This is a genomic window from Cellulosimicrobium funkei (assembly GCF_001019615.1).
Taxonomy (GTDB): domain Bacteria; phylum Actinomycetota; class Actinomycetes; order Actinomycetales; family Cellulomonadaceae; genus Cellulosimicrobium; species Cellulosimicrobium cellulans_E.
The window spans coordinates 57,672-115,342 of record NZ_JNBQ01000006.1 but is presented as its reverse complement, the minus strand read 5'-3'; the positions used below and the strand labels follow the sequence as shown (position 1 = coordinate 115,342).

Here is a 57,671-nt window from a genome sequence, read left to right as displayed (position 1 = left end):
CCCGCGCGGCGCCAGACGTGCGCCTCGCGGGCGACGCGGCGACGGAAGCCGTCCCAGTCCTTGCGGTCCGGGGCGGTCCAGCCGACCTCCGCGACGGCGCTCAGGCGCGGCAGGAGCATCGTGAACAGCGCGTCGAGCGTCGGGATGCGCTCGGTCCACACCGCCGCCTCGACACCCTCGATCGTCTCGACCGGCAGGCCGGGCACGACCTCCTCGGGCTCCCAGTCGTAGGAGTCGCGCACCTCGACGAGACCCGCCCAGTCCTGCCCCAGGGTGGGGTCGAACTCGGCCGTGTAGCGCATGTCGAGGTAGACGCGGTTCGCCGGCGACAGGATGATGCGCGCCCCGGCCTTCGCGGCGTCGACCAGGTACGTGAGGTCCATGGGGTGCGTGTCCCAGTACTGCACGATCGTGCCCGGGCGCAGCGGCGCCTTCGCGGCCTCCTGCCACGCGACCGGCTTCTTGCCGGCCTCGAGCACCAGGCGCTCGCACAGCTCGACGAACCGCGCGTACTCCGCGGGCTCCATCTTCAGCACCTCGTCGCCACCGAGGTGCACGTGCTCGCCGTCCGTGGCGTGGGCGAGGTCCGTGAAGACGTCGCGCAGGAACGGCTCGGTCGCGGGCAGGTCGAACGTGAGGCGCGAGAAGCCGACCTCGATGCCCGAGTAGGCGTCGGTCGCGACGCCGTCGGGCATGAGGTCGCCGTAGACGTGCGTCGCCGCGTTGATGTGGCCGGGGACGTCGATCTCCGGCACGACCCGCACGAAGCGCTCCGCGGCGTAGTCCTGCAACGCGCGGAAGTCCGCGAGCGACAGGTGCCCGCCCGTGCCGCCGGACGTGTCGCTCCCCGAGGAGAGCTTGGCGAGCTCGGGCCGGGACGGCGACTCGATGCGCCAGCCCTGGTCGTCCGTGAGGTGCAGGTGGAGCACGTTGAGCTTGTACGCCGCCGCGACGTCGATCACGGCGCGCAGCGCGTCGGGACCGAAGAACGTCCGCGCGACGTCCACGGACAGGCCGCGCCAGGGGTAGCGGGGCGCGTCGTGCACGACGACGTGGGGCACCCGCGCGGGCTCGTCGCCCGGGCCGGGCGCCTCGACGAGCTGCCGCAGCGTCTGCACCGCGTAGAGCAGCCCGGCGGGCTCGGCCGCCGTCGCGGTGATCCCTGCGTCGTCCGCGACGAGGCTGTACCGCTCCGGGCTCGTGGAACCCTCCGGACCGGCCAGCTCGTCGATCCGGAGCACGAGCGCGGTGCGGGTCGCAGAGCCCGACGAGGCAGCGACCGAGGCTCCGGACGCCGGGTCGTCGCGCGTCGCGGCGACGCCGTCGAGGCCGCTCAGGAGCGAGGCGGCCAGGTCCCCGAGCCACGGGGCGGTCCGCTCGAGACCGAGCGCGTGGACCTCCAGCGTGGCGACGGGGACGTGGTGCGTCCCGGGCTCGACGTGCAGGGGCTGGGGGATGACCGAGACCATCGGGTACCTCGTCGTCTGGCTGGGATCGAATCGATTCGGCTTTTGCGAGCGACACACCCTAACCCGCCGCTCCCGGCGCGGCCAAGCGCCTCCGGGCTAGCGCGACGGCGCGACGTACCGCGGGCTCGGGTCGAGCGAGAGCACGCCCTCGACGTCACGGGCAGGGTCCGACGAACCGGTCGTCCAGCCGCCGACCACACCCTGCGGCAGCCCGTCCAGGAGCAGCCCCCAGTCCCGCACCCGGGCGCCGTAGCTGTCGCCCGAGGTGGGCTGGAGGACCACGGCCGCCTCTCCCGACCCCAGGTCCAGGTCAGACGCCCCCCGGATCGCGTCCTTGTCCGAGCGCTGGAGCACGACCAGCTTCTGCGGGAGCCCCTGCGTCCGCACGACCTCCCCGACCGCGTCGATCGCCGCGCCCAGCTCGGCCGCGTCCACGGTGCCGGTCGGCGACCCGTCGCCGACCCGACGCGCGTCGACGTCGAGGGCCACGCCCACGGTCGGGCGGGCGAGCACGTCCGCGTACTCGGTCACCTGCTCGTCGAACGACGCGCGGCCCGGTTCGAGGCGCAGCACGACCATGACTCCCGCCTCGGCCGCCGCGTCCACGAGCGGCAGCAGCTCCTCGGCCGGGATCTCGGTCGAGTAGTCCCGGTCCTCGCCGGGGTTCGACGACGCTCGGGTCGCCGGGACCTCGAGCACCGGGACCACGGTCTCCTCCGGCACGGCCTCCGCGTACGACGCCGCCGCGTCCTGCGCGCGCGTGACGGCGTCGGTCACCGCCCACTCCCCCACCGCCTCGAGCCCGGGGGTCACCGCGTCCGCCTCGACCGCCACGTACCGCACGCCGTCGGCGAGCACGAGCTGCGACCCGCTCGGGAGCAGGTCGCCGGCCTCGGCCGTGCGCAGCCGCCACGCCAGGTCCTCCGCGGACCCGAAGCTCTCCCCGATGCCCACGACCGCGAGCGCCTTCGCGGCCGCGATCGCGTCGACGACCTCCGCCGAGGAGCGCGGGTCGCCCCGCGGCACCTCGAGGGGCACCGCCCCGGCCGCGCGGGCGGTCGCGATCGCCGCGGCCTGCGGGCCCCCGGGCGCGTCGAGGCCCCCCGGCTCGGTGAGGGCGAGCACCTCGGTCAGCGTCTCCGGCTCGCCGCGCTCGGGCAGCGCGCCACGGACGTCGTCGAGGTCGTGCGGGTCGAGTGCCCCGTCGTCGCCGAGCGCCCCCACGTCGAGCAGGACCCGCTCGACGCCCTCGACGTCGCCCAGCGTCGCGCGCTCCGGGGTCTCTCCCGTGTCCTCCTGCCCCGGGGGCGCGTCCGCCTCGCCCACCTCGACGACCGCGACCGTGCCGAGCCGGGCGAGCTCCGTGCGCAGCCCCCCGTCGGAGATGGCCCCGCCGACGAGGAGGACGGGCGCGGCGAGCTCGACCGCCGCGGCAGCCGCCGTGGCCCGCGCCGACTCGTCGTCGGCGACGGCGAGGACGACGACGGGCGCGGACGTGAAGAACGCCTGGCTGCTCGTCAGGGCGAGCTCCGCCGGGTCGGTCGAGTCGAGCACGAGGACCCCGTCGCTCGGCTCCGCCGCACGCGCGACGAGCCCGGTCTCTCCCGAGGACGGCCCGTCGGCCTTCGCGGTCTCCGCGGCACACCCACCGAGCGCCGCAGCGGCACCGAGGCTGAGGACGACGGGGAGGGCGAGAGGGACGAATCGGACCTTCCGAGAGTTCACGCCCCCATCATCGCGCATGCCCCACGCCCCGCAGACCGAGGGATGTGTGGGACTCGTGACGGTCGGCCCGTCGGGTGGACGGGGAGCGAGCCCGCGACCCGTGTTCGGGACGCGCCGCGGGCGCTCGGGGCGCCGGGCGGCATCGACCGGCATACTGACCGGGCCCGAACCCATCGCCGAGGAGATCGCATGTCGACCCCCGACCAGCCCGACCAGAACCCGCAGCCCGGCGGGACGCCGTCCGGACCGCCCTCGTACGGCGCTCCGCAGCCGGGCCAGCCCCAGCAGCCGCCGCAGGCCCCGCAGTACGGCGCCCCGCAGGCGCCCCAGTACGGCGCTCCGCAGTCCCCGCAGTACGGCGCCCCCCAGGGCGGCACCCCCGGGTACTCCGCCCCGGCCCAGGACCCCGGCAAGACGATGGGCATCGTCGGCCTCGTGCTGTCGTTCCTCGGCTGCCTGTCGATCGGTGGACTGATCGTCAGCATCATCGCTTACAACAAGTCGAAGAAGGCCGGCTACAAGAACGGCATCGCCCTCGCGGGCATCATCGTCGGCGCCATCATGCTCGTGATCTCGATCGTCGTCGCCATCATCATCGGCGTCACCACCTCCGCGGTCCTCGAGAAGTGCGCCGAGCTCGGTCCGGGCACGCACTTCGAGGACGGTGTCACGTACACCTGCGGCTGACGCGCTCGCCGCACGGAGCGCTCCATCCGCTCCCTGCACAGGAGGAAGGCCCCCGCCGACGGCGGGGGCCTTCGTCGTCCGTCAGCCGGCGTTGACGTCCGCGGCGCAGCGGAACCCGAGGTGGGTCGTCGCGCTGTCGTCCGACTGCGGGGACCGGGCCGCGGGCCGGTACCGGCGGCAGTACTCCGGCGCGCACAGGTGCGAGCCGCCCTTGGTGACGCGCAGGACCTGCGGCGACGTCGTCGGGGCGAGGAGGTTCGGCCGCGCACCGGCGTCGGGCCCGCGCGTCCCCGGGACGACGTGACGGGGGCCGAACGTGTCGGCCGTCCACTCCCACGTGTTCCCGACGAGGTCCACCAGCCCGTACGCGTTCGGCTCGTAGGAACCGACGGGCGACGTGCCGCCCCACCCCTCGTTGAGGTACGGGAACCGGCCCCGCCACGTGTTCGCCATCGGGCGACCGCCCGGCGCGAGCTCGTCGCCCCACGCGAACTCGGCGTCGTCCAGCCCGCCCCGCGCCGCGCGCTCCCACTCGGCCTCCGTGGGCAGGCGCCGGCCCGCCCACGCCGCGTAGGCCGACGCGTCCTCGAACGCGACGAGCACCACGGGGTGGTCCAGACGGTCGTCGACGTCGGACCCCGGCCCCTGCGGCGCACGCCACGACGCCCCCGGCTGCCACCGCCACCACTGCCGCCAGTCGCGCAGGTCGACCGGACCCGGCGTCGGGGTGAACACGAGACCCCCGGGCACCAGGTCCGCCGGGTCGGCCCCCGGGAAGTCGGCCGGGTCGGGCGCGCGCTCCGCGACGGTCACGTAGCCGGTGTCCGCGACGAACGCCGCGAACTGCGCGTTCGTCACCGCGTGCCGCTCCAGCAGGAACGGCCCGACCTCCCGGTCGTGCGCCGGCCCTTCCTCCGGATAGTGGCGGTCGGAACCCATGCGGAACGTCCCGCCGGGGACGGTGACGAGCTCGGTGAGGGCCACACGGTCAGGATAGGTGCGCGCGCACCCGCCTGCCCGACCGCCACCGACGAGCGTCACCGACGTGACGAGGAGGCCCTGACGGGATCGGCCCACAGACCTCCGACCCCGCCAGGACCTCCCGCCGTCCGTGACGACGGCTCAGGTCAGCTCGATCCGGCTCGACGGAGCACACCACCCGGTCAGGCGGTCGAGCACCCCGCGCAGCCGTTCGGCCCCGTCGTCGTTCCCGGCTGCCTCGGCACGAGCGACCTCGGACTCGATCCCGGCGATCAGCTCGTCGCGGCCGGTGCCCGCCCGGTTGGCCTCGACGATCGCGTCGACGAGCTCGGCAGGGTGGTCGCCGTCGGCCACGCCGCCGGCGAGCCGGACGAGATGCGGTTCCACCGCTGCTCCTTCGAAGACTGCCGCCACGCACACGGGATCCGGGTCGGGCGCGAACGTCCAGTCTCCCATCGTGCCCGCGACGTAGCCCTGGTACTGCGCGAGCGACATCGCCTCTCCGGGCGCGACGACGTAGTGGTGCGGCTGGCCCGGGATCGGCGCCGCGACCGCAGCGAGCTGGGCCGGCGTGAGCGTGGCGGAGTCGAGCTGCCACACACGCAGCCCGGCCGCGCCCGTCCCGTTCCAGGGTGCACCCTTGGGCCGCCGGTGGTTCGGCAGGTTGCAGCCCGAGCCGACGGCCACCGAGATGCCCTGAGGCTCCCCGAGGTGCTCCGGCGCGACCCACGCCTGGGTGTTCTGCTGGTAGGTCACGACGTCCGGGCTCGCCCCGGTCGACCGCACGCCCAGCGCGTTCCCGTTGCCGTCCTCGACCAGCGGCTGGTCGTCGTGGGCCGGGTCCACCTTCATGCCCCGGTAGATGATGACCATGACCGGTCACCCGTTGTAGGCGACGAAGCAGTAGCTCGCGACGCCCGCCAGGTTGTCGTCCTCATCGTGGGCGGAGGCCGTGACCATGAAGGTGTCGACGATGAGCTTGTCCGGGAAGTTGTACCGCTTGGAGAAGGGCGTCCAGTCGAGGGACTCCTCCTTGAAGCGGTCCATGAAGAGAGTCCCCAGGTTCTGGGAGATCTCGATCGAGTCGGAGGCCCCGATCGAGTCCCTGAACACCGTCTGCAGGTACGCCTGGACGTCGGAGACGTTGTTCTTCTGCTCCCACACGATGATGTCCTCGGCGGCGGCGATGGGCAGCGCACCGTTGACGGGCTTCGAACCCAGGCCCTGGTAGTAGTAGTCGTACTGCGTGGCGAACTTCGACTCGCAGAACTGCCAGGTGTCCGTCGTGATGATGGCGCCCCAGTCGTCGTCCGCCGGAGCGGCCTTCTTCTCGGGCAGACGCTCGACGGCGGCCGCGGTCGCCTCGTCGGCGAGCAGTGCCTGGGCGGCGGTGGCGAGCGCCTGGAGGGCGATCGGTGCGATGACCTTGACGACTTCCACGATTGACTGTGCCATGACAAGTGCCCCTTCACTAGGTCAGACGGGCCGGTGCGACCCGCTCTCAGCGTCGGCGACGTGCGGCCGGCGGCACATCGCCACAATTGGTGAACTGCGCCCTGGCCCGGTGCAGCGGCCGCGGCACGCCGCACCGTTCCGCGAGAGCGGTCGCCGCGGTCTGCGACGTCACGCCGAGCTTGGTGAGCACCGCCTTGATGTGGCTCCGCACGGTGTGCAGGGAGCGGAAGGTGCGCGCAGCGATGTCCGCTGCCGTCAGGCCCTCCATGAGGTCGACGAGGGTCTCGGTCTCGCGGGGGCTGAGGGTCCGGAGTGCACGGGTCTCGTCGATGCGGGCGCGAAGGCTCTCTGCGCGACCCTCCGCCCGGGCGCCGCGCAACGCGTCCTCGATGAGCAGGACGAGCAGCGCGAACGGCGCGTCCCGGTGCAGGACGACGGCGCCGCGCTCCGCATAGCCGAGAAGCCCCGGCAGCACGTCGGCCGAGGCGATGCACACCGCCGGCACCGACGCGAGCGCACCGACGTCCTTCAAGGGACGCCCGGCGTCGTCCTCCGGGACGAGCACGACGGGCGACGCCGACGAGGTGCCCGCGACGACCTCGCGCCGCACCGGCCACCAGCCCCGCGCGCTCAGCGCGGCCGACAGGCCCGCCCCCAGCGAGGCCTCTCGTGGCGCGACGACCTGGACCGCCGCGGCGAAGGGCTCATCCGACGACACCACGTCGCAGCAGCGCTGCACCCACGCGGGCCCCCTCGTCTCGGCAACGGTGCGGTGGCCACACAGAAGCATGGGGAGACCGGTCGAGCGAGGCGAGGCTGGTCAGCGAGCCGAGAATCACCCGTGACCCCGAGGTGCCTTGGTCGCGGTGCCCTGGGGCGAGACGTGGCCAGGTACGAGGGCGGAGCCGGGCGGTGGGCGCAGCCGCTCGGCGCGCCGACTCGGCGCGCCGACAGGAACGAAAAGGGCCGCTGATATGTGTCAGCGGCCCTTTCGAGGGTGGAGCTAGGGGGATTCGAACCCCCGACCTTCTCATTGCGAACGAGACGCGCTACCAACTGCGCCATAGCCCCTCGAGCGAGGAACAGACTAGCACCCCGGGGGCGGGGTCTACCAAACCGGCCGCCCCCGGGGGGAGCTACTGCCCCGCGGCCCGACGCCGGGCGAGGATCTCGTTGAGGTCGAGACCCAGCGTCTCGGTCGACGGCTTGCGCTCGTCGCCCACGGCGGGCTCGGGCGCGCCGGACGGCACGTCCACGACGACCTCGACCCCGGTGGCCGGAGCGGGTGCGGCGCCCGCCCGCGCGGGCGAGACGACGTCGTCGTCCGTGAGCGGGGCGGGCTCGCGGCGCGGTGCCGTCGGCTTCATCGTGTACGTCGGAGGCGGCACGGGCACTGGGTCCCAGGCGCGGCCCGAGGGCACGTGGTCCTCGTCGACGATCTCGACCTCGACGACCTCCGTCGCCTCGACCGACGTCTCCGTGACGACCACCGACGTCGCGCCCGAGCCCCCGCGGGCAGTGGCGGGCTCCTCGGAGCCGGAGTCCTCGGCCGCCGTCGTGCTCGACGCGGTCACGCGCTCGCGCGGCGACGAGGCGGACGCCGCGGACGTCCCGGAGAGCGCCTCCGCGGTGGCGTTCGCCCGCGCGAGGTCCTGGGGCGTGACGCGCGGGATCATCTGCGTGCTCACCTGCGACCCGTGCACGGCGCGGCCGGTGACGCGCGGACGGGCGCCCCGGGGCGCGGGCGGCGCCCCCAGGACGGTCCCGCGCGCGGCGCGGGCGGCGGCACGACGCTCGGCCAGCCACGCGGCGTCGGACCGCTGCGCGGCGAGCACCGCACGACGGCCCAGCACGAGCATGAGCCCGAGGAACGCCGTCGGGACCACGCCGGCCCACCACGGGAGGTACCCGAGCGCGACGACGACCCACACCGCGACGCTGGCGAGCAGCAGCACGACCGTCAGCGTGAGACGACGGCGCGCCGCGGCGGCGCGCCGCTCGAGGAGGGCGAGGCGGGACTGCTCGGACACCGGCTGACGGCGCGGCGGTGCCCCGCGCGAGGGTGACGCGCTCTCGGTGCTCCCCATGGCGTGCGTTCCCTCCTCCTCGTGCGTCCGGTCCTCGGACCGGGCCTGCGGCCCCGCTCCCCCGAGCAGGGGGCGACCACCGCCGGCGGGACCGGAGGCGATCGCAGCGACGGTCGTGACGCCGTCGAGCCGCGCGTCCCAGCGGTCGATCCCTCCGCCGCCCGGGCCGGCGACGGCCAGGACGCGCAGGGAGCCGGAGAAGCGGTCGCCCGTGCGCGCCTCCAGCAGCTGCTGCCGGTGGCGCACCCGGTGCGGGACGTAGAACCCGACCCACAGCAGGAACACCGCGAGCGCGACGATCCCCGAGGCCGATTCCACATCACGACCGTAGGCGAGGCGCGCGGCCACGCTCCGCACGCGCTCCGGCGTGTCGGTCGGCTCAGATGGTCTCGCGGCGGGTCGCCTGCCAGCGCGCGAGGAGACCGTCGGGGACCTCCTCGCTCGTGATCGCGAACGTCCGGTGGTCGCGCCACGCCCCCTGGATGTGCAGGAACCGCTCGCGCACGCCCTCGTCGCGCAGGCCCAGCTTCTCCACGACGCGCAGGCTCGGGCCGTTCTCCGGGCGGATGTTGATCTCGATGCGGTGCAGGCCGAGGACCGCGAAGCAGTAGTCCGTCGCCATGGCGACCGACGTCGGGATGACGCCGCGGCCCGCGACGTGCTCGCTCACCCAGTAGCCGATGCTCGCGCCGCACAGCGACCCGTACGTGATCGACGAGACCGTGAGCTGGCCGACGAGCTCGCCGTCCAGCTCGACGGCGAAGGGCAGCGACGACCCGGCCCGCGCCTGCGCGGACAGCACGCGGACGTACTCGGCGAACGTCGGCGGTCCTCCCCCGCTGCCGGGCCGCGGCGACGTGCCCTCCCAGCGCTCGAGCCAGTCCGCGTTGTGCGCGCGCAGGCGCATCCAGGCGTTCGCGTCCCGACGGCGCAGCGGGCGCAGCACGATAGACCCGCCCAGCGTGTCGTCCCGCAGGGTCACGGGCCACGGCTTGGTGACGGTCCAGCCGCGCGTGATCTTGTGCGTCATCCGGCGGTGACCGTCCTCGGGGAGCTGTCGGCGGGCACGGGCGGGCGCCCGGTCCTCGGTGCACAGGGTGACACCACCGACGGCCCGCGCGCCACCGCGTGGTGGCGCACGGACCGTCGGGTCGTGCCGTGGTCGACGCGGTCGTCAGCCCAGCGTGACGACGACCTTCGCCTCGGTGCCCTCCGGCAGCGCGGGGATCGGGGCGCCCGGGTCGTGCTCGACGCCGTCGACGGTCACGGAGCGCACGCCCTTCGACACGTGGTCGGGGTTGCGGACCTCGATGTCGTAGACGGCGCCGCGCCACTCGCGGCGCACCTCGAACCCGTCCCAGTCCTTCGGGATCGACGGGTCGACGACGAGGCCGTCGAGCGCGAGGCGCACGCCGAGCACGTACTTGGTCACGGCGGTGTACATCCAGCCGGCCGTCCCGGTGAGCCACGGGTTCTGCGCCTTGCCGAACCACTCGTGGTCGCGGCCGTAGAGGAACTGGACGTACGCGTACGGCTCCGCGCCCCGCACCTCGATGTTGTCGTTCTGGTGGTACGGCAGGATCGCGTCGTAGAACTGCACGGCCTCGTCGCCGCGCCCGAGCATCGCCTCGGCGATGATCGGCCACGCGTTGGGGTGCGAGAAGATCGCGGCGTTCTCCTTGATGCCCGGGTAGACGCGGGTGACGAACCCGACCGTGTCGTCGACCTTCGTGAACGCCGGCCAGTTGAGGTGGTTGCCGTACTCGGAGCCGAGCAGCTCGCGCACCGCGTCCATCGACGCCTCGCCGCGCTCCTGGCTCGTGATGCCCGCGATGACGGGCCAGGCCTGGTGCTCGAGGAAGATCTTGCCCTCCTCGTTCTCTGCCGAGCCGATCTTCACTCCGTCGCGCGTGTAGCCGCGGATCCACCAGCGGCCGTCCCAGAGCTGGGCGTCCGCGACCTTGGCGATGCGCTCGCGCTCGGCCGTGAACCGCGCGACGTCCGCCTCGGCCCGCTCGTCGCCCGCCGCGGCGAGCGGCTCGGCGATCTCGAGGAACGCGCCGATCGCCCATGCGTGCAGGAAGGTCACGAGCGACGTCTCGCCGCCGCCGAGGTTGAGGCAGTCGTTCCAGTCGGCGCGCAGGCCGAGCGCGACGCCGTTCTGGCCCACCTGTTCCGCGGAGAACTCGAGCGCCCTGACCAGGTGGTCGTAGACCGTGCCGGGCGTGCCCTCGGCGAACGGGATCTCCAGGTCGAGGAACGAGCGGTCGCCCGTCTCCTTGACGTACTCGACGACCGACGGCACGAGCCACAGGTGGTCGTCCGAGCACGTGTCCTCGAGCCCGTGGATGAGGTCCTTCGGGTCGACCGTGGGCACGATGGTCGGTGACGGGACGTCGGGCAGCTTCTCGGCGTCGGGGTCGAACGCCTTCGGGTCGAAGAGGTGCAGGCCGTACCCGGCCTCCGTCTGGGCGCGCAGGAGCTCGACGATGCGCTGGCGCGTCTTCGTCGGGTTCGAGTGGATGACGCTCATGACGTCCTGCGCGGTGTCGCGGTACCCGAGGCCCGCGCGGCCGCCCACCTCGACGAACGACGCGAAGCGCGACCACTGCACGCACGTCTCCGCCTGGAGGAGGGTCCACGAGTTGATCATCGTGTTCATGCCCTCGTGGGGCGTGCGGATCCGCAGCTTGTCCTGCTTGGCACGCCAGAACGCGCGGAGCCGTGCGCGCTCGGCGTCGACCGTCGCGACGTCCGAGTACTTCGCCTGGATCGCCCGACCGGCCGCGTCGCGCGAGCCGTAGCCGAGCATGTAGACGAGGCGCTTGGTCTCGCCCGGCGCGAGCGTGATCGTGTGCTGGAGCGAGCCGCAGTGGTTCTGCGTCGTCGCGGACTCGTTCGAACCGTGCCCGCGCTCGATCGCGATCGGGTTCGCCTCGGAGCGGTACGGGCCGATGAAGTTGTCGCGCAGCGAGTCGTACGACGACGGCGTCTCGCTCGAGGCGAAGAAGTGGTACGTCCACGGCTCGTAGTAGAAGTCGTACTCGATGATGCCGTCCTCGTAGGAGGAGCCGGACGCGTAGAGCGACATCTGGAGGTTCTGGTTGTCGATCGTGATCGTGTGGAAGCTGAACTCCACGTACGACCCGACGGTGAGCTCACGCACCTCGTCCGTCGTGTTCGTCAGCCGGACGTCCCAGACCTCGACGTCGTCGTCCACGGGGATGAAGACCGTCTGCTCGGCGTCGACACCCTTGTACTCGGCACGGAACGTCGAGTAGCCGAGCCCGTGCCGGGTCGTCCAGCGGCCCGCGCCGCCCGCGGGGTCGAGCTCCTCGCCGGGGCCGACGAACGGCTTGCCGACCGGCTGCCACGACACCGACCAGAAGTCGCCGTCCGCGTCGTCGCGCAGGTACACGTAGTGGCCCGGCCGGTCGACCGGGACACCGTTCTGCCGGAAGCGCGTGATCCGGCCGTACTGCGAGCTCTTGTAGTACGAGTAGCCCCCGCCGGTGTGCGACAGCACGGTGCACAGGTTCTTGCTGCCGAGATAGTTCGTCCACGAGACGGGGACGTCGGGGCGCTCGACGACGTACTCGTCGTGCGCGGTGTCGAAGTGGCCGTAGCGCATCGTTGCTCTGGTTCCTGTCGTGGGGGTGGGGGCTGGGGCGGGGCGGGGTGGAGCGGGGGAAAGATGCCGGTGCCGTCAGACGCCGGCGGTGACGAACCCTTGGAGCCACTCGAGGAGCTCGGCGGCCTTCTCGGGAGAGTCCGCCTCGACGAACATGCGCAGGACGGGCTCGGTGCCGGAGAACCGCAGGAGCGCCCAGTTGTCGTTCTCGAGGAGGATCTTGGTGCCGTCGAGGTGGGACACCGAGACGACGGGGTACGGGCCGACGTGCGTGAGCGGCTCCGCCTCGAGGCGCCGAGGCACCTCGACGCGCATCTCCGGCGTCGCCGGCACGCCCGCCTCGAGCGTGTAGAGGCGACCCGTGATCTCGTAGATCATCGCGCGCAGCTCGGAGATCCGCTTGCCCGTGCGGGCCAGCATCTCGGCCACCAGGGCGCACGCGAAGATGCCGTCCTTGCCGAGGATCCAGCCGCGGATCGTCAGGCCGCCGGACGACTCGCCACCGAGCACGGCGCCGATGTCCTCCATGCCCGCGGTGACGTGCTTGAAGCCGACCTTGACCTCGCGGGACTCCTCGCCGAAGTGGGCTGCGAGGCGGTCGAGCAGGTGCGTCGTCGCGAGGTTGCGCACGACGCCGCCCTTCTCGCCGCGGACCTCGTGCAGGTACCAGTACAGGAGGAGGAGCAGGTCGTTCGTGGAGATGTACTCGCCGGTCTCGTCGACGATCCCGATGCGGTCGGAGTCGCCGTCCGTGGCCATGCCGAGGTCGTAGCGGCCTCCGCCCTGCTGGATCATCGTCACGAGCGTGCTCAGGCGCTGGAGGTCCGGCGCGGGCGCGACCCCGCCGAACAGGGGGTTGTGGGTCGCGTGGATGAACTCCGAGCGCACGCGCATGTCGGACAGGATCGTGCCGAGCGTGAGCTGGCTCGTCCCGTACATCGGGTCGACGATCACCTGGAGGTCCGAGCCACGCACGGCGTCCACGTCGATGATCTTCTCGATCGCGTCGACGTACGGGTCGGTGAGCGACCGGTCCACCACGACGCCGGCGCGGCGCGCCACGTCGATGTCGAGCGTGATGACGTCGTCGACCGACAGCGCGTTGGCCTCGTCCTGGTAGCGGTCGGTCTCGTCGTCGAGCGGGAGCGAGCCGTCCTGGCGGAACACCTTCATGCCGTTCCACTCGGGCGGGTTGTGGCTCGAGGTGACGATGATGCCGTACGCCGCGCCGAGGTAGGGGGCGGCGAACGTCACGAGCGGGGTCGGGACGTCGTCGGGCAGGAGCGTGACCGCGATGTTGTTGCCCGCGAAGACCTCGGCCGCCGCGATGGCCGACTCGCGCGAGAGGAAGCGGCGGTCGCCGCCGATCACGACGCCCTTCGCGTCCAGTCCCCGGCGGATCGTCTCGTTCGCGATCGCCTGGCACAGCCGGCGCACGTTCGCGAGCGTGTACCCCTCGCCGATGACCGCGCGCCAGCCGCCCGTCCCGAAGACGATCTTGGTGTCCGTGTTCTTCTTCGGGACGAACAGGCGCTTGAGGACGATGTCCGCCGCCTGCGCGAGCTCGTCCGGCGTGTTGATGCCGCGCACCTCGTCGACGTCGACGATCCGGTACGACGAGATGCGCTTCCCCGCCCCGATGACGCGGCGCGCCAGCTCCGTGAGGCGGTGCTCGCCGTCGGACGCCATGCGCTCGAGCTCGCCGAACAGCAGCCCGGGCGCCGCGACGTAGGCACCGACGTTGATCTCCGTGCGCGGCTCGGCGACACCGCCCGCCTCCGACGACTCGAGGATCGCCGTGATCTCGCCCTCGGCACGCACCACGCGGCCGTAGCCGTCCGGGTCGTCCACGACGGCGGAGAGGAGCGACAGGTCCGCGCCCGTGAGCGTGTGGCGCGTCAGCAGGCCCAGGAGCGACTCCGAGCGCAGCAGGGGCGTGTCCGCGTACGCGACCAGCACCGGCTCGTCGACCCCGAGCCCCAGCACGGAGGCGACGGCCCCGCGTGCCGCGAGGACCGCGTCGCCCGTGCCGAGCGGCGCCTCCTGCTCCACGTAGACGACGTCCTCGCCGAGCAGCTCGCGCACCGTCGGGTCGTCCGGCGCCACCACGACGACGATGCGGCTCGCGTCGACCACGCGGCGCACGTTCGCCACGGCCAGCTCGACGACCGTCGCGCTGCCCAGCGGCCGGGACAGGAGCTCGCGCGACGCGGCGTCGTGCCCCGCGGCGAGCACGACGGCGGCCCTCGCGGTCCGGACGTGGGCGCTCCCCCGCGGTCGCTGGGTGGTCGCGCTGGGCTTCGCGGGCGTCGTCGCGGTCATGGCGTCCTCACTGGTCGACCTCTGCCGGACAACGACTCATTTGTCAGGAGTCCGAACTACTGGCTCTCCCCGATCATAGGCACCCGATACCCGTCGAAGGAACCCGATCCGGCCCACCAGGGCCGAAGGTCACCCGCGCGGCGTCCGCACGGAACCGCGAGCCGGGTGACAATAGGGACATGAGTGGCCCGGTCCAGCCGTACCCCCTGCACGGAAGCATCGAAGCCGAGGACGCGAAGGAGATCCTCCGCAAGGCCATCCGCACCAACCGCCAGGCGCGGTCCGAGCGGCTCCGCAAGGAAGCGGCCGCCGCGATCGCCGACGTCGTCGAGACCATCCCCGAGGTCGCCGCCGCCACGTGCGTCGCGACCTACGCGGCCCGCCCTGCCGAGCCCGGCACGACGGAGATGCTCGAACGTCTCTCCGCACGCGGCGTGCGCGTCCTGCTCCCCGTGCTCGGCGCCGGCCTCCAGCGCGACTGGGCCGTGTACGACGGCCCGGCCGACCTCCAGGTCCGCGCCCCCGGCCGACCCCCCGAACCCGGCACCCCGCCGCTCGGCGCCGAGGCCATCGCGCAGGCCGACGTCGTCGTCGCCCCCGCGCTCGCCGTCGACTCGCGCGGCGTCCGGCTCGGCCAGGGCGGCGGCTGGTACGACCGCGCCCTCGAGCACCTGCGCCCCGGGACCAAGGTCGTCGCCGTCGTCTTCCCCGAGGAGGTGTACGACGCGTCCGACCGCCCGCTCCCGGTCGAGTCCCACGACAAGACCGTCGACGCCGTCGCGACCCCCCTCGGCTGGCGCTGGCTCCCGTAGCCGGCTGCGCACGTCTGCACGCCGAGGTCATCTCGCCGGCGGGAGACCAGACCCCCCACGGGCCTGTGCCTGCGCCGCGACCCGTCCCGCTAGCCGGCTCTTGCGCGCCTGGTGTCGTACGCCCACATCGCGATCTCGACACGGTTGCGGGCCCCGAGCTTGGTCATCAACGAGGCCACGTGGGACTTGACCGTGCTCAGGCCGACGAAGAGCTCGCCGGCGATCTCGGCGTTCGTCCGACCCTGCGCCACCAGCGCGAGCACCTCCTCCTCGCGCTCGGTGAGCGGGCTGACGGGCTGGGCCGGTACCGGTGGCGTCTGGTCGGCGAAGGTCGCCAGCAGCCGGCGCGTGACGTTGGGGGCGATCAGCGCGTCCCCGTCGGCCGCCGCGTGGACGGCCTGAACGAGGAGCTCCGGCCCGGCGTCCTTGAGCAGGAAGCCGCGGGCGCCGGCGCGGAGGGCGCCGAGGACGTACTCGTCGAGGTCGAAGGTGGTGATCACGACCACCGCTGTCGGGCTCGTGACGTCCGGCCCTGCGAGGCGCCGCGTCACCTCGATGCCGTCGAGCCCGGGCATCCTGATGTCGACGAGGAGGACGTCGGGACGCAGCCGGGTCGCCAGGTCGAGCGCTGCGCGACCGTCCGCCGCCTCCCCCACGACCTCGAGGTCGGGTTGCGCGCCGAGGATCATCACCAGGCCGGCCCGGACCAGCTCCTGGTCGTCGGCGACGACGACGCGGACGCTCATGCCGGCGCCGCCACCGGCAGCACGGCCTCGACGACCCAGCCGCCCTCGGGCCCCGGCCCCGCGGAGAGCGACCCACCGAGGAGCTGGGCGCGTTCGGCCATGCCCAGCAGGCCGAACCCGGGCTCCGGGGCCGGCCCCGGCTCGGTCAGCCCGTCGTCGCTGACGCGCAGCCTGACGGCGTCGCCCTCCCGGCGGACGTCGATCCCGACGCGGGTCGCGCTCCGGGCGTGCCGTAGGGCGTTGGTCAGCGACTCCTGCGCGAGCCGGTAGAGCGCGGTGTCCACGGGTCGGGCCAGCCGGGAGGACGAACCGTCCAGCGTGACCTCGACGACGGGCGTCGTGCCGGTGCGCGCCAGAGCGGGCAGGTCGGCGACACCCAGCGGCGGCGAGTACGAGACGGCCTCCTCCTCACGCAGCACCTGCACCATGGACCTCATCTCCGCCAGCGTTCGCGACGCCTCGGACTCGATCGCGGCCAGGACCTCGGCGGCCTTCTCCGGCTGGGCGCCGGCGACCACGCCGCCGGCCTGAGCCTGCACCGCGATGGCCGAGACGTGGTGGGCCACGGTGTCGTGCAGCTCGCGCGCCAGCGCGACCCGCTCCTGGTTGCGGATCTCGCGCTGCCGACGATGCCAGAGGTCGGCGCGGTAGCGGAACACCGCGGCGAGGGAGACGAGCAGCAGCAGGAGGACGATGCCGCCGAACACGTCGACCCAGCCCGCGGAGGAGACGTACATCCCCAGCGCGACGACGACCGTCACGAACGCCGTCCCCAGGACCATCTCTCGTCCCGAGCCCCACCGCACCAGGGAGTAGAGCAGGACCAGGACGGCCATCATGGCGTAGAGGCCGAGGTCACCGTCGTGCGCCACGAGCTGGAGGACCGAGAGCAGCCCGGCGAGACCCCACCCGACCAGGGCGGCCGTCAGGGGGTGGCTCCGCCGCCAGAGCAGTGCGGGCACGAGCGCCAGGGCGAGCACCACCACCAGGGGTCGCCAGGCCAGACCCGGCCGGACGACGCCCTCGACGACGGCGACGGCCGCGAGCACGCCCACCAGCAGCCAGTCGAGACGTCCGACGGGCGGCACGTCGGTGGGCCGCGGCTCGTGCCAGAGGGAGCGCCGGACGGTGGTCACGGCTCCAGCCTAGGGATCGGCGCGCCTCGGCGTACCCGCCGAAAGGACGAGTGCGCGACCGTGCCATCGGCCGGGCGCACTCCGGCCTCCAGGCCGGTGTGCCCGCCGTCGCGCCCCGCGATCGTGGACCTATCGATCCGCACCACGACGAGGGAGCCCCTGATGAGCGCGCGTCAGCCCACCACCACGCTGGAAGACCGACCGGTCCCGGTGAGAGCCAAGCTCGCCGCGACGTGGACCAGCTTCATGTTCCTGTACGCCTACGTCGACATCCTCGGGTTCTTCACGCCCGGCATCGTCGAGGACATCCTCGACGGCAAGGTCTTCACGTTCGACCTCTCTCAGACGTTCTCCACCACGGCGCTCACCCTCATGGCCGTCCCGATCCTCATGGTCGTGCTGTCGATGACGCTGCCCGCCCGTGCGAGCCGGATCACGAACCTCGTCGTGGCCGTGCTCTACGTCCCCGTCACGGCCTTCAACGCGATGGGCGAGTCCTGGCTGTACTTCTACTGTCTGGGCATCGCGCTGGAGCTGGTCCTTCTCGGCCTCGTCGTGCGGTACGCCTGGACCTGGCCGCGCACGGCACCCCCGACGACCAGGGCGACCACGGCGGTCCGCCCGGACCCTGGGACCGCCCGCGCCCGACAGCGAGCGTGACCCCGGAGCAGTCCCCACCCGGTCTCGGGCTGGGCGCACGACCACGCCGGTCGTGCGCCCAGCCGACGCCGGGACGAGGCGCCGGGACTACGGGACGAGCGTGAGCTCGTCCTTGCTGGCCTCGGCGACGGCCTGGGTGGAGAACGGCCAGTCGTACGTCTCGCCGCGGGCCCAGGTCTTGAGCTGGTCGGAGTAGTGCGCGGACGCCGGGTGGCCGGAGGTGCCGGTGACGGTGACCCAGGTGGAGCCGTCGAGGTCGTCGAGGTCGACGACCATCCGCATCGACGGGCCGGCCGTCACGTCGAACGAGCCGGAGGCCGCGTCCCAGGCCGTCGCGTTGACGATCGACGAGCCGCCGGGCATGCCGACGGGGTCGGGGTTGACCCAGTTGCGGACGGGGCCGGGGATGGACTCGCCGCCGAGGATCGGGTGCTCGAGCGCGAGCACGTGGAGCGTCCCCCAGGCCCAGTCGGAGGGCTGCTTGCTCTGCTCCACGGTCAGGTCGAGGCGGGCGGAGACGAGCGCCTGGGTGAGGACCTCGTCGCGCGTCTCGACGACGCTGACGGTCTGGCGGTCGTCCCAGAACGGGTCGGTCGGGTTCTCGAGGAGGTTCTGCACGACGGCGAGCCAGCGGCTCCCGCCGTTCGGTCGCGCCGACTCGGGCAGGTCGTCCCAGAAGGTGAGCTGGAGCAGGTTGCGCCAGACCGCGGCGAAGTAGGCGGCCGCGGCGGAGTCGGTGTCGGTCCGGTAGTCCCAGTCCGCGAGGAGCGCCTGGCCCTCGGCCTCGAAGCTGTCGTCGATCTCCTGGTCGAGCAGGAGCGGCACGAGCACCTCGGCGTAGGGGCTGCGGTCGTCGGTCTGGATCTCGTTCATCGTGTCGACGTCGACGGGCCGTCCCGCGGAGATCTCGGCCTCGAGGAGCTGGCGGATGCGCTGCGAGCGGTAGCCGTAGTCCCAGTCGGTCGTGAGGAACGGCGCGACGCCGGTCGGCAGGACGGCCTGGTTGGCGGCCACGACGAATCCCTCGGCCGGGTCGACGACGCGCGGCATCTGCTCGCTCGGGACGTACCCCTGCCAGTCGTAGCGCTCGTCGGAGCCGTCGCGGGGCCACGTGCCGTCGGAGGGCACCTCGGCGTCGGGCACCGCCTGGCGGACGGGGATCTTGCCGGGCGCCTGGTAGCCGATCTGGCCGTCCACCGTCGCGAAGACGATGTTCTGCGCGGGCACCTCGAACAGCGCCGCGGCGGCCTGCATGTCGTCGGCGTCCTGCGCGAGGTTGAACGCGAAGACCGCGTCGGCGGTGCGGCCGGGCTCGAGAGCGGTCCACTGGAGGGAGACGGCGTACTCGCCCAGGCGCGTGTCGAGGGCGGGGGTGTCGACGGCGGACTCGGTCGCGGGGATCGCCTCGGAGACGATCGGCCCGTGCACGGTCGAGCGGATCTCGAGCTCGACGTCCTCTCCCCCGGCGACGCTCAGCGTCTCGGTCCGGGTCTCGAGCGGCACCCACTCGTCGCCGCGCAGGTACGTGTCGTCCCGCACGCGCTCGACGAAGAAGTCGGTGACGTCGGCGCCCATGTTCGTCAGGCCCCACGCGAGCTGCGCGTTGTGGCCGATGATGACGCCGGGGAAGCCGGCGAACGAGAAGCCCGCGACGTCGAACGCGCACTGCGGCCCGACCTCGTTGCAGTGCAGCCCGACCTGCGCCCAGATCCCAGGGGCGCCGAGGGCCAGGTGCGGGTCGTTCGCCAGGATCGGCTTGCCGCTCGCGGTGTGGTCGCCGGAGACGACCCACGAGTTGGAGCCCGTGCCCTCGCCGCGCCCGATGAGCACGGGGACGGCGTCGAGCGCGCGGTCGGCGGCCTCGAGCGCGCCCTGGAGAGGGTCCGAGCCGTACTCGGCGCGGGCTTCGGGGCCGAGCTCGAGCGCGACCTGCTGCGGGTTGTCGAGCTCGCCGGGGTCGAGGATCGGCGCGTTGACGTCGGACGAGTAGGCGGGGAACAGCGCGGCGACGCGCCCCGCGTCCTGGAGGGTGCTGTACGACAGCGCGCGCTCCAGCTCGTCGTCGTAGTTGCCGCGGAGGTCCCACGCCATCGCCTTGAGCCAGGCGAGCGAGTCGACGGGGTCCCAAGGCTCGGGCTCGGCGACGTCGACCTGGAGTCCTAGCACGGTGTACTCGATCGCGATCTCGGACGGGCTGCGGTTCTCGAGGTACGCGTTGACGCCCTCGGCGTAGGCCTGGAGGTACGCCTTCGTCTCGGGCGAGACGACGTCCCACTCCTCCTCGGCGACCTGCCGCCAGCCGAACGTCCGGGTCACGGTGTCCGCCGCGATCGCGTCGGGGTTGTCGCCCACGAGCTCGGCGAGCCGGCCCGCGGTGACGTGCCGGCGGTAGTCCATCTCGAAGAAGCGGTCCTGCGCCTGGACGTAGCCCTGCGCGCGGAAGAGGTCCTCGGGCGTGTCCGCGTAGATCTGCGGCACGCCCTGGGCGTCGCGCAGCACCGTGACCTGACCCTCGAGCCCGGGGAGCTCGACCTCGCCGGACGTCTGCGGCAGCGGCCGGCGGACGGTGACGACGACGAAGGCGGCACCGGCCACGATCGCGAGGACCAGGAGCACGGCGACGCCGATCAGGACGCGCCGTCGTCCCGAACGCCGGCGCCGGGGCGGAGCCGGCGCCTCGGCCGGCGTCGCGGGGTCGGCACCGGGGACGGAGTCACCGGCGGGGGCCTCGGCGGGTTCGTGCACAGACACGGATGCGAGACTACCCGGCCCGGAGCGAGCACCGGGCCGCGTATGATTAGCACTCGGAAGTTTCGAGTGCCAGGCGGTGTTGACACCGACGACCCGGCCGAGACCGACCCGATCCCGACCCGCCGGTGGCCGCCCCGACGGCCGTCTCGTGAACGAGGAGAACCCGTGCCCACCTACGCGTACACGTGCACCGCCTGCGGTCACGCCTTCGACATCCACCAGTCGTTCAGCGACGACGCCCTCACCGTGTGCCCCGAGTGCTCGGGTCGCCTGCGCAAGGTGTTCTCCTCGGTCGGCGTGACGTTCAAGGGCTCAGGCTTCTACCGCACGGACTCGCGCTCGGGCGGGAAGTCCTCGACGGCACCCGCCGCCTCGAAGCCTGCCTCCTCCTCCGCGGCGTCCGGCGCGAGCAGCACCTCCGGCAGCTCGAGCAGCGCCTCGTCCTCGTCGGGAAGCTCGTCCGCCTCCTGACCTGACGCGCGCGGGCGTGGTCCGCGGCGGTCCTGCCGACGGCGGTCGACCACAGCCTCGGTCCGGACGGTACGTCCGGGCGCCGCCGCCGCGTCCCGTCCACAGGTCCGCACCGGTCGGCGCCTCTCTCGCCCGGCGTGCGGCTACGGTCACGCGCATGCTGCGCTCGCCCCGCCTGCCGGACCCCCACCCGCGACCCGACCGCGCGCCCGGGCGCCGGCGGCTGCTGCGCGGGGTGTGGTGGCGGGCCCGCTTCCTCGTGGCCGCGCTGTGCTGCGGCGCCGCTGCCACCGTGGTCGTCGGGGCGCTGCGCCCTCCCCCTCCCCCGACCGCACCCGCCGTCGTGACCACACGTGAGGTGCCGGCGGGCGCCCTGCTGACGGAGGCGGACGTCCGCGTCGACCGGGTGTCCGCGGAGCTCGTCCCAGCAGGGTCCGCGGCAGGAGCCGACGACGTCGTCGGACGCCGCGCGACCGTCGCCCTGGCCGCGGGCACCCTGCTCCAGGACGCGCTCGTCACCGGCGGCGAGCTCGCCGCCGCGGCTCCCGCGGGCACGGTCGTCGCGCCCGTCCGGCTCGACCCCGGCGTCGCGGCCCTCCTCGGGCCGGGAGACCGCGTCGACCTCCTCGCCGCGGGTGACCCGGTGCTCACGACGGCGCTCACGGACGTGCCGACCGACGGCCAGGACGCCGCGACCGCCGACCCCTACCTCGCCCGCGCGGCCGTCGTCGTGCCGGCACCCGAACCCGAGGGCGGCGGCGGCCTGCTCGGCACGGGCGGGTCGGGTTCGGACGTCGTGACGCTCGTCGCCGTGCGGCCCGAGGAGGCGGTCCGGCTCGCGGCGGTGAGCGGGCAGACGGGGATCACGGCCGTCCTCGTGCCCTGACGGTCGACCCGAGCGCGCTGACGGGTGGACCCGACGCCGGTGAGCGACCCGCCGGGGCAGGCCGTTGCCCGTCGGCACCCGCGTTGGAAGGATCGCGCGTGCACCCGTCGTGGCACCGCCGCCACGCGGACCACCGATCTGAGAGGGAAGCAGCACATGAAGGGCGTGTTCCAGGGATTCAAGGAGTTCGTGCTCCGAGGCAACGCGATCGACCTGGCGGTCGGCGTGGTCATCGGCGCGGCGTTCGCCTCCGTCGTCGACGCGATCGTCACCTACCTGATCAACCCGATCATCGGAGCCATCTTCGGCAAGCCGGACATCTCGAACCTCTGGGACATCACGCTGCGCCCGGCCAACGACGGCGTCGAGGCCTCGGTCCTCTCCGTCGGTGGCCTCCTCAACGCGTTCCTCCAGTTCCTCATCATCGCGATCGCGCTCTACTTCGTCATCGTCCTCCCGATGAACAAGCTCGCCGAGCGCCGCAAGCAGGACGTCGAGCCCGAGCCCGAGGCACCGGCGGAGGACGTGCGCGTCCTCCAGGAGATCCGCGACCTCCTCGCCGCCCAGGCGGGCAGCGGTCCCGGCGCGGCACCGGGCGGCCCGACGCCGCCGCGGGGCTTCTGATCCCGAGTCGCCCGACCGCCGCCTGAGATTCCGCGGCACGACGACTCTCGGACGAACCCGGGGTTGCTCCTCACCTCACGCCGTGAAGGGGGAACGACCCCGGGTTCGGCACCTCAGCGAGCAGCGCGGCGCCGACGACCGCCACGACGGACCGACCGCGGGCCTCGCCCGTGTCAGTGCCGGCAGTGCTGCGCGGTCGGTGCCCCGCCGTCAGTGCCGCGCGGTCAGTGCCGCCCGTAGTGCGGCGGGACGTCCCCGAGCAGCCGGTCGTCGTTCTCGCCGCGGCTGCCGCGACCGGGCTGCGCCCTGTCGCCCCAGCCTTCGGACCGCTCGTCGGCGCTCACCCCGGACACGACCTCGCTCTCCGTCCCCCGTCGCACGGCCCGCCGCGGCCGCCGACGCCGCCCCGCGCCGTCGGTCACGTCGTGCGGGCGGTCAGGACTCGAGTCGGACGTGGTGCTCACGCCTCCATCGTCCCACCGCTGAGCCGACCGGGCGTGGACCACCACCCGCGCATGGGGGAAGGACGCTCGAGGGCACCAGACGCCGGACCCGGGCGGCGCGACGACCCCTGTGCCGAGTAGCCAGTGTGATCTCCGGGAGCGCAGCGCAGGGTGAGACGACATGGCGGGGTGGGAGGCGGCGCCGGGTCGTGGCGGGCCTGGCGGGAGCCGCGAGGAACGAGCGGCGGATGGTAGACCCGGCGCCGCCTCCCACCCCGCACCCAGCCCGACCACGCGGGCAGTTCGCCCGGCCCCGCACCCAGCCCGACCACGCGGGCAGTCGCTCCTCCGATCCCGCGCCCAGAGTGATGACCCCGGACGGGTCGGCCAAGAGATCAGAGGTCGTCGTCGCCGTGCTGCTCGTCGTCGTCGATCACCGGCACGACGACGATCCTGTCGCCCCCGCCGGTCTGCGCGACGCCCCCGGTCTCCGGGAGCCGCTCGTCGCGCACTGCCTGCACGACCCGCCGGATGCGCTCGGCCTCCTTGGCGGGGTCGAGGAACGCGGCCGCGGACCACACCTGCGCGACGGTCCACCCGATGCGCTCGAGGCGCTCGGCCACCTGCCGGTCCCGCACGCGCACGCTGCGCTCGGCGACGTACGCGGCGTCGTCGGTGAGGACCGCGACGAGGAGCTCGCCGGGCAGGTCGGGGTGGCCGACGACGAGCGGTATGCGGTCGCCGTCGCCGATCCCGTAGTCGGTCTCGACGACGAGGCCGGCGCGCCAGAGGCGCTCGGCGAGGTCGAGCACGAGGCGGTCGGGGCTGCCGCCGAGGTCGACGCCGTTGCCGAGGGTCACCTGGTCGGCGGCGCCGCTGCGCTGCTCGGCGAGGTCGAGGACCTCGGCGAGGAGGCGGGCCCCGGCCCCGCGCAGGCGCTCGGGGTCGAGGTCGCCCGCGGTGAAGCACGACACGACGTGGAGGCGGCGGCGGGTGGCGCCGACGGAGTCGAGCAGCATCGCCTCGGCGCCGGGCGTGTTGAGGATGCCGAACCGGTGCAGCACGCGGCCGTGCGGCGTCCGGCCGAACCCGACCGACAGGACGATGGTGTCGCGCACGAGCCCGGCGACGCCGGACACGTCGGCGACGACGACGGGCTCGGCGCGGGACCCGGAGAAGAAGCCGGCGAGCGCGGGGTTCTGGCGCACCTCGACGAGGAGGGCGTCGCGGATGCGGTCGGCGTGCAGCGGGGTGACGGTGACGATCGCGAGGGACTCGTCGGGACGCGTGAGCGCGTGCTCGATCGCGACCTCGACGACCCGGTCGACCTCGGCCTGGGTGCTCTCGACCGCGCCCGACGTCGGGTCGGGCATGCCGGCGCCGTCGACGACGTCGAGCTGGACGAGGACCTCGGCACGCGGCAGGGGCGCGGGACGCAGGACGCCGTCGTAGCCGTGCTCGGCGAGGAAGGTCGTGACGAACGGGTCACGGCGCGACCCGTCGGCGAGGAGCTCGACCGACGGCAGGAGCTCGGCGAGGTCGCGCACGGTGTCGGTCGACGCGGCACGCGGGTCGCCCACCGCGACGACCTGCCTCCCGCGCGCGAGTGCGGAGAGCACGAGCTCGACGGGCGCGTGCTCGATCGCGTCGAGCACCACGAGGTCGACGGTGCGCGTGGCGGGGACGAGGTGCGGCACGAGGGTCGGCGTGGCGACGAGCACGGGACGCAGGCGCCGCAGCACGGCGGGGTGCTTCTCGGCCGTCTCCCGCAGGCTCACGAGCCGGCCCTCGAGCAGCTCGGTGAACAGGTCCTCGGCCTCGTCGCGGTGCTCGCGCATCGCGGTCCCGAGGTGGTCGCGGACCGCCGCGCGGACGGGCGCCGCGAGGGACGCGACGTGCGTGCGGTCGAGGTCGCGGAACCGGCGCGCGAGCGCGTCGAGACCGGCGCCGTCCTGGCCGGCCAGCGCCTGGTCCTGGGCGAGCACCTGCTCGAAGACCGAGCTCCACCACGCGAGCTCGAGCTCTGGTCCGACGAAGTCGGGCTCGACGCGGCGCGCCGCGAGATCGGCGAGGAGCTCGCCGAGGCCGAGGTCGGTGAGCCGGCGCAGGATCGCGGTCCGCGCGGGCAGGGAGTCGAGCGACTCGGCGTCCTCGGCGAGCGCGTCCAGCCGCGTCGCGAGCGCGTCGAGCGGGGCGTCGAGGAGGTCGTTGCCACCGGGGGTGCCGTCGAGCGCGGGCGAGAGCTCCTCCACGTCGATGCGCACGGCCTCGTGCGTGTCCTCGATCGCCGACAGCCCCTCGGGCAGGACGGGCCAGCCACCGCGCGGGCACTGCTCCTGCCAGACCGCGCGCTGCGCCTGCACCTCGACGAGCGCGGCGTGCAGGTCGGGCACGCGGACGCCCGGGCGGACCATGTCGCGCGCCTGGCGGCGCAGCCGGCGCCGGACGAACCAGCCCATCTCGACGCCGCGCTGCTCGCGCCACTGCTTGGTCGCGGTCGCCTCGACCATGTCCTGGGCGGTGCGTTCGAAGATGAGCGGCTGGAACACGTCGAGCGTCCCGCGCATCCCTCCGAGCATGGTGAGCTGGTCGCCCCACTGGCGCAGCGTCGTCGCGGGCGTGAGCCCGGTGCGCTGCGCGACCTGCTCGACCTGGGCGCGCAGCTGCGGGAGCGTGTGCGTGCGCAGCCGCTCGACGCGCACGAGCGCGTCGTGCGCCTCCTGCGGCGTGGTGAGGGCGGCGCCGTACCAGGGGGTCGAGGTCGCCCGTGCGGTGAACGCGCCGAGCAGGGCGGCCTCGCGCAGCTCGGCCGCGATCCGCTCCCGCTGCGGCCCGACGCCGAGCACGACGTCGGTCGTCAGGCGCACCCGGGTGTCGGGTGCCGGGCGCTCGGCGGTGAGCCGGGCGAGCGCCTGGAGCGCGTCGTAGGCGGACACGCCCCACGGGTCCCGCACGAGGTGCAGCGCCTCGATGTACCCGGCGAGCCGGGCCCGCGCGCCGAGCAGAGCGTCGCGCGTCCGGGCGAGGTCCTCGTCCTCGCCCGGCTCGGGCTCGGTCGCCATCGCGGACAGGAGGCGGTGGGACGCCGTCTCGCGCCACGTCGGCTCCGGGACGATGTCGAGCACGAGGCCGCCCAGGCCCAGTTCGTCGAGCCGTGCGAGGAGCGCGTCCGCGGCCCGGCGGTGGCCCGGGACGTACAGCACGTGGCGCCCCGACGCCGCCGCCTCGGCGACGACGGCCGCGAGCGTGCCGGCGACGTCGGAACCGGCCGGCGCGTCGACGAAGAGGTGCGACCCGCTCGCGAGCACGTCGACGACGTGGCGCTGGGACGGGTCGAGGTCGCCGGCGCCGCGCTCGTGCACGGGGTCCGCGTCGCCGACGCGCCGCGCGGGCAGCTCGGCGCGCAGCGCGGTGGCGGACTTCTCGTCCCCGGCGAGCGCGGCGACGACCTCGTGCCGCTCCAGTGCGGGCGCGAGCTCGTCGAGGTCGTCGACGAGGACCTGCCCGGGGTGCACGAACGTCCCGACGAGGACGCGGTGGGTCAGGTCGAAGTCGTCGAGGACGGCCTGGCCGAGCGCGGCGATGCGACGGGTCGCGTCGCCGGGGTCGAAGCCCGCGCCGGTGAACGTGGAGCGCGCGAGCGTCACCGGGTCGAGGAGCGCGCCGTGCGCGCGCAGCGTGCGCGCGAGGAGCGGGTTGATCTCGGCCGTCGGCTCGAGGGTCAGCTCGTAGTCGGTCTCGCCGTCCCCGCGCGGGGTCACGGTCAGGGGGCGCAGGAGCACGGGGGCGCGCACGGTGCGGGACGTCGGCTCCTGCTCGCCCTCGTCGACCGCGTCCCGGGGGTGGTGACCGGCGTCGGGGACGCGTGCGCCGTCGTGCACGACGGGCTCGCCCTGCGCGCCGGGAGCCGCGAGTCCCTGCGAGTCCCCGTCCGTGGCGTCGCCGGGTCCGGCGGCGCCCGGCGCGGCCACGTCGTCGCCCGCGCTCGGGACGATCGTCGTGGGGGTGCGACCCGCGACCCGCGCCAGCGCCGCGACGTCGTCCTCTGCGAGCGGTGCCGCGAGGCTCTGGGTCCAGGTCGCGACCCCGATCGCCAGGTACGTGGGCGCGACGCCGTAGCGCTGGGCGTGCTCGGCCGCGCGGACCACGACGGCACGCGCGCGGCGCCGCGCGGCGGGCAGCGACCCGCCCTCGCGGAACAGGTTCGAGAGCCGGGTCGGTCGCCCGGCGAAGAGCTGGGCGACGCCCGAGGGGTGGGCCGCCGTCAGGTCGACGACGGCGTCGCCGAGGAGCGAGACGTCGGCGAGCGACGACCCCCCGGCGAGCTCGACGAGGCCGGCGCGCCACCGCGTCACGGCCTCGTCGACGAGGTCGGCCGTGGTGCGCTCGGGGACGAGCACGGGGCGGGGCGGCGTCACGTCGTCGTCCGGCGCGTCGACCTGGTCGGTCCCGTCGGGAGCGGTCGCGGGCAGCCGAGCAGGATCGGCCACGCTCCGGGCGGCTGAGCTGGTGCGGGCTGCGGCATTCACCCTCCGACGCTAACCGTCCGCCTCGCGAGGCCCGGCGCGGCGCGCCGGAGGTCGGCGACCCGGTCCGCCGGGCGACGCCGGTCCGTGGCCGTCCTCCGGAAGGTCGAGCGTGGGACACGTCGGAGGCGGGACGACGAACGGCCCCGGATCACGAGAATTCGTGTTCCGGGGCCGTCGTTCCGAACTATTCCGGGGTGTTCTCCCGGAGAAGTGTGAAACAGCGCGCACCGCGCAGGGGGCAGGCGATGCGCGCTGTCGAGGACTATCTTGCACGGCGGGATGCCAGGCGTCAACACGGCCCACGGTCCTGGACGGGTGAATTACCCTTGCTGCCCCAGAGGCGTCTGAGAACCACCTGGACGAGCGTCCACAACATGCGCGGGATTCCGCGAATTCGAGGGCCCGGCCACCCGCCCGCGCACTGTGGTGCACACCACAGCGCGTGCCCCACGGTGAGGCTGCCGCGGCGCCCGACGGCGGTCCGTGCAGCCCTCGGCAGGATACGTCGCGACCGTCGGGTCGCCCTCCCCGTCGCCCCGGGTCCCGCGCCGCCCGGGCGAGACGATCGTCGCCGGCGCGCCCGCCGCAGCGCTCCGACCGGCGACGTCACAGGATCTCTCCCGTTCCTCTGAGCCCCCGGCACGACGCCCCTGAGCGAGGTCCACACGAGCGGCCTACCGTGGGAGGACGCCCGTGGCCCGACGCCGGTCCCTGGCGCGCGGCCGTCGTCCACGGCCGGTGGCGGCGGGTGGTCCTGCCCGCCGCCGACCGGAAACCCGCACCACGTGACGACACGCCCCGCACCCCGCCCCGACAGCGACGACTCCCCCGCACCCCGCTCCGCGCCTCACGACGCCGGCCGCGAGGCCGGACGCGCCGCCGCGGAGACCACGCCCGCGAAGGAGCGCGAGGCCCCGGCCCGGCTCTCCCTCACGCAGGTCGTCGCGAGCTCTCTCGCCGCCGTGAGCACCACGGTGCTGCTGTCGTACTTCGGGACCGCCGGCACGATCATCGGCGCCGGCATCGCGAGCGCCCTCACCGTCGTCGCGAACTACGTCTACACGCGCTCGATCCAGAAGACGCGCGAGCAGCTCGTGCCCGTCGTCGGCAAGGTCGTGCAGGTGACCACCGGCGGGAGCACCGCGCGCGACCGCGCGACGACCACCACCGTCACGACCGCCGTCGCGAGCGTGCCGCGCGGGACGGTCGTCGTGGCGGACCCGGCGTCCGACGCGGGCGCGGCGACGTCTGTCGAGCAGGGCGACGACGCGACCGCGACGCAGGAGACCGTGAACCGGGGCGACGTCGGTGCTCCGCCCGAGCAGGGCACCGACCCGGAGCCGGCGCAGAACGCCTGGCTTCGGCTCGTCGACCGCTACGGCCGCGGGCGGGTGCTGACCGTCTCGGCGCTGGCCCTGTTCGTCGTCGTGATGGGTGTCGTCCTCGTGGTCGAGCTCGCGATCGGCAAGCCGATCTCGGACGCCGTGCGAGGCGTGGAGGGCTCGGGGACGACGATCAGCCGCGAGCGCTCGACGGGTACGGACGACCCCGCGACGCCCGCGCCGTCGAACCCGGCCGTGGACCCGTCGACCGTGCCGACGCAGGAGCCGGCGCCCGCGCCGTCGACCACGCCGACCCCGGCACCGACCGACGAGCCCTCGACCACGCCGACGCCGGAACCCACCGAGGAACCCACGCAGGAGCCCTCACCGGACCCGACGACGCCGGCGCCCGAGCCGACGGAACCCCTCCCTGGGACGGGCGAGGGCACCGGCGCGGGAACGGGTGAGGGCACCGAGGCCGAGACGGGCGGGAGCACCGGCACGGCGCCGACCCCCGCACCGTCCACGCCCGCCTCCGCCTAGGAGCACACCGTCGCGCCGCGGCGACGGTGGGAGGATCCGAGGATGCGCCGGTCCCCGCACGATCCCGCACTCCGCGCGACGGCTCTCGCGCTGGCCCTCGTCGCCGGGCTCGCTCCGCTCCTGGCGGGGTGTGCGACCGCCGACGACTCCGCCGGGGCCGCCGCGCCCCCGGACCGGCCCGCGGACGTCGACGGGACCGTCGACCGTGACGAGGGCGCGCCGCGGCTCGTCGAGGCGTCCGACCCCTACTACGAGGGCATGTCGCTCCTGTCCGCGAGCACCGTGGTCCTGGACGCGGACGGCGAGCGGGTGGACGGCGCCGCCCTCGTCGACGGCGACGCCGTCGAGGTGTGGGCCGAGGTGTGCGCGGAGTCGTACCCGGTGCAGTGCCAGGTGGTCGCGGTGCGCGTCGTCGGCTGAGCAGCCCCCGCTCGGGAGCAGAGAGCGTTCGGTGCGCCTGGCCAGATTCGAACTGGCGACACCCGCTTTAGGAGAGCGGTGCTCTATCCCCTGAGCTACAGGCGCGCGGCCCCGGGGACGGGCCGGGGGACAGCCTAGCCGTCGGCGGCCGTCGGAGGCGAAGTGCGCCCGCACGGACGGCGACCGTCGGCCGGAGCGTGGCCGGCACCCGGTCGGCGCGCGAGGATGGGCGCATGCCCACCGGACGTGCCGACGCGCCACGCCGCGTCCTCCTCGACTGCGACCCCGGCCACGACGACGCGATCGCGATGCTGCTCGCGCACGGCAGCCCCGCGGTCGAGCTCGTGGCCGTGACGACGGTCGCCGGGAACCAGACGCTCGAGAAGGTCACGCGGAACGCGCTCGCCGTTGCCGAGCTGGCCGGGATCGACGTCCCGGTCGCGGCAGGGTGCGACCGCCCTCTCGTCCGGCCGCGGATCGTCGCGCCGGACATCCACGGCGACTCCGGGATGGACGGGCCGGTCCTGCCCGCGCCGCGGCGCGCCGTCGACCGTCGTCACGCCGTGGACCTCATCGTGGACACGGTCATGGGCGCGGAGCCGGGCGAGATCACCCTCGTGCCGACGGGGCCGCTGACGAACGTCGCGATGGCGGCGCGCAAGGAGCCGCGCATCGTGCCGCGGGTGCGGGAGGTCGTGATGATGGGCGGGGGCTACCACGTGGGCAACCGCACCCCGGTCGCGGAGTTCAACGTGCTCGCCGACCCGGAGGCCGCGCACGTGGTGCTGAACGAGCCGTGGCCCGTCACGATGGTCGGTCTGGACCTCACGCACCAGGCCGTCGCGACGCCCGACGTGCGCGAGCGGCTCGCCGCGCTCGGCACCGCCGCCTCCCGGTTCGTCGGCGAGCTGCTCGACTTCTACGGGGCGACCTACCGCTCGGCGCAGGGCTTCCTCTACCCGCCCGTCCACGACCCGTGCGCGGTCGCGTACGTCATCGACCCCGAGGTCCTCACGACACGCCGCGCACCGCTGGACGTCGAGCTCCAGGGCGTGCTGACCACCGGCATGACGGTCGCGGACCTGCGCGGCGACGAGCCCGACGAGTGCCGCACCCAGGTCGCGGTCACCCTCGACGACACCCGCTTCTGGGACCTGGTCCTCGACGCCCTCCGCCGCCTCGACCCCGCCTGACGCTGAGTGCATGAAATAGTCGCGCTCGGACAACCCGAGCGCGACTATTTCATGCACTCAGCGGGTGGGGTGGGGGTGGTCGTGGGTGAGGAAGCGGTAGCGCAGGCCGGTGGACGACGTCGCCCAGTCGCCCGCGTGCGCGACCCACCCGGCGGGGACGGTGGGGGCGTAGGTGTCGCCCTCGACGACGACGTCAATCTCCGTGACGACGCACCGGTCCGCGAGCGCGATCGTCGCGGCGTAGAGCTGCGCTCCGCCCATGACCCACACCTCGCCCGACCCGGTGTCGCGCGCCGCCGCGCGGGCGGCCGCGAGCGCCTCCTCGACCGACCCGGCCACGCGCACGGGCGCGCCGGCCGGCTCGGGCGGGCGGCCGCCGTCGGGCACCGCGCCGCCGGACGCACCGACGCGCGGCGACTCGTCCCCCGGCGACCACCCGGGTTGCCGCGTCACGACCACGTTCACGCGCCCGGGCAGGGGCCGGAACCGGGGCGGGAGCGAGTCCCACGTGCGGCGTCCCATGACGACCGGGTGGCCCGACGTGACGCGCCGGAAGTGCGCGAGGTCCTCGGGCAGGTGCCAGGGCATGGTGCCGCCCGCACCGATGACGGGCCGCCCCGCGGCGTCGCGCGCCTGTGCCCAGACCAGCCCGAGCGTCGGCTCGCCGGGCGTCTCCTCCCCCACCGCCGTCAGACCGCGATCGGGGCCTTGATCGTCGGGTGGTGCTGGTACCCGACGACCTCGATGTCCTCGTACTCGTACGCGTCGATCGAGTCGCGCGGCGCGAGGCGCAGCGTCGGGTACGGGTAGGGCTCACGCGTGAGCTGCTCGCGCACCTGCTCGACGTGGTTGTCGTAGATGTGCACGTCGCCGCCGGTCCACACGAAGTCGCCGACCTCGAGACCGGTCTGCGCCGCGACCATGTGGACGAGCAGCGCGTACGACGCGATGTTGAACGGCACGCCCAGGAAGAGGTCGGCCGAGCGCTGGTACAGCTGGCACGACAGCTTCCCGTCGGCCACGTAGAACTGGAAGAACGCGTGGCAGGGCGGCAGGGCCATGTTCTCGATCTCCGCGACGTTCCACGCCGAGACGATGTGCCGGCGCGAGTCGGGGTTCGCCTTGATCTGCTCGATCACCTGCGCGACCTGGTCGACGTGCCGCCCGTCCGGCGTCGGCCACGAGCGCCACTGGACGCCGTAGACCGGGCCGAGCTCGCCGTCGGCGTCCGCCCACTCGTCCCAGATGCTCACGCCGCGCTCCTGGAGCCAGCGGACGTTCGAGTCGCCGCGCAGGAACCACAGCAGTTCGTACGCGATCGACTTGAGGTGCACGCGCTTGGTCGTGACGAGCGGGAAGCCCTTCGACAGGTCGAAGCGGATCTGCCGCCCGAACACGCTGCGCGTGCCCGTCCCGGTGCGGTCGCCCTTGTGGGTGCCGTGCGCGAGGACGTCGCGCAGGAGGTCCTCGTACGGGGTCGGGACCGGCCCGGGAGCGGTGCCCGACGACGCAGGCTCGCCGGTGCTCACGGGTGCGGTCGGGGCGTCGGTCGCGTCGAGTGCCACGCCCGCCAGTCTAGGCACCGCACCCGGCCGGGCGAGGGTGACGCACGGCACGTCGCCGTGGTGTCACGGAACGGCTCGCCACCCGGTCGACAGGGTGAGCGCGCCGGAAGGGCGCACCAGGCGCCCGGCACGCTCACGTCACAGGAGGCAGTGATGGAACGCATCGTCGTCGTCGGTGGGGGCTACGCCGGGTTCACGGCGGCCCGGGAGCTCGAGAAGCGCCTGCGGCGCGAGCTGCGCTGCGGCGAGGTCGAGCTGGTCCTGGTCGACCCGCGCCCGTACATGACCTACCAGCCGTTCCTGCCCGAGGTCGTCGCGGGCTCGGTCGAGGCGCGGCACGCCGCGGTCGCGCACCGCAGCCACCTGCACCGCACGCGCCTGGTCGACGGGACGGTCGAGCGCGTCGACCACGCGCGCCGCGCGGTCGTCGTGCGGCCGCGCTCGGGCGAGCCGTACGACCTCCCGTACGACACGGTCGTCGTCACGGCGGGCGCCGTGACGCGCGTGTTCCCCGTGCCGGGCGTCGCCGAGCACGCGATCGGCATGAAGCACGTCGAGGAGGCCGTCGCGATCCGCGACGGGCTGCTCACGTCGTTCGACCGTGCGGCGAGCCTGCCCGCCGGGGCCGAGCGCGAGCGCCTGCTCACCGTGACGTTCGTCGGCGGCGGGTTCTCCGGCGTCGAGGGGTTCGCCGAGCTCCTGTCGCTCGCGCACGACCTCACGCGCGTCTACCCCGAGATCGACCCGGCGGAGCTGCGGTTCCACCTGGTCGAGCGCAACGCGCGCATCCTGCCGGAGGTCACCGAGCGTCCGGGGCGGTGGGTCGTCCGCGAGCTCGAGCGCCGCGGCGCGCACGTGCACCTGGAGGCCGGCCTGGTGTCCGCGGAGGGAGGCGTCGTGACGCTGTCGACGGGCGAGTCGTTCGCCACGGGGCTGCTCGTGTGGACGGCAGGCAACGCGGCGAACCCCGTCGTCGCGACGCACACGGACCTGCCCGTGGACGCGCGCGGCTACCTCGTCACCCGGCCCGACCTGCGGGTCGGCACCGTGGACGACACGGTCCCTGACGCGTGGGCCGCGGGCGACGGCGCCGCCGTCCCCGACCTCGCGGTCCCGCGACCGGGCGCGCTCACCGTCCCCAACGCGCAGCACGCGGTACGGCAGGGGCGGCGTCTCGCCCGCAACCTCGTCGCCGCCCGCCGTGGCCGCCCGACGCGGCCGTACGTGCACGGGAGCCTCGGCGTCGTCGCGACGCTCGGCCTCGGCTCGGGCGTGTTCGAGTACCGCCGCCTCGTCGTGCGCGGGCGCCTCGCGTGGCTCATGCACCGCGGCTACCACGTGCTCGCGATCCCGACGTGGGAGCGCACGGCCCGCGTGGTCGCCGTGTGGGCGACGGGCGCGCTGTTCGGGCGCGACGTCGTCTCCCTCGCTGCGGTGCAGCACCCCCGGGAGGCGTTCGTGGCGGCCGCCCCGACCCCGCGCGCCACGACCGCGCGATCGGCCGAGCGTCCGGCCGAGGAGGACACCCCCACGCCGGCGGAACCGGTCCCCGCGCCGGAGCCCGTCCGGGCGGCCTGAGACCGCCGTCCGGGTCGCGTCGGCCCGCCCCGACCGACGCGACCCGGGCGGCTCGACCGACCTCGCCCGGGCAGCGACGAGGGAATCGCCCGCGCCCGCCGCGCGTTCTCCGGAGGGCGGACCTCCCGGACGCCGCGACCCGACGAGTGCGAGGATTCACGCATGACGACGCAGCCTTCCGAGACCAGCCTGAGCCCCGCCGACGAGGCGGAGCACGACGTGCCCGCACCGTCCCCCGCGCCGGCCGACGCGCTGTGGGTCGAGCGCACGGGCACGCGCACCTACACGGGGCACTCGGCACGCGGCGCCCAGGTGTCGATCGGCCCGGCGAGCGAGGGCGCGGTGTTCACGCCCGGGGAGCTGCTGAAGATCGCCCTCGCCGCGTGCGCGGGCATGAGCACGGACCGGACGTTCGCGCGTCGGCTCGGCGACGACTACGCGGTGACGATCCACGTCGAGGGCGCCAAGCTGCTCGAGGAGGAGCGCTACCCGAAGATCACCGGTACGTACGACATCGACCTCACCTCGCTCGACGACGACGCGCGCGACCGTCTCGTCACCGTCGCCGCGCGAGCGATCGACAAGGCGTGCACGGTAGGGAGGACGGTCAAGGCCGGGGCCGAGGTCGAGTACCTCTTCCAGCCGGAGGGTGCCGGCCGGGAGGTCGAGACACCCGCCTGACGCGGGACCGGCACGCGATGACGGGAGGCGCCATGGCGCAGCAGCAGGACCCCTCGAGAACTCCAGTGCCTCGTGGCGGCACGCCCGCGTACGGCACGCCGCCCCCGGAGGGCACGCGCGCGGACGTCTCGACGCAGGACGCCGTCGACTGGGCCGCCTACCGGCCCACCCCGCTGCTCGACGCGGCGCTCGACAAGGCCGTGACGATCCCGTCGCACGTCATCCGGGCGCACGTCGACGGGGTCCGCCGTCGGAACCCGGAGGCGAGCCCTGCCCAGATCGTGCGGATCCTCGAGCGCGAGTACCTGCTCGTCATCCAGGCCGCGGGCGGCGCCGTCGGTGCGGTGGCGGCGTTCCCGGCGGTCGGGACGGGGGTCGGGATCGCGCTGACGTCGAGCGACATCGCGACGTTCTTCGCGTCCTCCGCGGCGTTCGCGCTCGCGGTGGCGGACGTGCACGGGATCGCCGTGGACGACGTCGCGCGCCGCCGCGCCCTGCTCCTCGCCACGGTGCTCGGCGAGAAGGGCGCCCGCGACGTGGAGCGCGCGACCCAGGGGTCGGGCCTCGCGTGGGGCAAGGTCCTGCTGACGAGCATGCCCGCCGGGACGCTCGTCAAGGTGAACAAGGCGCTCGGCAACCGCTTCCTGCGCACGCAGCTCGCCAAGCAGTCCGGCCTCGCGATCGGGAGGCTCGTCCCGTTCGGCGTCGGCGCCGTGGTGGGCGTCGCGGGGGCGCGCGCGCTCGGGCACGGCGTGATCGGCCAGTCCCGGCGCGCGTTCGGCCCGCCGCCGTCGGTGTTCGGGCGGCTCCTGGAGGTCGTGGAGTCACCGGTCGAGGACGCGCCGCCGCGGCTCGTCCCCGTGCCCGACGACGCCGCGAGCCCGCGGCGCCGCCGTCGCCTCCTGCCCGGGCGCGGGCGGCGGGACCACACCCCCGCGCGCGACGCGGAGTGACACGCCCGAACCGACCCGTGCGGCGGGTCGCCGTGGCGCGCGAGCTCGACGTCGACGCGTCCGTCGCGTTCGCGTGGGTGGCCGACCCGCGCACGCACCCGCGCTGGATCCCGCTCACCGTGATGGCGACCCCCGCCGCCCGCGGGCCGGAGGTCGGCGACCGCTTCACGATGGTGAGCGGGCCGCGCGTCGGGCGCACAGGCCGCGGGTTCACGGACCGCATGGTCGTCGAGTCGCTCGACCGCCCGTCCGTCGCGGCGGAGCGCACGGGGACCACGCGCGTGCGCAAGCTCGGTCCGGTGCTGCTCGGCGACGCCGGGTTCGACGTCGTGCCGCACGGCCCCGACCGCTGCCGCGTCGTGTGGTGGGAGCAGGCCTACCTCGCCGGCCCCGTACCCCGCGCGGTGACCGCGCCGCTCGTCGGGCTCGCGCTGCGCGTGATGATGCACGTGTCGCTGCGACGCCTCGAGGCCCGCCTGTCCGCCCACCGCTAGGGGCGTCCCGCCGTCGTGCCGGGCGCTCACGCGGCAGCACCGGCGGTCGGTGAGACCGCCGGCGCGCGGAGCGCCGGGGCGAGCACGGCCACGAGCACCGCGGCGACGACGGCGAGCCAGAACGGCGTGGCGCCCGCGGCCGCCGGCCACCCTCCCGCGCCGCGGCCGCCGGCCGCAGCGAGGATCGCCGCCAGGACGGCGACGCCCAGCGCCCCGCCGAGCTGGTTGCCGATGAAGAGCACGGTGCTGCCCGAGGGGACGAGCGGGACCGGCAGCGCGCGATAGACCGCGGAGACGGTCGGGCTGCCGATCGAGCCGAGGCCCAGCCCGATCGCGAGGGACGCCACGACGAACACCGCGAACGGGGTCGACGGTCCGCTCGTGACGAGGAGGACCGCTCCGACGAGGGCGACGACCGCGCCTGCCGCGACCGGGCGGGGCGCGCCGAGCCGGTCGCTCCACCGACCCGCGACGGGCATCGCGACGAGCGTCCCGACGGCGTACGGCACGAGCATCGCGCCCGCGACGGACGCGGAGAGCCCGGCGACGCTCACGAGGTACTGCGGCAGGCCGAAGAACAGCGGGTAGATCGACAGGCCCAGCAGCGCCATGATGACGATGCCCGGGGCGAACCCCGGGTACCGGAACGTCCCGAGGTCGACGATCGCCGCCGCCCCGCGACGCCGGGCGACGAGCACGAAGGCGACGAAGCCGAGCGCCGACACGGCGACGAGCGCGACGAGCCCGCCGTCGACACCGGCCGCGGCCCCGCGGGAGAGCGCGACGAGCGCGGTCGACGTCGCGGTCGCGAGGAGGGCGAGGCCGACGGCGTCGAGCCGGACCGGCGTCCGCTCGGCGTCGCGGACCGTGACGACCGACCCGACGAGCACGACCACCCCGAGCACGGCGATGAGCCCGAGCGACCACCGCCAGCCCACGGTGTCCGCGGCGACGCCGCCGAGCACCGGCCCGGCGAGCGGGCCGATCGACATCGCGGCAGCGACGACGCCCATGACCCGGCCCATGCGCGCCGGGCCTGCGGCGCGCGCGACGGCGGTGAGCATGAGCGGCTCGAGTGCCCCACCCCCGAGCCCCTGGACCCCGCGCGCGACGACGAGCGTCCCCAGGTCGGGGGCGAGCGCCGCGACCGTCGCCCCGACGACGAACACCGCGAGGCCCGTGAGCCACGTGGCGCGCACACCGAACCGCAGGCTCGCCCACCCTCCGAGCGGGACCGCGACGGCGGTCGCGAGGAGGTACGCCGTCGTGACCCAGTGCACCGACGACCCCGCGCCCAGCTCGTGCGCGAGGGCGGGGACCGTGGCGCCGACGATCGTCGTGGCGAGCAGGGCGAGGACCCCGCCCGCGGTGAGGAGGACGATGCCCGCGTTCGACCGCGCGGCGCCGGACGCTCCGGTGAACTCTCTGGTTTCCGCAACTGAACTCATGCGTTCACTATACGCAGGAGTTCAGTCTGCACAACCCCCAGGTAAGATCAAGCCATGGCCACCGCCCAGCCCCGCACGGACCGCCGCGAGGCGATGCTCGACGCCGCCCTCGAGGTGTTCTCCCGCGACGGCTACGACGGCGGGAACATCGACGAGGTCGCCCGCGTCGCGGGGGTGGCGAAGCCGACCGTCTACAGCCACTTCGGCGACAAGGCCACGCTGTTCGAGGAGACTCTGCGACGCGGCGCGCGGCGCGCGAACGAACGGGTCGACGCCGTGATCGACGCGATCGACCTCGACGGCGACGACCTGCGGGGCGAGCTGACGCGGCTCGGCGACGCCCTCGTCGGCTGCGTGACGCACGACGACGGGGCCGCCGTGATCCGGCTCCAGCTCGGCGAGCGCGCGCGGTTCCCCGCGGTCGTCGACGAGGTCAGCCGGGGCAGCCGGGAGCGCACGATCGACCGGCTCGCGGGCAAGCTCGCCCAGCTCGCGACCGCAGGACGGCTGCGCGTGCGCGACCCGCGTCGCGCGGCCCGCCAGCTCCTCGCGCTCGTGGCCGACGACGCGCTCGTCACGAGCGGGTACGGCTCGCGGGTGCTCGACCCGGCCGAGCTGCGCGGCACGATCGACGACGGCGTGGACACGTTCCTCGCGGCGTTCGGCCCGAGCGAGGACTGAACGCCCACCGGGTCGGCGGACGCAGAGACGCCGAACCCGGGGTCGCTCCTCGTCCGCGGCTGCGGGTGGGGAGCGACCCCGGGTTCGGCGGGTCGGGGAGGTCAGGCGGTCGGCGCGTCCTCGACCGGGGCGTCCTCCACGGGCGTGCCCGACGACGCGGCGTCGCCCGCGGCGGACGCCGCGCCTGTCGCAGCCGGGCCGGCGAGGATCAGGTAGAGCTCGCGGCGCGTGCGCTCGAGAAGCTCCGCCGCGGCCTGCGCCTGCTCGTCGGTGCCCGTACGGGCGACCTGGTGGACCGCCGCGGCGACGGCCTCGACGCCCGCGCGCAGCTCGCGCCGCGAGCGCCCGCCGCGACCGGCGGCGTCGGCGAACGGGTCGCCCAGCTCGGCGGCGTGCTCCGCGACGTACGCGGCTCCCGCCTCGGTGAGCGTCGCGAGGCGGCGCCCGCCGTCGGCGGAGAGCTCGACGAGCCCCTCGTCCTGGAGCAGGTTCAGCGCCGGGTAGACCGCGCCGGGGCTCGGGCGCCACTGGCCCTCGCTCCGCTCGGCGATCTCCTGGATGACCTGGTAGCCGTGCATGGGCTGCTCGGCGAGGAGCAGCAGGACGGCGGCGCGGACGTCGCCGCGACCGGCGCGCCCGGGGCCGCGACCGCGACCGCCGTGCCGACGACCGCCGTGGCCCGGGCCGAACCCGGGACCGCCGGGGCCGCCCGGCCCGAAGCCCGGGCCGAACCCTCGCCGGTCGTCGCCCGGCCCGCCGGGGCCGAAGCCCCGCCCGCCGTCGGCCGGGCCGCCGAACCCGCGGCCACCGCCGCGGCGCGCGCCGCCCCGACCACGGCCGGAGGGGCCGTCGCCGCGGAACCAGGCCGCGTCGTCGGGCACGGGTGGGAAGCCGTCGCGACGACGGCGGTCCGGGCGCGGCCCGGGACGCGCGCCGAACGGCTGGGACATGTTCTGGACGTTCTCCGGGGTCCTGCCCCGGTGCTGGTGTGCGTAGCTCATGGGATGTGTCTCCTGTGTTCGTGGGGCTCCGGGTGATCCGCGGAGCGGTGGCGGGCCGACGCGGCCTCGCGGTGGTCGCGAGTCTCGTCTCGGGCTCAGCGATACGGTAACGATATATCGATAGAATATCGCTGTCAACACCCTGCGTGAGAGCGCGTCGTCCCAGGACGCGCCCGGTTCGCGGACGTACGCTGGCATCCAGCAGCCAACCGGCAGCCCACCAGCAGCACCGGACGCATCCCCCGTCCGGCCACCACCCGGGCCGCACCACCCCGGCAGGCCCGGCTCCCGCGAGGAGGCGGCGATGCGCCCAGGCCAGCCCCGGCACTACCTCATGTGCCGGCCCACGTACTTCACCGTGAGCTACGAGATCAACCCGTGGATGGACCGGCGCACCCCGGTCGACACCCCGCTCGCGGTCGCCCAGTGGGAGCGCCTGCGCGACACCTACCGCGACCTCGGCCACGCCGTGGAGACGATCGACCCCGTCCCGGGCCTGCCGGACATGGTCTACGCCGCCAACGGCGCGACCGTCGTCGACGGCCTCGTCTACTCCGCGCGGTTCACGCACCCCGAGCGCGGGCCCGAGGGCCCCGCCTACCTCAAGTGGTTCGCCGACCACGGCTACGTCACCCACCTCGCCGAGCACGTCAACGAGGGCGAGGGCGACCTCCTCGTGGCGGGCGACGTCGTGCTCGCCGGGACGGGCTTCCGCACCGACCGCGCCGCGCACGCCGAGGCCGCGGCGCTGTGGGGGCGCGAGGTCGTGACGCTCGAGCTCGTCGACCCGCGCTTCTACCACCTCGACACCGCGCTCACGGTGCTGCGCGGGGACTCCGGTGAGGCGTCGGGCGTCCGGGGGTCCGACGGCGGCGCGCACCCCGCCCTCACCGGCCCGCCTCCCGTCGACGTCGTCTACTACCCGCCCGCGTTCTCGCCCGCGGCGCAGGAGGTGCTGCGCGAGCGGTACCCCGACGCGCTCCTCGCGACCGAGGAGGACGCCGTCGTGCTCGGCCTCAACGCGGTGAGCGACGGCGCGCACGTCGTGCACGCCCCGCGCGCCGAGCGGCTCGCCGCGGCGCTGCGCGAGCGTGGCTACGAGACGATCGCCGTCGACACGTCCGAGCTGCTGCGCGGAGGCGGCGGCGCCAAGTGCTGCACGCTCGAGATCCGCGAGATGGCCGCAGGATCGGCCGCGGCCGCCGGGAGCGCGTCGTGACCGCGCAGGACGTCCGCCCGGTCGCCGGGCCGGCGGACGAGACGCCGCGCGACGCGCTCGCGCACAACTACCACCCGCTGCCCGTGACGGTCGCGACGGCCGAGGGGTCGTGGGTCACCGACGTCGACGGCCGCCGCTACCTCGACTTCCTCGCGGGCTACTCCGCCCTCAACTTCGGGCACCGGCACCCTGCGCTCGTCGCGGCCGCGACCGCGCAGCTCGGCCGCGTCACGCTCACGTCGCGCGCGTTCGACCACGACCTCCTGCACCCGTTCGCCGCGGCGCTCGCCGCGCTCGTCGGACCGCTCACCACCGGCGGGGCCGACTCCCTCGTGCTCCCGATGAACACCGGCGCCGAGGCGGTCGAGACCGCGATCAAGACCGCGCGCAAGTGGGGCTACGACGTCAAGGGCGTGCGACCGGGAGAGGCGACGATCGTCGTCGGCTCCGGGAACTTCCACGGCCGCACGACGACGATCGTGTCGTTCTCCGACGACGAGGACGCGCGCCGCGGGTTCGACCCGTACACCCCCGGCTTCCGCCTCGTGCCGTACGGGGACGTCGACGCCGTCGCCGCCGCGATCGACGAGACCACCGTCGCGGTGCTGCTCGAACCCGTGCAGGGCGAGTCCGGCGTCGTCGTGCCGCCCGCCGACTACTGGCCGCGCCTGCGTACCCTCACCGCCGAGCGCGACGTGCTGCTGGTCGCGGACGAGATCCAGTCCGGGCTCGGCCGCGCGGGGACGACGCTCGCGACCGAGACGTGGGGCGTGCGCCCCGACCTCGTGACGCTCGGCAAGGCGCTCGGCGGCGGGATCCTGCCCGTGTCCGCCGTCGTGGGTCGGCGCGACGTGCTCGCGGTGCTCACCCCGGGCACGCACGGCAGCACGTTCGGCGGCAACCCGCTCGCGTGCGCGGTCGGTCTCGCCGTCGTCGACCTCCTGGCCTCCGGCGAGCCGCAGCGCCGGGCGCGCGAGCTCGGCGCGCGGTTCCAGGACCGGCTCGGCGGGTTCGTCGACGCGGGGCTGCTCGACGGCGCCCGCGGCCTCGGGCTGTGGGCGGGGCTCGACCTCGACCCCGCCCGCGGGACGGGGCGCGACCTGTGCGAGGCCCTGCTCGCCCGCGGCGTCCTCGCCAAGGACACGCACGGCTCCACCATCCGCCTCGCTCCCCCGCTGACCATCTCGGCCGACGACCTCGAGACCGGGCTGTCCGCCCTGGAGGACGCGCTCACGGTCCTTGCGCGGGGTCGGTAGAGTCCGGAGGGTGACCACGCCCGAGCACACCGCACCCGGTACCACCACCCTCGCGTCGTCCCTGGACGACCTGCGTCGCGCCTACGCCGACCTGCAGGCCCTGGGGCTGAAGCTGGACCTCACGCGCGGCAAGCCCTCGGCCGAGCAGCTCGACCTCTCCGAGGCCCTGCTCGCGCTCCCGGGCGAGGGCGTGCACACCGACGCCGACGGCACCGACGTCCGCAACTACGGCGGCCTCGACGGCCTCCGGCAGCTCCGGGAGATCTTCGCCGAGCTGCTCGGCGTCCCCGTCGAGCAGCTCCTCGCGGGCGGCAACGCGAGCCTCACGCTCATGTACGACACGCTCGCGTACGCGACCCTCTTCGGCGTCCCCGGCTCCGAGCGCCCCTGGGGCCGTGAGGAGAAGGTCCGCTGGATCTGCCCCGTGCCCGGCTACGACCGCCACTTCTCCGTGTGCGAGGCGCTCGGCATCGAGATGGTCACCGTGCCCATGACCGCCGACGGCCCCGACGCCGCCGCCGTCGCCGAGCTCGTCGTGAACGACCCCACCATCAAGGGCATGTGGGTCGTGCCGACCTACGCGAACCCCGACGGGTCGGTCGTCACCGAGGAGGTGGCGCGCGCGCTCGTGTCCGTGCCCGCCGCGGCGCCGGACTTCCGCATCCTGTGGGACAACGCGTACGCGCTGCACCACCTCACCGACGACGAGGTCCGCAGCGCCGACGCGATCGCGCTCGCCGCCGAGGCCGGCCACCCCGACCGCGTGATCCTCTACGCCTCGACGTCGAAGATCACGTTCGCCGGCGCCGGTGTCGCCTTCCTCGGGTCGTCCCCCGCGAACGTCGCCTGGTACAAGAAGCACCTGTCCGCCCAGTCCATCGGCCCGGACAAGGTCAACCAGCTCCGCCACGCGCTGTTCTTCGGCGACGCGGACGGCGTGCGCGCCCACATGCGCAAGCACCGCGACATCATCGCCCCCAAGTTCGACGCCGTCACGAGCATCCTCTCCGAGCGTCTCGGCGACGCCGGCGTCGCGTCGTGGACCGAGCCGAAGGGTGGCTACTTCGTCAGCCTCGACGTCGTCCCGGGCACCGCCTCGCGCGTCGTCGAGCTCGCGAAGGCAGCCGGCATCGCGCTCACGCCCGCCGGCGCCCCGTTCCCCTACGGCAACGACCCCGAGGACAAGGTCCTCCGCCTCGCGCCGACCCTCCCCCCGATCGAGGAGGTTCGCGTCGCCATGGACGGCGTCGCGACCTGCGTCCTCCTCGCCGCCGCGGAGGCCGCCGCGCAGTAGAGGTCTCCGACCCCCGCGAGATAGAGCCTCCGGCCGCGAGGTAGATCCCCACGGGTTCTACCTCACGACCGGAGGCTCTACTTCGCGCAGCCACACTCCGCTCTGCTCCTGACGAATCGCACTGGTCGTCGGGCGCCCGCGCGGCGCAGGATGGAAGACGTGCACGACCGATGAGTTCTGCCGGCCCCGACGGTCGGTGCGTGGGTGGCCCGGGGAGCCGGGCGGCTCGTCGGCAGCGACGAACGACCATCCCGCGGAGGGGACATGACCGACACTGCACGCGGCGACCTCGCCGTCGAGGCGCGCGGCCTCGTCAAGCACTTCACGACCGGGAAGTCCGTGACCAAGGCGGTCGACGGCATCGACCTGCTCATCCCCGAGGGCACCGTGTTCGGCGTGCTCGGGCCGAACGGCGCGGGCAAGACGACGGCCGTCCGCATGCTCGCGACGCTCCTGCGGCCCGACGCGGGGACGGCGCGCGTGCTGGGCCACGACGTGGTGCACGACGCCGACAAGGTGCGTTCCGTCGTCGGGCTCACCGGGCAGTACGCGTCCGTGGACGAGGACCTCACGGGCACGGAGAACCTCGTGATGCTCGCGCGGCTGTACGGGTTCCTCGGCGGCACGGCGCGTGGGCGCTCGGCCGAGCTCCTGGAGGCGTTCGGCCTCGGCGACGCGGGCGACCGCCAGGTGAAGACGTACTCGGGCGGCATGCGGCGCCGCATCGACCTCGCCGCCAGCCTCGTCATGAGCCCCCGCGTGATCTTCCTGGACGAGCCGACGACGGGCCTCGACCCGCGCAGCCGCAACCAGGTGTGGGACATCGTGCGCGTGCTCGTCGCCGACGGCGCGACGGTCCTGCTGACGACGCAGTACCTGGAGGAGGCGGACCAGCTCGCCGACCGGATCGCCGTGATCGACCACGGCAAGGTCATCGCGGAGGGCACCGCGACGGAGCTCAAGCGGTCGGTGGGCGAGGGCGCGGTTCACCTGCGCCTCGCCGACGCGACGCAGCGGGGCCGGGCCGCGGAGGTCGTGGGCGCACTGCTCGGCACGGAGATCACGCTCGCGAACGACCCGTACGCGCTCACGGCACGCGTGCCCGACGACGGCGCGGCCGACGTCGCGCGCATCCTGCCCGCGCTCGGGGACGAGGGCATCGTGGTGCCCGAGTTCACGCTCGGCCAGCCGAGCCTCGACGAGGTGTTCCTCGCGCTGACCGGCCAGCCCATGGAGGACGACGAGACGATCGAGGAGGTGGCCTGATGGCCGTCGACCCCACCATCACCGCCGCGGAGCTGCGCGCGCCGGAGGCGAACGCGCTGCGGGCCGCCGTCGCACTCGAGCAGCGGCCGTCGCGCCCCTCGCCCGTGTCCGCGACCTTCACCTACACGTGGCGCGCGCTGCTCAAGATCAAGCACGTGCCGGAGCAGCTCTTCGACGTCACCGTCTCGCCGATCATCTTCACGCTCATGTTCACGTACCTGTTCGGCGGCGCGCTCGCCGGGGACGTGCAGAGCTATCTGCAGTTCCTCCTGCCGGGCATCCTCGTGCAGGCGGTGCTCTTCACGACGATCTACACCGGCTACACGATGAACACGGACATCAGCAAGGGCGTGTTCGACCGGTTCCGGTCGCTGCCGGTGTGGCGGCCCGCCCCGATCGTCGGAGCGCTGCTCGGCGACACCGTCCGCTACACCATCGCGTCGGTCGTGACGCTCGCCCTCGGCCTCGTCCTGGGCTTCCGTCCGCCGGGCGGCGTGGTGGGGGTGGTGCTCGGGATCGTGCTGCTGCTCGTGTTCGCGTTCGCGCTGAGCTGGGTGTTCACCGCGCTCGGGCTCGTGCTGCGCTCGCCGAACGCCGTCATGGGGACGTCGATGCTCGTGCTCATGCCGCTGACGTTCGCGTCGAACATCTTCGTCGACCCGTCCACGATGCCCGTGGTGCTCCAGCGGTTCGTCGAGGTCAACCCCGTCACGCACCTCGTGACCGCGGTCCGCGGCCTCATGGCGGGAGAGCCGGCGACGGAGGGGATCGTGTGGGTCCTCGTCGCGTCGGTCGTCCTGACGGCGGTCCTCGCCCCGATCACGATGCGGCTCTACCGCAACCGGAGCTGACCGGTCGTCGGTCAGCCGTCCTCGGCCGCCGGCGCGTCGTCCTCGCACTTCTTCGTCACGACCATGACCGGGCACGCCGAGTGGTGCAGGACCGCCTGGCTCGTGGAGCCGAGGAGGAGCCCCCGGAAGCCGCCGCGACCGCGGGATCCGACGACGATGAGGTCGGAGGCCGTCGAGAACTCCGTGAGCAGCTCCGCGCCCGTGCCGTCGAGCACGATGCGCTTGATCGTGAGCCCCGGGTGCTCCGCCTCGTGGCGGTCGATGATGACGTTCAGGCCCTCGGTGATGTCCGCGAGGACCTGCTCGTGGTCGATCGACGCGGGCAGCCACGCGAGGAGACCGGCGCCGGCTCCGACCGGGACACCCGCGACCGCGACGAGCTCCGCGTCCCAGGCCTGCGCCTGACGGATCGCGTGGCGCAGGGCGATCTCCGCCGAGGGCGACCCGTCGACGCCGACGACGATGCGTCGTAGCGGCTTCACGGCGGGCAGCTCCTGCGGCGCGCCCTCGGCGTCCTTCGCGTCGGAGCGGTACGGCACGACGACGGTCGGGCAGTGGGCGTGCGCGGGCAGCGCCGACGACACGGTGCCCAGCAGGCGCTCGGTGAATCCGCCCCTGCCGCGCGTGCCGACGACGACGAGCGAGTGCTCACGCGACATCTCGACGAGCACTCCCGCGGCGTCCCCCGTCGTCACCGTGGCCGTGGTCCGGACCCCGGCAGCCTCGGAGCGGGCGCGCGCCTCCTCGAGGACGGCACGCGCGCCCTCCTGGATGGCCGAGTCGTCGAGCGCCGCGTAGCCGCCGTCCAGCGAGGCTGCCGTGAACGACGGCAAGGAGTAGGTGCAGACGATGTGGAGCGGCCAGCCCACCTGGAGCGCGTACGCCGCGGCCCAGTCCAGGGCGTGCAGGCTCGGTGCCGAGCCGTCGACGCCGACGAGGACGGATTCCGTGCGGGTCATGAGCGACTCTCCTCTCGACGGCCCGGTGCCATCGGACGACCAACCTAGCCGAGACCAGCGCGCCCGTCCGTCTGCCACGAGTCACGAACACGTCAAGAATGCCACGAACCCCGCCTCCCCGCGACGATGCGCGAGGCGACGGGGTTCGTCAGGCCAGTGACCGCTGGGGCCCTGAGAGCGTGGGCGATCAGGCCACGCGGATGAAGGTGGGGTTCGACTGCCAGATCTGACGGAACTGGACGGTCTTCCCGGGGCGCGGGGCGTCGATCATCATGTTGTCGCCCGCGTAGATCGCGATGTGGCCCGGCGTCCAGATGAGGTCGCCCGGCTGCGCCTGGTCGCGCGACACCTTGGTGCCGACGGAGCCCTGAGCGCTCGACGTGCGCGGCAGGCTGATGCCGACCTGCGCGTAGACGTAGCTGGTGAAGCCCGAGCAGTCGAAGCCGTCGGGGGTGGTGCCGCCGTAGACGTAGGGGACGCCCACGTAGCGCGCGGCGATCGAGACGATGGTCGAGCCGTAGGCCGACGCGGGGACGTCGACGGACGCCTCCTGCTGGGCAGGGGCCTCGGACTGCGACTGACGCTCCTGCGAGCGGCTCGTCTGGGTGGTGCGCTCCGGCTCCGGCTCGGGCTCGGGCTCCGGCTCGGGAGCGGGCGTCACGGTGACAGGCGCGGCGGCCTGCTCGATCGTGAACGCCGCGTCGGCCGCGACGGTCACCGCGGGGGCGGCCTCGAGAGCCTGACGGGCCTGCGCCGTGAGGGCGCTGAGGTCGACGGCGTTGAGCTTGCCGGACTCGTTGTCGACGGGGGCGGCGGTCGCCGGGGCGGCGGCACCGATCATCGAGACGATGAGGCCCGAGGACGCGGCGACGACGGCGGTGCGGCGACCGACGGTCGACATCTGGTCCGACGCGGCCTGGGCGATAGAGCTGAGTGGCGTCACGGGACGCCGCGCCGCGCGGTGGCGGGCGCGAGTCGTGCTCACGGTCACTTTGTGCCTCTCCAAGACGCCTGCGAGGTCAGCTGTCGGGTTCGGGTGGAAGAGTCACCCGGCCCGGCGGACCGAGGTCCGTCGGGCTTCACCCCAAGGGCGCTGTCTCCAGCACCCGGAAGTGGGTCCCCCGTCCCTGTCATCGGGTCGTCGTTGGCCTCGTGCGGTGACAGGGTTAGGCGTTCCGCGCGAGGACTCCGTCGAATGGGTATTCCGATGGAGCAGCACCGACCGTACAGGACGCCTCGGCAAAAGTCACGTTCCCATTACGAATCGATGCGGACGATCGCATCGTCGCAGGTCACGGATCGTTTGCGGGTGAACGGACGACTAGCCGCGGGCGACGAACAGGTGGCGCGCGACGTCGTCGGGCAGGTCCAGCACGACCTCCGCGCCCTCCCCCTGCACCATCACGCCGGCGTCCCCGGCCCACCGCACGACGAGCGTCCGTCGGGGCAGCACCTCGGCCTCCGCGAGCCGCGCGAGCAGCTCGACGTCGACCTGGATCGGCTCGGCGATCCGCTGGAGCACGACGCGCACCTCCGCGCCGTCCCGCCCGTGCTCCGCGAGGAGCACCGGGAGCGAGACGACGCCGTCGAGGAAGTCGACCTCCTCGAACTGCTCCCCCAGCTCCGGCAGGCCCGGGATCGGGTTCCCGTACGGGTCGAAGTGCGGGTGGTCGAGCAGCCCGATGAGGCGCTCCTCGACGAGCTCGCTCATGACGTGCTCCCAGCGGCACGCCTCGGTGTGCACGTACTCCCAGTCGAGCTTGATCACGTCGGTGAGCAGCCGCTCCGCGAGCCGGTGCTTGCGCATGACGCGCGTCGCCTTGTCGTGGCCGACGGACGTGAGCTCCAGGTGGCGGTCGCCCGTGACGACCACGAGGCCGTCGCGCTCCATGCGCGCGACCGTCTGCGACACCGTGGGGCCCGAGTGCCCGAGGCGTTCCGCGATGCGCGCGCGCAGCGGGACGATGCCCTCTTCCACGAGCTCGTAGATCGTCTTCAGATACATCTCGGTGGTATCGATCAGATCGGTCACGTCACGCTCCCAGTCGCTCGTCGGCTCGGGGCGCCCGGTCGTCGTCGCCACGGGGCGCCTGCCCGCACCGGCGGGCCGCTGGGGACAGTCTATGGCGAGCCCGTGACCCGGCCCGGGGTCCGCGCGGGAGAACCCGTGGTGCCTGCCCCCACCGGACGCTCCGGCACCCGTCCGCGACGCGACGACCATCGTCGCGCGTCCGCGGACGCCGCCCCCGGCCGACGTGCCACGCGCGTAGGGTGACGGCGTGCCTGATCCCGCCACCGCCCCGATCACGATCCCCTCGGACCTGCTGCCGGCCGACGGCCGCTTCGGCTCCGGGCCGAGCAAGGTCCGCGCCGCGCAGGTCCGCGCGCTGTCCGACGCCGGCGCGTCCCTGCTCGGGACGTCCCACCGCCAGGCGCCGGTCCGCTCGGTCGTGCGCCGGACGCGCGAGGGGCTCGCCGAGCTCTTCGCGCTGCCCGAGGGCTACGAGGTCGTGCTCGGGAACGGCGGCTCCACGACGTTCTGGGACGTCGCCACGGCCTGCCTCGTGCGCTCCAAGGCGCAGCACGCCGCGTTCGGCGAGTTCGGCGCCAAGTTCGCCGCCGCGACGACGGCCGCGCCCTTCCTCGAGCCGTCGCAGGTGATCTCGGCCCCCGCCGGGTCCGTCGCGCTGCCCGAGCCCGCCGACGACGTCGACGTGCACGCGTGGCCGCACAACGAGACCTCGACCGGCGCCATGGCCCCGGTCCGCCGCGTCCCGGGCTCGCGCGAGCGCGGCGCGCTCACGCTCGTCGACGCCACGTCGGGCGCGGGCGCGCTCCCCGTCGACGTCGCAGAGACCGACGTCTACTACTTCGCGCCGCAGAAGGTCTTCGGGTCCGACGGCGGCCTGTGGCTCGCGCTGTGCTCGCCCGACGCGCTCGCGCGCGCGGAGGAGGTCGAGTCGAGCGGAACCCGGTGGGTGCCGGAGTCCCTCTCGCTGCGCACGGCGGCGGCCAACTCGCGCCTGGACCAGACGCTCAACACGCCCGCGATCGCGACGCTCGTCATGCTCGCCGAGCAGGTCGAGTGGATCCTCGGCAACGGCGGGCTCCCGTGGGCCGCGGGCCGGTCGGCCGAGTCCGCCGCCCACCTCTACGGCTGGGCGGAGGCCCGCGAGTGGGCGACGCCGTTCGTCGCCGACCCGGCGCAGCGGTCCACGGTCGTCGGCACGATCGACCTCGACGACGCGATCGACGCGACCGCCGTCGTGGCGGCACTCCGCGCGAACGGGATCCTCGACGTCTTCCCGTACCGCAAGCTGGGCCGCAACCAGCTCCGCGTGGCGATGTTCCCGGCGATCGAGCCCGACGACGTCCGCGCGCTCACCGCGTGCGTCGACCACGTCGTCGAGCACCTCGCCTGACACCGTCCGCCGTCGAGCACGCCCCCACCCCGCGTCGAGCACGACATGAGGGTCGTCATGAGCTCCATGACGACCCTCATGTCGTGCTCGGCGCCCGGGGCCGCGAGGCGCAAGGCACGGGCTCAGGCGGCGCGGGCCGCCTCCTCCGCGTCCTCGACGCCCAGGCGTCGGCGGGTCTCGGCGCGGGCCGACCGGTCCGCCGGGGTGCCCGCGTCGAGGTAGCGCACGACGAGGTGCGGGCGCTGGAGGACGCGATAGCGGACCTCGAGGTGCCAGTTGCGCACCGCCCAGACGGCGGCGCCCACGGCGACGAGCCCGGCGGTGATCGACCCGACGCCGATGGCCCAGCGCGGACCCCACGCCTCGGCGATCCAGCCGACGAGCGGCGACCCGACCGGCGTCGCGCCGAGGAACACGATCATGTAGAGCGACATGACGCGCCCGCGCATGACGGGGTCGACGGACATCTGGATCGTGGAGTTCGCGGCGGTCATCATCGTGAGCGACGCGAGGCCCACCGGGATGCAGGCGATCGCGTAGCTCGGGTAGGTCGGCATGACGGCCATGACGCCCGTCGCGACGGCGAACCCGAACGCGGACCCGATGACGAGCCGGACGCGCGGGCGCTCGCGCCGCGCGGCGAGCAGGGCACCGGTGAGCGACCCGATCGCGAGGATCGAGCCGAGGATCCCGTACTCCCCCGGGCCCTTGCCGAACTCGACCTTCGCCATCATCGCGGACGTGAGCTGGAAGTTGAGCCCGAACGTCGACACGACCCCGACGACGACCATGATGACGATGATGTCGGTGCGCCCCCGCACGTACCGGATGCCCTCGCGGATCTGGCCCTTCTCGCGCGGCGCGCTGGGCAGCACGTGGAGCTCGCGCGTGCGCATGTACAGGAGCGCGAGGATCGTCGCCCCGAACGTCACGCCGTTGATGATGAACAGCCAGCCCGAGCCGACGGCCGCGATGAGGAGCCCGGCGACGCCCGGCCCCACGAGGCGCGCGGCGTTGAAGGACGCGCTGTTGAGCCCGACGGCGTTGGACAGCTTGTCGGCGGGGACCATCTCGGCGACGAACGTCTGGCGCACGGGGTTGTCGAACGCGGTCACGACGCCGAGCAGGCCGGCGAACACGTAGACGTGCCAGAGCTCGACGTTCCCGGACAGCACGAGCGCACCCAGGGCGAGCGCGAGGACCCCCATCGCGCCCTGGGTGGCCATGAGGAGCCGGCGGCGCGGGAGCCGGTCGGCGAGCAGGCCCGCCCACGCGGACAGCGCGAGCACGGGGGCGAACTGGAGCGCCGTCACGACGCCGACCGCGATGCCCGAGTTGTCGGTGAGGTCGGTGAGGACGAGCCAGTCCTGCGCGACGCGCTGCATCCAGGTGCCGACGTTCGCGACGAGCGCGGCGCCGAACCAGACGCGGTAGTTGTGGTACTTCAGGGAGGAGAACGTCGCGCTCATCGGGCGGCGATCCGGGTCAACAGCTCACTGGCGCGGGCCAAGGTCTCTCTTTCGTCGGGCGTGAGGGAGGACAGCTGCTGCGTGAGCCACGCGTCCCGGCGGCGGCGGGTCTCCTTGACCTCGCGCACGCCGGCGTCGGTGAGCCGCACGACGACCTGACGACGGTCGCTCGGGTGCTCGCCCTTCTCGACGAGCCCCATCTCGACGAGGGCGTTGACGGCCCGGGTCATCGACGGCGGCCTGACGCGCTCGTGGTCGGCGAGCTCGCTCGGCGACATCGCGCCGTGCTTGTGCAGCACGGTGAGCACGCCGAACCGGCCCTCGGGCAGGTCGGCCTCGCCGCGCTGGGCGCGCAGGCGGCGCGAGATGCGCGTGAGCGCCACGCGGAGCTCACCGCCGAGGGTGGCGGGCCGGCACTGGTTCCGGGAGGGGGCAGTGGGGTCCGCGGCAGGCACGATAGTTACCTTAACTCATTACCTAGAGTAAAGAAAGAGGTGCACGTCACCCTGGGCCGGAGGGGCAGGGCCGGGTCCTGGTCAGGGCACGTAGGCGACGACGACACGCCCGTCGCCACGCACGACGACCGTCCCGGTCGCGTGAGGCACGAACACCGACTCGCCGCGCGCCAGCCGCGTCTCAACGGGGCCCTCCCCAGAGCCCTCGAGCGTCACCGCGCCGTCGAGGCACAGCACGACGCGCGGGCCGACGGCGGGCAGGGGCACCGGGGCGTCACCTGCGACCTGCCCCGCCCGGAGCGCGAACTCCGCGACCGGCGGGCGGTAGGTGACGAGGCCGGACCCGTCGTCGATCAGGCGCGGGCGCGCGGCAGGCCCGGGCGTGCACGTTGCGCACTCGAGCAGCGCGTCGACGTCGACGAGCTTGCTCGTGAGACCGGCGCGCAGGACGTTGTCGGAGCTCGCCATGACCTCGACCGCGCAGCCGGACAAGTAGGCGTGCACGTGCCCGGACGGCACGAACATCGACTCCCCCGGCGCGAGCGTGACCCGGTTGAGCATGAGGGAGACGACGGCGCCCGGGTCGCCCGGGTGCTGCTCGGCGAGCGCGAGCACCGTGGCGTCGGCGCGCCGCGAGGTGCGCCGCGGGCTGCCGGACCCCGTGACCGGGCCGCGCTCGGCCCGAGCCCGGACCGAGGCGACGGTCCGCACGAGGTCCGCCGCGACGTCGGGCTCGGACCGGGCATGGAGCGCGAGCGTGAACGCCTCACGGACGCCGGCCTCGGTCGGACGGGCGCGGAGCGCGGCACGCATGCGGGCGACGAGGTCGCCGTCGAGCCCGTCGAGGAGCTCGAGGATGCGCGCCGGCCGCCGGAAGCCGGACAGGCCCTCGAAGCGCGACACCGCCACGACCATCTCGGGCTTGTGCTGGTCGTCGTGAAAGCTGCGCAGCGGCGAGTCGCGCGCCACGCCCTCCCGGTTCTCGCGGTTGAACCCGGCGCGGGCCCGGTGCGGGTGCGGGTGGACCTGCAGCGACAGCGCACGCTCGGCGGCGAGCACCTTGAGGAGGAACGGCAGCCGAGGACCGTACTGGTCGAGCACGCGCTGGCCCAGCACCCCCACCGGGTCCGCGCGCACCAGGTCGGCGAGCGACGTGCCCGACGCCGTCGCCCCGCCCGGGCGAGGCGCCTCGCCCGGGTGCGCCGCGCCGTCGGGCACGACGCGCGACGGCGCGAGCGGGTGCGCGCCCATCCACAGCTCCGCCGCCGGACGACCGTCCGGTTCCACCCCCAGGAGGTCCTGGATCGCCGACGTCGAGCCCCAGTCGTACGGCTGGACGGTGTTCTCCAGCCGGTAGAACGCGCGCGGACGGGCGGCGGGGAGGGCGTCGACCGACGCCTCCTCCGACCGCTCGTCCGCCGCGCTCGTCATGGGCCGAGCCTAGAGGCCGAGGGCTTCCCGGATCGGGCCCAGGAGGAAGTACACGAGGAACATCGCCGACGCGACCCACATGAGCGGGTGGATCGCGCGGATCTTCCCGAGCGCGAGCTTGATGACGACGAACGCGAGGAAGCCCGCGCCGATGCCGTCCGCGATGGAGTACGTGAACGGCATGACGATGATCGTGAGGAACGCCGGGATCGCGATCTCCACGTTCTTCCAGGAGATGCCGGCGATCTGCGTCATCATGAGGAACCCGACGAAGACCAGCGCCGGTGCGGCAGCCTCGTAGGGGACGAGCGCGACGAGCGGCGACAGGAACGTCGCGAGCAGGAACGCGACGCCCGTGACGACCGAGGCGAGACCGGTGCGCGCGCCCTCGCCGGCGCCGGTGGTGGACTCGACGAAGCTCGTGTTCGACGACACGGAGCCCGCGCCGCCCGCGGCCGCGGCGAGCGAGTCGACGACGAGGATCGCGCGCGAGCGCGGCGGGACGCCCTCGGCGTCGTTCAGGCGCGCCTCGGCGCCGACGGCGACCATGGTGCCCATCGTGTCGAAGAAGTCCGCGAGCAGGAGCGAGAACACCAGCAGGATCACGGTGACGGTCGCGATGTTCTGGAACGAGCCCAGCAGCGAGAACTGGCCGAGGAGGCCGAAGTCCGGGACCTGCACGACGCCGTCGAACGTCGGCGCGTTGAGGTTGAAGCCGTTCGGGTTGGAGCCGTCAGGAGCCTTGGCTCCGATGTGCAGGGTGTTCTCCAGCACGACGGCGAGCGCGGTCGCCGTGAGGATCGCGACGAGCAGCGCGCCCTTGACCTTGCGGACCCACAGCACGATCGTCAGCACGAGGCCGACCACGAACACGAGTATCGGCCACGTGCCGAGGTTGCCGAGCGCGAGGAGCGTGCCGCTGCCCGCGGTGACGAAGCCCGCGTTGACGAGGCCGATGAGCGCGATGAAGAGGCCGATGCCCACGCTGATGGCCGTCTTCAGCTCGACCGGGACCGCACGGAAGACCGCCTCGCGGAACCCGGTGAGCACGAGGAGGAGGATGATGAGGCCCTCGATGACGACGAGGCCCATCGCGTCCGCCCAGGTCACCCCCGGCAGCGAGGCGATCGAGTACGCCACGACCGCGTTGAGGCCCAGCCCGGCCGCGAGGCCGAGGGGGAAGTTCGCGAAGACGCCCATGGCGATCGTCATGACGCCCGCGACGAGAGCGGTCGCCGCGGCGATCTTGCCGAAGTCGGGCGCGTCGCCGCCGCCGAGGAACTGGCCCGTGCCGTCCTGCACCGTCCCGATGATCAGCGGGTTCAGCACGATGATGTAGGCCATCGCGAAGAACGTGACGAGACCACCACGGATCTCGGTGCCGATCGTCGAGCCGCGCTCGGTGATCTTGAAGAAACGGTCGATGGCGCCGGAGGCAGGGGGCGGCGCCTGCTCGTCCTCGCGGACGGAGGTGGGGGTGGACATGGGGAGAATGCTGCCAGAACCCTGTGACCGCGCGGTAACACGCGGGACACGGTCCGGCATCGCCCCCGGGAGGTGTCCGCGCACGTCAGGCGGCGCCGACCGCGGCGAGGGCCGCCGCGGGTGTGCTCGACACCACGTCCGCGGCGTCGAGGTCGCTGCCCCCGGGACGCACGAACGCCGCGGGCCGGAGCGTGCCGGTGCCGTGCCCGAGGCTCTCTGCGGTCGCGAGGTCGGTCACGGTCCGGGGCGCCCCCGTCGCGAGCTGCACGGCGTGGAGCGCGTCGAGGATCGCGGCGGCACGCTCGCCGGCCGGGCCGGCAGGGACCCCGTGGACGAGGCGTGACGGGTGCAGGAGGTCGACGACGGCGTGGCCCGGCCGGTGCTCGTCGGGCACCCAGGCGACCGTGGCCCGGACTCCGTCGGCGGCGAGCCCGGCGGCGAGCCACTCCGCGGTGCCGGCGGGGACGCGGGCGCGCCCGACGACGAGGTCCCCCGGGCCGAGGTGCGGGGCCAGGTCGTCGAGCGCGTCGCGGAGCGCGACCACACGCGAGGTGCCATCGGGGTCGGGGTCGGGCCCCGCGCCGACGCACAGGACGTGCACGCGAGCACCGGCGACCGCCGTGCGGTCCGTCGTGGGACGGAGCCGGCCGCTCACACGAGCGAGCGCGAGGAGCCGCTGGAGCCGCGGCTCACCGGCGCGGACCGTTCCCGTGCGGAGCACGTCGAGGGCGCGGGGGTCCGTGTCGTGGAGCACGACCTCGTGGCCGGCCGCCGCGAGGCAGGCCGCGTGCAGGACGCCGCGGCGACCGCATCCCGAGACCGAGACCCGCACGACGCACCTCCCCGCGCCCGACCCTGCACCCCGCCGGCCTCAGTAGGCCCCGGAGCCGGAGAACACCGCGCGCGCCGTGCGCGCGAGGATGAGGAAGTCGCCGAACATCGTCCAGTTCTCGACGTAGTAGACGTCGAGGCGGACGCTCTCCTCCCACGACAGGTCCGACCGGCCGCCGACCTGCCACAGACCCGTGAGACCGGGCTTGACCAGGAGGCGACGCCGCACCTTCTTCTCGTACTTCTGGACCTCGCGCGGCAGCGGCGGCCGCGGCCCGACGAGGCTCATGTCGCCGCGCAGCACGTTGAACAGCTGCGGGAGCTCGTCGAGGGAGTAGCGGCGCAGCACACGGCCGACGCGCGTGACGCGCGGGTCGTCGCGCATCTTGAACAGCGGGCCCGCGCCGTCGTTCTGCTCCTCGAGGTGCTGGACCTCGCGGTCGGCGCCGACGCGCATCGACCGGAACTTGAACATGGGGAACGACCGCCCGTTGCGGCCGACGCGCTCCTGACGGAAGAGCACCGGGCCGCGGCTGGTGACCCGCACGGCGAGCGCGACGAGCACGAGCACCGGCAGCGCGGCGAGCGTGATGAGCGCGGCGCCGGTCCAGTCGATGACCGACTTCACGGCGAACTTGGGCCCCGTGAACCGGGGCGCGTCCACGTGCAGGAGCGAGACGCTCTCCGCGGGAGTGATGGTGATGCGCGGTCCGGCGACGTCCGCGAGCTCGGCCGTGAGCATGAGGTCCACGCCGTACGGCTCGAGCTCCCAGCCCAGCCGTCGGACGACCTCGGCGGTGATGGCGTCCGAGCCTGACACGGCGACGACGTCCGCACCGACCCGCGTGGCGACCTCGCCGGCGTGCCGCAGCTCGCCGAGGACCGGCACGCCCCGGATCTCCTCGTCCGACCCGAAGCCGCCGGACGGGACGCACACGCCGACGACGCGGTACCCCGACTCGTCGCGGCCGTTGAGGTCGCGGATGAGGCGCTCGGCCTGGTCGCGGTGGCCGATGGCGAGCACCGCCGAGCGCATGCGCCCGGTGGCCCGCTGGCGGTGGAGCCACTGGCGCCACGCGTACCGGCCGAGGAGCAGGCCGCCGAGGCCGATCGGGAACGCGAAGGCGAGGTAGCCGCGCGCCTCCGGGAAGCGGAGGAGGAACGCGAGCACGGCGAGCACGGCGAAGAGACGCCACGACGCGTCGAAGACCCGGTGGTACTCGGTGGGGCCGCTCCCCATGACCCGCGGGTCGCGCGACCGGCTCGCGACGAGCGAGAGGGACCAGGCGACACCGACGAGGAGGCTGAGCACGACGTACGGCACGCGCGCCTCGCGCACGGGCTCGTTGATGAACTGGTCCCAGCGCAGGAAGTACGCGACGAGCACGGCGACGATGATCACCGCCGTGTCGGTGAGCAGGAGCCGACGCCGGTAGGCGACCTCCCAGCCCTGCGCGGCGAACGCGGCGCGCGCGGCGCGGATCCGGGCCGCGGGAGTCGTGGCGAGAAGGGTGCGCAGGCTCCGCCTGGCGTCCTCGGTGACGCTGTGGGACATGCGTCCACCTCCGGTCGGTTCCACACCCTGCATGGCGACTCATCCTAGGGTTCAGAAACTGCGGGAACGAGAGTTGTCAGGGGGTTTCACCCGGGTGAGAAGACGTTCCGCACCGTCATCGTCGGAGCCGTCCCGAGTCGCAGGATCCTGCGGATCCCACGCTGCGCTAGCCGCTCGAAGAAATAGATTGGACGGGTGTCCAGATTCCACGTTCTGCCGAAGGTCCGGATACATCGGACGAAGGTCCCGAAGCGATGCGCGGCCCGGCGCCGGCCAGATCCACCTGGACAGGTGACCACATGTGCAGGCCGTAGCGCGGCGCATGCATCCTAGCGTGCCGTTGCGAGTGCTCCTGACGTGTGCTCACACCAGAAGGGGATGTGGCCCAGGTCACGGCTGTGACACCCGGGTACGGGTGAAAAACGGCGTCGTGGCTACGATGCCCCTGTGCCCTCGTTCGTCACGCTGCTGCTGCACCCCGACCGCCGACGCCCCGACCCGGCGCCCTGGCGGGTCGACCTGCGCGTCGTGATCCTCGCGGGAATGGCCCTGTGGACCGCCGCGCTCGTCGTCTGCGCGGTCCTCCTCGCGACCGGCACGCTCGGCCCGCGCGCGGTCACCACGTGCGGCGCCGGCCTCGTCCTCGGCCTCCTCGGGCTCGCGTGGGAGCGCCGGAACCGGAGCCGCTACCGCGCGTCGTCGGACGGCTGAGGGTCGTCCCAGGCCGTTCGCGCCAGCGCCCCCTGCGCCGCGCCCGGGTCACGGAGCACCTCCTCGAGCACGAACCTCGCGCCGTGGCGTCCCGCCGCGACCGCGAGCCCCGTGGCGAGCCCGGCCGGCCCGGTCGCGTGCACGACGGCGTCCGCTCCACCACCCCGCTCCAC

50 protein-coding genes, 2 tRNA genes and 1 riboswitch (2 of these 53 cut by a window edge) are annotated in these 57,671 nt (G+C 74.0%); of the genes, 21 read left to right on the top strand and 31 right to left on the bottom strand.

Annotation, left to right across the window (positions count from 1 at the left end; genetic code table 11):
* Both FB00_RS08445 and FB00_RS08440 read right to left on the bottom strand, forming a co-directional pair.
* A protein-coding gene (locus tag FB00_RS08445; protein WP_047232455.1) for a family 20 glycosylhydrolase crosses the window boundary here: on the bottom strand, nt 1-1,469 show its 5' portion. 37 nt of this gene lie to the left of the window's left edge; only the first 1,469 of its 1,506 coding nucleotides appear in the window; its start codon is at nt 1,467-1,469; its stop codon lies beyond the left edge, outside the window.
* Between the two features lie 96 nt (nt 1,470-1,565).
* On the bottom strand, nt 1,566-3,194 hold the full coding sequence (locus FB00_RS08440; RefSeq protein ID WP_047232454.1) for a hypothetical protein: 1,629 nt from the start codon (nt 3,192-3,194) through the stop codon (nt 1,566-1,568).
* A gap of 189 nt (nt 3,195-3,383) precedes the next feature.
* On the opposite strand from FB00_RS08440, the gene FB00_RS22315 reads away from it, so the two are divergent.
* Entirely contained in the window at nt 3,384-3,881 is a 498-nt protein-coding gene (locus FB00_RS22315) for a DUF4190 domain-containing protein (protein ID WP_052877550.1), read from the top strand.
* A gap of 81 nt (nt 3,882-3,962) precedes the next feature.
* Here FB00_RS22315 and FB00_RS08430 read toward each other — a convergent pair whose 3' ends face one another.
* From FB00_RS08430 to FB00_RS08390, 9 genes are all read right to left on the bottom strand, one after another.
* On the bottom strand, nt 3,963-4,820 hold the full coding sequence (locus FB00_RS08430; protein ID WP_047232496.1) for a formylglycine-generating enzyme family protein: 858 nt from the start codon (nt 4,818-4,820) through the stop codon (nt 3,963-3,965).
* Nucleotides 4,821-5,003: 183 nt separating this feature from the next.
* Entirely contained in the window at nt 5,004-5,735 is a 732-nt protein-coding gene (locus tag FB00_RS08425) for a hypothetical protein (protein ID WP_047232453.1), read from the bottom strand.
* 6 nt (nt 5,736-5,741) lie between these two features.
* Nucleotides 5,742-6,317 carry a hypothetical protein gene (locus FB00_RS08420; protein ID WP_144425512.1) on the bottom strand — a complete coding sequence of 192 codons (576 nt, stop codon included), beginning with the start codon at nt 6,315-6,317 and terminating at the stop codon, nt 5,742-5,744.
* A 46-nt stretch (nt 6,318-6,363) separates the two neighbouring features.
* Nucleotides 6,364-7,038 (bottom strand): helix-turn-helix transcriptional regulator, encoded by a 675-nt coding sequence (locus FB00_RS21035; protein ID WP_052877549.1) that lies wholly within the window; start codon nt 7,036-7,038, stop codon nt 6,364-6,366.
* A gap of 277 nt (nt 7,039-7,315) precedes the next feature.
* Nucleotides 7,316-7,388 (bottom strand) — tRNA-Ala (locus FB00_RS08410).
* A 65-nt stretch (nt 7,389-7,453) separates the two neighbouring features.
* Entirely contained in the window at nt 7,454-8,722 is a 1,269-nt protein-coding gene (locus FB00_RS08405) for a hypothetical protein (protein ID WP_047232451.1), read from the bottom strand.
* A gap of 61 nt (nt 8,723-8,783) precedes the next feature.
* The gene (locus FB00_RS08400) at nt 8,784-9,434 is read right to left on the bottom strand and encodes a GNAT family N-acetyltransferase (RefSeq protein ID WP_047232450.1); all 651 of its coding nucleotides are present in this window, start codon (nt 9,432-9,434) and stop codon (nt 8,784-8,786) included.
* Nucleotides 9,435-9,578: 144 nt separating this feature from the next.
* Nucleotides 9,579-12,035: a GH36-type glycosyl hydrolase domain-containing protein gene (locus tag FB00_RS08395; RefSeq protein WP_047232449.1), complete on the bottom strand. Its 2,457-nt coding sequence runs from the start codon at nt 12,033-12,035 to the stop codon at nt 9,579-9,581.
* A 75-nt stretch (nt 12,036-12,110) separates the two neighbouring features.
* Nucleotides 12,111-14,357, bottom strand: a complete 2,247-nt coding sequence (locus tag FB00_RS08390; RefSeq protein WP_082141132.1) for an NTP transferase domain-containing protein — start codon at nt 14,355-14,357, stop codon at nt 12,111-12,113.
* 179 nt (nt 14,358-14,536) lie between these two features.
* Between FB00_RS08390 and FB00_RS08385 the strand changes: the two genes are divergently transcribed.
* Nucleotides 14,537-15,169: a 5-formyltetrahydrofolate cyclo-ligase gene (locus FB00_RS08385; protein WP_047232448.1), complete on the top strand. Its 633-nt coding sequence runs from the start codon at nt 14,537-14,539 to the stop codon at nt 15,167-15,169.
* An 89-nt stretch (nt 15,170-15,258) separates the two neighbouring features.
* On the opposite strand, the gene FB00_RS08380 is transcribed toward FB00_RS08385, so the two are convergent.
* Complete coding sequence (locus FB00_RS08380; RefSeq protein ID WP_047232447.1) at nt 15,259-15,915, bottom strand: response regulator; 657 nt, start codon at nt 15,913-15,915, stop codon at nt 15,259-15,261.
* Nucleotides 15,912-17,051: a sensor histidine kinase gene (locus tag FB00_RS08375; RefSeq protein WP_047232446.1), complete on the bottom strand. Its 1,140-nt coding sequence runs from the start codon at nt 17,049-17,051 to the stop codon at nt 15,912-15,914. The genes FB00_RS08380 and FB00_RS08375 overlap by 4 nt, the downstream gene beginning before the upstream one ends.
* A 162-nt stretch (nt 17,052-17,213) precedes the next feature.
* On the opposite strand from FB00_RS08375, the gene FB00_RS08370 reads away from it, so the two are divergent.
* Nucleotides 17,214-17,711, top strand: a complete 498-nt coding sequence (locus FB00_RS08370; RefSeq protein ID WP_047232445.1) for a DUF6326 family protein — start codon at nt 17,214-17,216, stop codon at nt 17,709-17,711.
* 87 nt (nt 17,712-17,798) lie between these two features.
* On the opposite strand, the gene FB00_RS08365 is transcribed toward FB00_RS08370, so the two are convergent.
* On the bottom strand, nt 17,799-20,342 hold the full coding sequence (locus FB00_RS08365; RefSeq protein ID WP_047232493.1) for a penicillin acylase family protein: 2,544 nt from the start codon (nt 20,340-20,342) through the stop codon (nt 17,799-17,801).
* 285 nt (nt 20,343-20,627) lie between these two features.
* Between FB00_RS08365 and FB00_RS23230 the strand changes: the two genes are divergently transcribed.
* The 3 genes from FB00_RS23230 (at nt 20,628) to mscL (ending at nt 22,443) form a co-directional block, all read left to right on the top strand.
* The gene (locus tag FB00_RS23230) at nt 20,628-20,933 is read left to right on the top strand and encodes an FmdB family zinc ribbon protein (protein ID WP_082141146.1); all 306 of its coding nucleotides are present in this window, start codon (nt 20,628-20,630) and stop codon (nt 20,931-20,933) included.
* A 157-nt stretch (nt 20,934-21,090) separates the two neighbouring features.
* Nucleotides 21,091-21,819, top strand: a complete 729-nt coding sequence (locus tag FB00_RS08355) for an SAF domain-containing protein (protein WP_052877548.1) — start codon at nt 21,091-21,093, stop codon at nt 21,817-21,819.
* A gap of 156 nt (nt 21,820-21,975) precedes the next feature.
* Nucleotides 21,976-22,443: a large conductance mechanosensitive channel protein MscL gene (gene mscL, locus FB00_RS08350; protein ID WP_047232443.1), complete on the top strand. Its 468-nt coding sequence runs from the start codon at nt 21,976-21,978 to the stop codon at nt 22,441-22,443.
* Nucleotides 22,444-22,667: 224 nt separating this feature from the next.
* Here mscL and FB00_RS08345 read toward each other — a convergent pair whose 3' ends face one another.
* Complete coding sequence (locus tag FB00_RS08345; protein ID WP_047232442.1) at nt 22,668-22,907, bottom strand: hypothetical protein; 240 nt, start codon at nt 22,905-22,907, stop codon at nt 22,668-22,670.
* A 374-nt stretch (nt 22,908-23,281) separates the two neighbouring features.
* Entirely contained in the window at nt 23,282-27,376 is a 4,095-nt protein-coding gene (locus tag FB00_RS08340) for a hypothetical protein (RefSeq protein WP_052877547.1), read from the bottom strand.
* An 824-nt stretch (nt 27,377-28,200) separates the two neighbouring features.
* On the opposite strand from FB00_RS08340, the gene FB00_RS22310 reads away from it, so the two are divergent.
* Both FB00_RS22310 and FB00_RS08330 read left to right on the top strand, forming a co-directional pair.
* Nucleotides 28,201-29,280 carry a hypothetical protein gene (locus tag FB00_RS22310; RefSeq protein ID WP_047232440.1) on the top strand — a complete coding sequence of 360 codons (1,080 nt, stop codon included), beginning with the start codon at nt 28,201-28,203 and terminating at the stop codon, nt 29,278-29,280.
* A gap of 42 nt (nt 29,281-29,322) precedes the next feature.
* Nucleotides 29,323-29,700: a hypothetical protein gene (locus tag FB00_RS08330; RefSeq protein WP_047232439.1), complete on the top strand. Its 378-nt coding sequence runs from the start codon at nt 29,323-29,325 to the stop codon at nt 29,698-29,700.
* Nucleotides 29,701-29,732: 32 nt separating this feature from the next.
* On the opposite strand, the gene FB00_RS08325 is transcribed toward FB00_RS08330, so the two are convergent.
* A tRNA-Arg gene (locus FB00_RS08325) sits at nt 29,733-29,805 on the bottom strand.
* 128 nt (nt 29,806-29,933) lie between these two features.
* On the opposite strand from FB00_RS08325, the gene FB00_RS08320 reads away from it, so the two are divergent.
* Nucleotides 29,934-30,893 carry a nucleoside hydrolase gene (locus tag FB00_RS08320; protein ID WP_047232438.1) on the top strand — a complete coding sequence of 320 codons (960 nt, stop codon included), beginning with the start codon at nt 29,934-29,936 and terminating at the stop codon, nt 30,891-30,893.
* Between the two features lie 57 nt (nt 30,894-30,950).
* Here the strand turns inward: FB00_RS08320 and FB00_RS08315 are convergent, their stop codons facing one another.
* Complete coding sequence (locus tag FB00_RS08315; RefSeq protein ID WP_047232437.1) at nt 30,951-31,577, bottom strand: dihydrofolate reductase; 627 nt, start codon at nt 31,575-31,577, stop codon at nt 30,951-30,953.
* A 5-nt stretch (nt 31,578-31,582) separates the two neighbouring features.
* On the bottom strand, nt 31,583-32,422 hold the full coding sequence (locus FB00_RS08310; protein WP_047232491.1) for a thymidylate synthase: 840 nt from the start codon (nt 32,420-32,422) through the stop codon (nt 31,583-31,585).
* Between the two features lie 189 nt (nt 32,423-32,611).
* Between FB00_RS08310 and FB00_RS08305 the strand changes: the two genes are divergently transcribed.
* The 4 genes from FB00_RS08305 to FB00_RS08290 all read left to right on the top strand — a co-directional run bounded on the left by FB00_RS08305 (nt 32,612) and on the right by FB00_RS08290 (nt 36,164).
* Nucleotides 32,612-34,036 (top strand): NAD(P)/FAD-dependent oxidoreductase, encoded by a 1,425-nt coding sequence (locus FB00_RS08305; protein ID WP_082141130.1) that lies wholly within the window; start codon nt 32,612-32,614, stop codon nt 34,034-34,036.
* Between the two features lie 162 nt (nt 34,037-34,198).
* Nucleotides 34,199-34,717, top strand: coding sequence for an OsmC family protein (locus FB00_RS08300; protein WP_047232436.1), 519 nt, complete (start codon nt 34,199-34,201; stop codon nt 34,715-34,717).
* 32 nt (nt 34,718-34,749) lie between these two features.
* On the top strand, nt 34,750-35,670 hold the full coding sequence (locus FB00_RS08295; protein ID WP_231581776.1) for a hypothetical protein: 921 nt from the start codon (nt 34,750-34,752) through the stop codon (nt 35,668-35,670).
* A 17-nt stretch (nt 35,671-35,687) separates the two neighbouring features.
* Complete coding sequence (locus FB00_RS08290; RefSeq protein ID WP_047232435.1) at nt 35,688-36,164, top strand: SRPBCC family protein; 477 nt, start codon at nt 35,688-35,690, stop codon at nt 36,162-36,164.
* 26 nt (nt 36,165-36,190) lie between these two features.
* On the opposite strand, the gene FB00_RS08285 is transcribed toward FB00_RS08290, so the two are convergent.
* On the bottom strand, nt 36,191-37,612 hold the full coding sequence (locus FB00_RS08285) for a DHA2 family efflux MFS transporter permease subunit (protein WP_052877546.1): 1,422 nt from the start codon (nt 37,610-37,612) through the stop codon (nt 36,191-36,193).
* 54 nt (nt 37,613-37,666) lie between these two features.
* On the opposite strand from FB00_RS08285, the gene FB00_RS08280 reads away from it, so the two are divergent.
* Nucleotides 37,667-38,293, top strand: coding sequence for a TetR/AcrR family transcriptional regulator (locus FB00_RS08280; RefSeq protein ID WP_047232434.1), 627 nt, complete (start codon nt 37,667-37,669; stop codon nt 38,291-38,293).
* Between the two features lie 101 nt (nt 38,294-38,394).
* Here the strand turns inward: FB00_RS08280 and FB00_RS08275 are convergent, their stop codons facing one another.
* Nucleotides 38,395-39,294, bottom strand: coding sequence for a PadR family transcriptional regulator (locus tag FB00_RS08275; protein WP_231581775.1), 900 nt, complete (start codon nt 39,292-39,294; stop codon nt 38,395-38,397).
* 304 nt (nt 39,295-39,598) lie between these two features.
* On the opposite strand from FB00_RS08275, the gene ddaH reads away from it, so the two are divergent.
* The 5 genes from ddaH (at nt 39,599) to FB00_RS08250 (ending at nt 45,180) form a co-directional block, all read left to right on the top strand.
* The gene (gene ddaH, locus FB00_RS08270) at nt 39,599-40,513 is read left to right on the top strand and encodes a dimethylargininase (protein ID WP_047232432.1); all 915 of its coding nucleotides are present in this window, start codon (nt 39,599-39,601) and stop codon (nt 40,511-40,513) included.
* Nucleotides 40,510-41,769: an ornithine--oxo-acid transaminase gene (rocD, locus tag FB00_RS08265; RefSeq protein ID WP_047232431.1), complete on the top strand. Its 1,260-nt coding sequence runs from the start codon at nt 40,510-40,512 to the stop codon at nt 41,767-41,769. Before ddaH ends, rocD begins: the two co-directional genes overlap by 4 nt.
* Nucleotides 41,770-41,779: 10 nt before the next feature.
* Nucleotides 41,780-43,063 carry an aminotransferase class I/II-fold pyridoxal phosphate-dependent enzyme gene (locus tag FB00_RS08260; RefSeq protein ID WP_052877545.1) on the top strand — a complete coding sequence of 428 codons (1,284 nt, stop codon included), beginning with the start codon at nt 41,780-41,782 and terminating at the stop codon, nt 43,061-43,063.
* 264 nt (nt 43,064-43,327) lie between these two features.
* On the top strand, nt 43,328-44,329 hold the full coding sequence (locus FB00_RS08255; RefSeq protein ID WP_047232430.1) for an ATP-binding cassette domain-containing protein: 1,002 nt from the start codon (nt 43,328-43,330) through the stop codon (nt 44,327-44,329).
* Complete coding sequence (locus tag FB00_RS08250; RefSeq protein ID WP_047232429.1) at nt 44,329-45,180, top strand: ABC transporter permease; 852 nt, start codon at nt 44,329-44,331, stop codon at nt 45,178-45,180. Before FB00_RS08255 ends, FB00_RS08250 begins: the two co-directional genes overlap by 1 nt.
* A gap of 11 nt (nt 45,181-45,191) precedes the next feature.
* On the opposite strand, the gene FB00_RS08245 is transcribed toward FB00_RS08250, so the two are convergent.
* From FB00_RS08245 to FB00_RS08235, 3 genes are all read right to left on the bottom strand, one after another.
* Nucleotides 45,192-46,139: a universal stress protein gene (locus FB00_RS08245; RefSeq protein WP_047232428.1), complete on the bottom strand. Its 948-nt coding sequence runs from the start codon at nt 46,137-46,139 to the stop codon at nt 45,192-45,194.
* 187 nt (nt 46,140-46,326) lie between these two features.
* Complete coding sequence (locus FB00_RS08240; protein WP_047232427.1) at nt 46,327-47,130, bottom strand: C40 family peptidase; 804 nt, start codon at nt 47,128-47,130, stop codon at nt 46,327-46,329.
* A gap of 2 nt (nt 47,131-47,132) precedes the next feature.
* Nucleotides 47,133-47,293: riboswitch (cyclic di-AMP (ydaO/yuaA leader) on the bottom strand.
* Nucleotides 47,294-47,460: 167 nt separating this feature from the next.
* Nucleotides 47,461-48,171 (bottom strand): metal-dependent transcriptional regulator, encoded by a 711-nt coding sequence (locus tag FB00_RS08235; RefSeq protein ID WP_047232486.1) that lies wholly within the window; start codon nt 48,169-48,171, stop codon nt 47,461-47,463.
* A 247-nt stretch (nt 48,172-48,418) separates the two neighbouring features.
* Between FB00_RS08235 and serC the strand changes: the two genes are divergently transcribed.
* Entirely contained in the window at nt 48,419-49,561 is a 1,143-nt protein-coding gene (serC, locus tag FB00_RS08230; protein WP_047232426.1) for a phosphoserine transaminase, read from the top strand.
* Nucleotides 49,562-49,683: 122 nt separating this feature from the next.
* On the opposite strand, the gene FB00_RS08225 is transcribed toward serC, so the two are convergent.
* The 6 genes from FB00_RS08225 to FB00_RS08200 form a co-directional block, all read right to left on the bottom strand.
* A complete protein-coding gene (locus FB00_RS08225) occupies nt 49,684-51,030 on the bottom strand; it encodes an MFS transporter (RefSeq protein ID WP_047232425.1) in 1,347 nt (448 codons plus the stop codon).
* Nucleotides 51,027-51,413 (bottom strand): MarR family winged helix-turn-helix transcriptional regulator, encoded by a 387-nt coding sequence (locus tag FB00_RS08220; protein ID WP_231581774.1) that lies wholly within the window; start codon nt 51,411-51,413, stop codon nt 51,027-51,029. Before FB00_RS08220 ends, FB00_RS08225 begins: the two co-directional genes overlap by 4 nt.
* 153 nt (nt 51,414-51,566) lie before the next feature.
* Nucleotides 51,567-52,916 carry a mannose-6-phosphate isomerase, class I gene (manA, locus tag FB00_RS08215; RefSeq protein ID WP_082141128.1) on the bottom strand — a complete coding sequence of 450 codons (1,350 nt, stop codon included), beginning with the start codon at nt 52,914-52,916 and terminating at the stop codon, nt 51,567-51,569.
* A 9-nt stretch (nt 52,917-52,925) separates the two neighbouring features.
* Nucleotides 52,926-54,401: an NCS2 family permease gene (locus FB00_RS08210; RefSeq protein WP_047232423.1), complete on the bottom strand. Its 1,476-nt coding sequence runs from the start codon at nt 54,399-54,401 to the stop codon at nt 52,926-52,928.
* An 85-nt stretch (nt 54,402-54,486) separates the two neighbouring features.
* Nucleotides 54,487-55,233, bottom strand: a complete 747-nt coding sequence (locus tag FB00_RS08205; RefSeq protein WP_052877544.1) for a UDP-glucose/GDP-mannose dehydrogenase family protein — start codon at nt 55,231-55,233, stop codon at nt 54,487-54,489.
* Nucleotides 55,234-55,272: 39 nt separating this feature from the next.
* Nucleotides 55,273-56,787 carry a sugar transferase gene (locus tag FB00_RS08200; protein ID WP_052877543.1) on the bottom strand — a complete coding sequence of 505 codons (1,515 nt, stop codon included), beginning with the start codon at nt 56,785-56,787 and terminating at the stop codon, nt 55,273-55,275.
* Nucleotides 56,788-57,234: 447 nt separating this feature from the next.
* Here FB00_RS08200 and FB00_RS08195 point away from each other — a divergent pair, with 447 nt between their 5' ends.
* On the top strand, nt 57,235-57,498 hold the full coding sequence (locus FB00_RS08195) for a DUF2530 domain-containing protein (protein WP_052877542.1): 264 nt from the start codon (nt 57,235-57,237) through the stop codon (nt 57,496-57,498).
* Here FB00_RS08195 and FB00_RS08190 read toward each other — a convergent pair.
* Nucleotides 57,474-57,671, bottom strand: the final stretch of a protein-coding gene (locus FB00_RS08190) for a sacsin N-terminal ATP-binding-like domain-containing protein (RefSeq protein WP_047232422.1). Its footprint extends 2,943 nt past the window's final position; only the last 198 of its 3,141 coding nucleotides appear in the window; its start codon lies off the right edge, out of view; the stop codon is at nt 57,474-57,476. The genes FB00_RS08195 and FB00_RS08190 overlap by 25 nt on opposite strands.

Coding starts and splice junctions, on each gene's coding strand:
- FB00_RS08305 (WP_082141130.1), top strand. CDS start 32,612: ATGGAACGCATCGTCGTCGTCGGTGGGGGCTACGCCGGGTTCACGGCG.
- FB00_RS08295 (WP_231581776.1), top strand. CDS start 34,750: ATGGCGCAGCAGCAGGACCCCTCGAGAACTCCAGTGCCTCGTGGCGGC.
- FB00_RS08320 (WP_047232438.1), top strand. CDS start 29,934: ATGCCCACCGGACGTGCCGACGCGCCACGCCGCGTCCTCCTCGACTGC.
- ddaH (WP_047232432.1), top strand. CDS start 39,599: ATGCGCCCAGGCCAGCCCCGGCACTACCTCATGTGCCGGCCCACGTAC.
- FB00_RS08355 (WP_052877548.1), top strand. CDS start 21,091: ATGCTGCGCTCGCCCCGCCTGCCGGACCCCCACCCGCGACCCGACCGC.
- FB00_RS08280 (WP_047232434.1), top strand. CDS start 37,667: ATGGCCACCGCCCAGCCCCGCACGGACCGCCGCGAGGCGATGCTCGAC.
- FB00_RS08385 (WP_047232448.1), top strand. CDS start 14,537: ATGAGTGGCCCGGTCCAGCCGTACCCCCTGCACGGAAGCATCGAAGCC.
- FB00_RS08245 (WP_047232428.1), bottom strand. CDS start 46,139: ATGACCCGCACGGAATCCGTCCTCGTCGGCGTCGACGGCTCGGCACCG.
- FB00_RS08400 (WP_047232450.1), bottom strand. CDS start 9,434: ATGACGCACAAGATCACGCGCGGCTGGACCGTCACCAAGCCGTGGCCC.
- FB00_RS08285 (WP_052877546.1), bottom strand. CDS start 37,612: ATGAGTTCAGTTGCGGAAACCAGAGAGTTCACCGGAGCGTCCGGCGCC.
- mscL (WP_047232443.1), top strand. CDS start 21,976: ATGAAGGGCGTGTTCCAGGGATTCAAGGAGTTCGTGCTCCGAGGCAAC.
- manA (WP_082141128.1), bottom strand. CDS start 52,916: ATGACGAGCGCGGCGGACGAGCGGTCGGAGGAGGCGTCGGTCGACGCC.
- FB00_RS08210 (WP_047232423.1), bottom strand. CDS start 54,401: ATGTCCACCCCCACCTCCGTCCGCGAGGACGAGCAGGCGCCGCCCCCT.
- FB00_RS08250 (WP_047232429.1), top strand. CDS start 44,329: ATGGCCGTCGACCCCACCATCACCGCCGCGGAGCTGCGCGCGCCGGAG.
- FB00_RS08395 (WP_047232449.1), bottom strand. CDS start 12,035: ATGCGCTACGGCCACTTCGACACCGCGCACGACGAGTACGTCGTCGAG.
- FB00_RS08425 (WP_047232453.1), bottom strand. CDS start 5,735: ATGGTCATCATCTACCGGGGCATGAAGGTGGACCCGGCCCACGACGAC.
- FB00_RS08380 (WP_047232447.1), bottom strand. CDS start 15,915: ATGAGCGTCCGCGTCGTCGTCGCCGACGACCAGGAGCTGGTCCGGGCC.
- FB00_RS08225 (WP_047232425.1), bottom strand. CDS start 51,030: ATGAGCGCGACGTTCTCCTCCCTGAAGTACCACAACTACCGCGTCTGG.
- FB00_RS08255 (WP_047232430.1), top strand. CDS start 43,328: ATGACCGACACTGCACGCGGCGACCTCGCCGTCGAGGCGCGCGGCCTC.
- FB00_RS22315 (WP_052877550.1), top strand. CDS start 3,384: ATGTCGACCCCCGACCAGCCCGACCAGAACCCGCAGCCCGGCGGGACG.
- FB00_RS08390 (WP_082141132.1), bottom strand. CDS start 14,357: ATGACCGCGACGACGCCCGCGAAGCCCAGCGCGACCACCCAGCGACCG.
- FB00_RS08430 (WP_047232496.1), bottom strand. CDS start 4,820: ATGGGTTCCGACCGCCACTATCCGGAGGAAGGGCCGGCGCACGACCGG.
- FB00_RS08330 (WP_047232439.1), top strand. CDS start 29,323: ATGCGCCGGTCCCCGCACGATCCCGCACTCCGCGCGACGGCTCTCGCG.
- FB00_RS08370 (WP_047232445.1), top strand. CDS start 17,214: ATGAGCGCGCGTCAGCCCACCACCACGCTGGAAGACCGACCGGTCCCG.
- FB00_RS08275 (WP_231581775.1), bottom strand. CDS start 39,294: ATGAGCTACGCACACCAGCACCGGGGCAGGACCCCGGAGAACGTCCAG.
- FB00_RS08300 (WP_047232436.1), top strand. CDS start 34,199: ATGACGACGCAGCCTTCCGAGACCAGCCTGAGCCCCGCCGACGAGGCG.
- FB00_RS08200 (WP_052877543.1), bottom strand. CDS start 56,787: ATGTCCCACAGCGTCACCGAGGACGCCAGGCGGAGCCTGCGCACCCTT.
- FB00_RS08420 (WP_144425512.1), bottom strand. CDS start 6,317: ATGGCACAGTCAATCGTGGAAGTCGTCAAGGTCATCGCACCGATCGCC.